The following is a 57,671-nucleotide window of genomic DNA, read 5'->3' as shown; positions in this document are numbered from 1 at the left end:
CAGATGTTTGTTCACTCCCTGCTTGTCACTGCCAAGGGGAAGAAGCACAGGGAGCTCCCAGATGGGTCCAAGGTAAGGAAACTTCTGAATATCCGCTTTAAAAAACGGCCCTTTATACGTCCAATTCAGCATATCCTGTGACGCAAATGCCAGTGCTGCTCCACCTTCAATTCCGGACCCGACCAGAGCATACCAGCCGTCATCGTCCTTCCATACGAATGGATCTCGGAAATCCCCAAATGCGCCCATTCCCTTCTTCTGCACGATCAACGGCTCTGGATGTTTGACCCACTGAACCAGATCCGGGTTTCCGTCAAGGGTATAAGTGCTTCGGGCAAGCGCTACGCTCTGATTCGGAGAAGCGCTGTCATTACCTGCCGTAAAGAACAAGACAGGAAGTCCGTCAGCATCATAGGTTGCGCTTCCCGACCAGATCCCGTCCGGTGCGAGCTGATCCTTTTCGGGCGCCAGGGCCACGGGTAGATCACGCCAATGCACCAAATCCTGACTTACCCAATGTCCCCAATGGATCTGATGAAAGAACGGCCCCTGCGGGTTATGCTGATAGAACAAATGATATTGCCCGTCAAAATAGATCGGTGCATGAGGTTCGTTCATCCAATGGGCCGGCGGGCTAACATGATATTGCGGTCTGTGCCGATCAAGTAGCAGTGGCGTTCGGTCCAGCTTGATCTCGTCATAGTTTAATTGTGGCCGGATACCTTCATGAAAGGTATCCAGCACATGCCGATAAGAAGCGGCCACTTCTTCCGCGCTCAGCGCCCGATTATAAATCTTGAGTTCATCAATGATACCGCTAAACATGTGCAGGCTGAACACTTCCGCCAGCAGGCTGCTATGGTTATTCTTGCCGATAAGAAGATCCGTGTCCGCCGCCTCAGCCAGGCGGGAACCACGAGGCACGGCAGCTGAAGCGATTTCACTGCCGTTTAAATACAGCTTGATTTCCCCTTGGTTCCCATCGAACACAGCATTCACGTATGACCATTCATTCTTGGGCAGTTCATGGCCGTCCGGCGACCAAAGTTCCTTCCAGTCTCCTCCTTCCAGCCCGACTTGGAAGGACCAGGAACCGTGACGGAACATGCCGAGCAGATAACCCTGCTTGCGATCCAGGTTGTAGCGGTTCACGATGGCGGACAATTTGCCATCATCCCCCCATTCATAGGAGCGTGGGGCTACCCATACTCCTATGCTTAACGCTGATCGATACTCTGGCTCGGTGTTCTGATTTCCCTCATCGAACGAATGCGCAATGTAAGTCGAATAACCATCGAACAGAAGCCCATTTCCAATTACCCCCTGTCTCCACCGTGGAGGGCAAGGTTGAGTAAACTCCGCTTGGTTAAACACGTACTGGATATTATCCTGGACTTGGGATACGCTCTCCAGAGCGCTTGTACCGGTTCCTTCATTGAAGGCCCAATACATAATCAATCCCCGATTATCGGTTGCATGGCTCATACTTCAACCCTCCTGGATGTCTGCTCCGTTGGACCATTAGGAATATGAATGGAGTTAAGAGCATGCATATAAAACGAGTTCACTACAACTTCCCCTGATTTCGCACTTATCTCAATACGATCCATCGGAGCATCAGGGAATATTTGATCCGTCAGTGCAACCAAGCCCTCATTCGCGTACACTTCAACCGCGTTGCGATCCAGCCAGATATGCAGCTTGATCTTCCCATTCTCCGAAACCATTCTAGCACCGTGCTTGCACGCAAACGACGGGTGGAAATCACTCAGGCCCGATTTCGAGCGGTCGATGAATAGCCATTGGCGCACAGGGTCATAACCGATAATAGTCTCACTTTGCCCAGAGGACTTCATTTTAATATGAACCTCGTCTTCGGAACGAATGTCGATATCCGCTTCAATTTCAAGCAGAACATCATTCGTTTTTTGCGTAAACGGCACCTCTGGCGTAACCTTAACCTCATTCCAGCAGAGCGTTCCTTTCCGCAGCTGCTCTATTTCCCGAACAGGCATTTGGGTCAGAACTACGCCCTCGTCTCGACTGGTCAATGACAAGACGCGAGGCAGAGTCATTGTGCCTCTCCAGGCCCCGGTAGGCGTTTGGTTAGCATATTTCCAGTTGCTCATCCATCCGATGATCACACGTCGTCCGTCCTGCTCAGCTATATCCGACCAGGTGACCCCCGCATAATTGTCCCGGCCATAATCCAGCCACAGGATATGATCGGCCGGATGGTCATTGATGAACGTATTTCCGTCGAACTCTCCGATAAAGTATTGCGTGCGTGAGCCTTCTGGACAGTTGGGATTATCTCCGATGCTTATGATAAGTACCCATTTGGAATGTCCGCTGTCATCAACCGGCAATTCAAAGAGATCAGGGCATTCCCAAACTCCGTCATGCGAGCCTTCACTCTTTCCGAATTCGCCTGACAACGACCATTCACGCAAATTGTCGGAACGATAAAACCGAACGTGGTCTCCCGCGACAAGAGCCATAATCCAGGATGCACTTGGCGAATGCCAGAACACCTTGGGGTCCCGGAAGTCGACCAGATCATGCTCGTCGAGTATTGGGTTCTCCTCATATTTGTGCCAAGTTCGGCCTTTATCGCTGCTGTAAGCCAGGCTTTGCCGCTGGCGAGGTTGTTCGGTCTCCGGACAGCTGTCTGCATGAGTGAAGAGTGCGATCAATCCATGGGAACCATCGAACAGTCCGCTGCTATTATTCCAGTCAACCACACAGCAACCGGAGAAAATAGCGCCATGCTCATCCGGGAACAGAGCGATAGGCATATGCTCCCAATGAACCAGGTCTTGGCTTACAGCATGACCCCAGTGCATTGGTCCCCATTGGTTACTATAAGGATGGTGCTGATAAAACAGATGATAGACTCCCTCGTAATAGACTAATCCGTTGGGATCATTCAACCAATGGGAGTGAGGTGAAAAATGAAAACCCGGCCTAAATCTATCATCATCGTGCTGTTTATTTGTCTCGATTATCTGGGTAATTTCATCTGTCGTCGGCATAGATTGAAGAGCCCCTTTCCGTGTGGTTACTAATGCACCGCCGGCATTAGCAAAAGTTAGCATACCGATGATTTGCTGTTTGGTCAGCTGATTCAAATAAACACCGGCTTTCAGTATCTTATATAACAAGCAGCCCAGAAAAGCGTCGCCGGCTCCTGTCGTATCAGTGGCCTCTACTTGAAAACCTGGCACATATCCGTCATGACCAGCTAATCGGTAATAGCAGCCTTTTTCCGCTAAAGTTACGAAGATCCCGGCGATGCCGAATTGCTGTTGCAGCTCTAGCGAGCCTTTTTCCACATCAGTTGTACCCATTATAAAGTGGAGCTCATCTTCAGATATTTTCAGGATATCTGCATACTTCATACCCCAAAGGATATTCTGTTTCGCTTCCTCTTTACTCTCCCATAAAGCAAACCGGATATTCGGATCGAATGAAAGCAGGACTCCTGTCTCTTTAGCCTTCACAACTGCCGCTCTTGTTGCCGTACGGGCCGGCTCATGGGTCATCGACAAAGAACCAAAGTGCAGTGCATAGCAGTTTTCAATCCTATCGAACGGGACATCCTGCGTGCGCAAGTATGTATCCGCTCCTGGTTTCCGGTAGAAGCTGAACGATCGGTCTCCGTTGTCATCCAGATGAACAAATGCCAGCGTTGTATTGGCTTCATCTGTAAACGTAAGCGCAGACACGTCGATGCCGCCGTTCATCAAGGTATCGTGCAGCAAGGAACCGAATTGATCATCCCCAACTTTGCTAATCAATGTCGCTCTAGCTCCTAAACGGGATAGAGCAGCTGCTACGTTAGCCGGAGCCCCTCCAGGATTGCATTCAAACTGCCCGTTTCCTCCCGCGGTACGACCTGATGGCGTAAAGTCTATCAATACTTCCCCAATGGTTATTACATCAAGCACAGTTTTCTCCCCACCTATCGTTTGATTATTTATTTTTTAAATTTGCATTATATCGATCCAACCCTTTTTGATAGATTTCCATTAATTCGTTCAGCCCCATCTTCTCGAGTGTCTTCACATAGCTGTCCCACTTTTCATCTACCTCGCCATCGACGATGAACTTGCCTCTTTGGGTATTTACATATTTAATAAGTTCTGGCTCGATCCGATTGATTTTATCTAGTTCATCCGGTTCAAAAAAGATGCTCGGATAGTTTTCCTTTTTCATATATGGAGTGTAATATTTCTCCAAATACTCAGCACGCTTCTGAGCTCGGGGTTCCATATCAACAACTTTTCCGAAGTCATCGAAAGTAATGACGCCCGGATTTCCTGTGCCTGGAGCCACTTTTTGACGGAATTCACCTGCGGAGACTCCCTTGGGAAGCGGCAGGTTCACCAATTTTCCTTTTTCGTCCTTCTTGAATACGACATCCAACGGACCCCAGTGAATTTGAGCCGCCATGTAAGGGTCATACTGTTGATCGATCCAACGCATCGTCATTGCCGGATAACGGTTCTCCTTTGTAATCACGAAGCTACCTCGTCCCGGACCGCCGCCGTTGTTGCGACCAATCATTTGATCTCCATTTGGGCCTTTAAGCGGGGGCAGCAGAGCATAATCCTTACTACGCTCCGGTCCGACAACTTCTTCGACTTCCCACCAAACGTAGGAGCCGAGCGTTTCATCTGGTGTTTTGCCTTTTGCTAAATACTGAGCGGCATCCTGGGTGAACGATTCAGGGTCAATCAGACCCTGCTTATACCAGTTATCATGAATATATTTTAATGCTTCCTTATATTGAGGTTGCGTAGCGGTAAAGATCACTTTACCTTCGCGGACGATCCGATGTTCCAAATTATCCGGAAGACCGAAAGCTCCGAATATGCCAGCAATGTCACTACACCACTGCATATGCATAAAGCTTAATGGGATTTCATCAGCCTTGCCATTGCCGTTCGGGTCCTTCGTTTTAAAGGCAATCAAAGCCTGCGTGTATTCGTCCAGCGTTTGAGGTAATTTTAAGCCCAGTTTATCGAGCCAATTTTTATTGATGACGTGAAAGAAGGGGTTGGTATCGAGCTTATTCTCTTCCCACGACGGCAGCCCATAGATGTGACCGTCTGGCGCTGTGATGGCTAGTTTAATATCAGGCCGTCGATCGAGAAGCGCTTTCAAGTTAGGCGCATATTGATCAATTAAATTCTCCAGCGGAATAATGGTTCCGTCTTTACCGTAATTGATTAGATCGTAATCTGTGAATCCGGCTCCGTAAAAGGCATCTGGCAAATCTCCGCTGGCCAACAACAAATTTTTCTTCTCTGCAAAGTCAGTGTCTGGAATGTTTTCCCAATCAATTTTTACGTTTGTTTGTTTTTCCAGCCGCTTAAATATTTCCATTTTCGAGTAATCTGGCGCTAAAGCAGCTTTTGGGGATACCATCTTTAATGTCACCGCTTCTTTAACAATCGGAAGACCGGTTTTATTAAAATTTGCATCCTGATCTGGATTCACCGTCTGATTTTTTGACTCGCCTCCGCCTCCCGAACATCCGCTAAGAGCAAACATTCCAGCCAGCATTAGAATTCCAGCCCTTTTGAATAATTTCATCGTACATAACCTCCTTATGTCAGTCCACAAGCTGAGAACTTCCCTTGTCCTTGTTATTTACTTGTCTGAATGCTGAATTTAGGTATTCTGTTGCACATTCCCCCCTTTCAGGCACCATGACAATGTTAGCCTTTGATCGAGCCGATCATCACGCCTTTAACAAAGTATTTTTGCAGGAAAGGATACAAAATCAGCAACGGTAGGCTGGATACCATGATGACACCATATTTGATAAGCTCTGTAACGCGCATCTTCGCTGCATAGGATTCCACGTCTATCATCATGCTCGAGTTGGCCTGATTCTGGACAAGAATGTTGCGAAGGACCAGTTGTAATGGATACTTGCTTTCATCGTTCAAGTAAATCAAAGCGTCAAAGAAACCATTCCAGAACCCGACAACATGATACAGTACCATTACGGCTATAACGGACTTAGACAAAGGTAATACGATGCTCCAAAAAAATCTGGTATTGGAACAACCATCAATGGAAGCGGCCTCCCACATTTCATCCGGGATGGTCGACTGAAAAAAAGTCCTTACGATAATGACATTGAACACACCTCCCGCTCCAGGAATAACAAGTGCCCAGATCGTATTCAGCATGTGAAGATCTTTAATCAGCAAATAGGTCGGGATCAACCCCCCACTAAAAAACATGGAGATCAGTAAAAACCACATTATTACCGACTTTCCTGCCAGTCCTTTACGAGCTAACGGGTAAGCTGCACATATGGTCACGGCAACTCCGATTAATGTTCCTAGACTCGCATATAAGATCGAATTGGCATATCCAATCCATATAGATGAATCGCTGAATATTCGCCCGTATCCATCCAGCGTAAAACCCTTTGGAAAGAACCATACTTCACCTGAGTAGATGAGATTGGGGTCACTGAGTGAAGCAATCAATACAAAATACAGCGGGAATAATACAAGCAACATAACTATGGTCAGCATGACGTAGTTGACGATGTCAAACCACATGTCTCCCTTGCTTTTTCTCTTTAATAATTGATTCAAAATGAACTCCCCCTTACCACAGGCTGGTTTCCGTCAATTTTTTTGCGATCCGGTTGACGGTGACTATCAGGATAATATTTACAACTGAATTAAACAGGCCAACTGCTGTAGAAAAGCTGTATTGTGCTTTTTGAATCCCGATTTCATAAACATAGGTCGGAATGATATTGGAGGTGGCATAATTCAAATCGTTCTGCATAAGGAAAGCCTTTTCAAAACCGATACCCATAATGTTACCGAGTGCGAGAATCAATAAGATGACGATCGTCGGCAAAATGCTTGGAATATCCACATGCATTACGCGCTTCCATTTGCTTGCTCCATCCATGATCGCGGCTTCATGCAATTCTGGATTGACCCCTGCCAACGCAGCAAGGTAAATGATGGTAGCAAAACCTGTCTCTTGCCAAACCCCTGATAAAATATACAAAGGGCGGAACCACCCTTCGTCGGCTAAGAACATAATGGGGTCCCCTCCAAACCAAGTGATGATGTGATTCACAATTCCGCTGTTTGGAGACAGAAAAACATTAAGCATACCGACGAGCACTACGGTAGAAATAAAGTGTGGTGCATAAATTACAGTCTGTACAATTTTCTTGTATCTCTTGGCCAGCATCTGATTGAGCATAATCGCTATAATAATCGGAGCTGGGAAGCTAAACACAAGCGATAGAGCACTGAGTGTAAGCGTATTGGTCATGATCGTCCAGAAGTTATAGGAATCGAAAAAATCAATAAAGTGCTTAAAACCTACCCACTCGCTTCCCCAAATCCCCCGACTTGGTGAAAAATCCTTAAAAGCAATTTGTATTCCATACATTGGATAGTACTTAAATACGAGATAAATAATAATGATTGGCAGCAAAAACAGATATAGTTCATAGTCACGTTTGATCTGGTTCCATATTTTGCGATTTGGCTTGATCGTAGAATGATCCCACTCACTAGTTCTTGAATTCATCATTACACTCCCTTTCTTGTAAAAGAATATTTTCATTTTTGAAACGTTTCCAATTTATTAAAAGAAAAACTTCAGTCGGTGATCATACCATAAATCCACCGAATGAGCTGAAGTTTTTCCAAAGTCAAAAACAACCTTGCCTAAGATAACAGGAGACGATACATTTGCTGATCCAAACTTATTCCTTGGATCTTTTAACAGAGTAGTCTGATTGTCAAATGAAACGTTTCCAATTTATTATAAAAAAAAAGGCGAGTTTGCAGATCCAGACTGAGATCCAACTGAATGAGCTAATATTTATACAATAAAACTCATGTCGTTTCGCCTTGCCTGAAGATAACGGGGAGACGATACACTTGCTGATCTAAAGTTATACCATCCATCTTTTGATACAGTAGTCTGATTGTCAGACGTGCCATCTCCTCCACTGGCTGCCTAATTGTAGACAATATCGGATGAAAATAACGATGATCCTGAATGCCGTCATAACCGATGACCTTTACATCTTCTGGAACTCGAATACCCTGCCTACCTGCTCTTTCTATATATTTGGCGGCAAACATATCGGTAATAGCGAAAATGCCATCCACATCCCGATGCTTAGATAGAAATTCGCCAAAATAGGCTTCGTCGTCCACAATAGGATCTGGTTTCTCGTATACAACATGGTCTACACCCAATTTTTTCGCCTCATCAATGAAACCTTTTCTTCGATTCATGGTTTCACTAAAAATGGAAGTTACACTTCCTATAAAGGCCGGTTTTTGGGCCCCTGCCTTAACAAGTTCCCTCAAAGCTAGACGGCCTCCCTCATAATTATCTGAGGTCACACAAGTGATTTTTTTGTTGAAATGTCTGTCAATACTTAGAATCGGAATGTCATTGCTTACGCTATTTTCTATATCATTGTAAGTAATGCCGACAATACCAGCCACTTTGTTTTGACGTAGCATATCCAGGTAATACAGTTCCTTTTCTGGCTTGCCGCCGCTATTACATAACATGAGCTTAAAGCCTTCCCGATCTAACTCATCCTCAATGTAATAAGCCAGTTCAGAAAAAAAAGGATGCCAGATACTTGGAAGCAGCAAGGCTACCATCTTGGATTTCCTCATTTTAAAATTTCGAGCGACTTCATTAGGAAAATAATTCAGTTCTTGTATAGCTTTCTCCACTTTCCTTCGTGTATCTGGTTTTACAGAGCCCGAGTTATTAATAACGCGGGACACCGTTCCCACAGCAACACCAGCTATCTTAGCTACATCTCTAATACTTGGCATTTAACCCCCCCATATCTCTTATGGGAATTATAATAGCACGAAGTTGGAAACGTTTCAATAATCTTTGAAGCGCTTTTTTTCTAACTTTCTTCATTGCTACCCCGCATTTGAGTTTCGTGCCACCTGATTCAATCGAACCGCTGAGGAGTACCAACTCCATTCCGGCGGGACGGGGATCTTTTTGTCATCGATACTATTGAGTCAATCGACCCCCTAATCATTAACGTAGTGTTTGCGTGACCCTTCTTTTTTCTTTTAAGCCGCTTTAAAACAAGGCTGCCGAAATTTTCGGCAGCCTGTTACTATCTTCAAGACCCTATTTTCATTGATCGCTCCGGATCAACCGCCGAATTTGATACAAATCGCCCTCCATGCGGAATTCGCCTGGGGCCATTCCTGTATACTTTCGGAACACTTTGCCGAAATAATTCGCATTCGAGAAACCGGACTGTTCCGCCACCTGCTCCAATGTCAGATTTGCGGGCTCCAGCAGAAGCGCAGCCGCTCTTTCCAACCTCATACGAGTTAAATAGCGGCCGGGAGAGAGGCCAAGCTTGTGCTCAAACTCACGGGTGAGATGAAATTTAGAACATCCGGAGACCTCCGCCATGTCCTGAAGGCCAATGCTTCGATGCAGATTACTGTCAATGAAGGTCTTACAGCGTTCTACAATCGGAGGCAATGGGACGCTGCTGGCAAGAGTGACAAGATGACTCGCCAGTGACATGGCCAGTGAATAAGCAGCCCGTGAGCACTGATACATATCGCGGTAGCTGTTCTCAATAGCTTCCCGATAAGTGGCCCACAGGAGATGCTCCAAATCGGTCCCCGGCTCAATCTTGAAAATGTAGCCGTTTATGTCCAGCCATTCCTTGAGGAGATGCAGCGCCAAGTGTGACAGTTCGAAGTAAAGCACTTCCCATCTGGGAGAATCAGAGGGGAGACGGTAGATATGGTCGCCCGGAACATCAGCCAGAAAAGCATCCCCCGGCTCGAGGGAATGTCTCCTCCCCCCCGTTTCAATCTCACCGCGACCATTCAATGTATATTGAAGCACACAATGGTCTCCGGTACGGTTCCGTCCATCCCAGATATAATCATGCGAAGTAATCAGCTCATATCCAGCACCTTTTAACAAGATATAGGGCATAGGTGTTATAAAGTGAAAAGATATCGAGGACTGCTTCTCTTTCCCGTTTCCCTCCCCATGATTCACAGCAATATTTCACCCTCCTCAATTTATAAAGTTACTCTTGTTTCGGTTCTTCTGCACCTTTACGCTAATGATGAAGACGAATTTTCTATAATCAGTTATTTCATACGCTTACTAAATTATAACACTAAAAGGAGCACGATTTCACTTATGGGCATTCATTACGATGAGAAACGCATGGTATTTCACCTGCAAACCCCCGGTTCCAGCTACTGCATTCAGATTGTTCGCGACGGCTACCTTGGGCATTTATACTGGGGACGACGAATCGCCATCTACCAGGATTCTGTACCTTTTGATTTTATCGATCGGGGCTTTTCGCCGAATCCTGACCCTGCTGACCGAAGGTTCTCCTTGGACAACCTTCCGCAGGAGTATCCGGGTTACGGGAACGGCGATTTTGGCATACCCGCCTATCAGGTCGGCCAGTCTAATGGATCTGAAATCTGTGATTTCCGTTACCAGACTCATCGGATATTCGCCGGCAAGCCAAAGCTTCCAGGTCTTCCTGCCACTTACATCGAGAGGGAGGACGAAGCGGATACGCTGGAGCTTGTGCTTGAAGATGCACTGACCGGTCTGCGTGCTACCTTAATTTATACTGTCTTTAACAAATACGACGCCATCGCTCGGTCGGTTCGTTTCGACCATACCGGCTCCGACAATCTGGTCCTTCTTCGCGCGCTCAGCGCCAGTATCGATTTCAGAGATGACGAGTATGACATGTTGACCTTCTACGGTACGCATACCAATGAGCGAAATATTGCGCGGAGACCCCTTATGCCCGGCATCCAGAATGCGGAAAGCCGGCGAGGTGCCAGCAGTCCCCAGCAGAATCCGTTTCTGGCCCTGCTTCGTCCTGGCGCTGATGAAGACAATGGCGAGGTATACGCGCTCAATCTCGTTTACAGCGGAAACTTCATAGCCCAGGCCGAGGTTCAGCAGTACCGGACGACTCGGTTGTCGATCGGCATCAATCCGTTTGGCTTCTCCTGGCAGTTGGCTCCCGGAGAAAGCTTTCAAACGCCCGAGACCGTCATGGTATACTCTGCACAAGGCTTGGGCGGGATGTCCCGCGTCTTTAATAGGCTCTACCGCACGCGGCTCAGTCGCGGCAAATTTCGTGACGCCGAACGGCCGATTCTAATTAATAACTGGGAGGCCACCTACTTTGACTTTAACGCCGACAAGATCGAAGCGATCGCCCGCGAAGGGAAAGAACTTGGTATGGAGCTCTTTGTCCTGGACGACGGTTGGTTCGGCAAGCGGGACAATGATTTGAGTTCCCTGGGCGACTGGACCGTTGACCGTCGCAAGCTTCCGGAGGGGCTGGACAATCTGGCCCGGCGGATAACCGGAATGGGCATGCAGTTCGGTCTGTGGTTCGAACCGGAGATGGTCTCACCGGACAGCGAACTCTACCGGCGCCATCCCGACTGGTGTCTTCATGTGACAGATCGTCCCCACACGGTGGGGCGAAATCAGCTTGTTCTCGATCTGTCGCGGCGGGATGTATGCGACTATATTGTTGGAGCGCTGTCCGATGTTCTGTCTTCCGCACCGATTACTTATGTCAAATGGGACATGAACCGCCATTTGACGGAGATCGGCTCTGCCCTGCTTCCGGCGGAGCGCCAGCGCGAAACGGGACACCGGTATATCCTCGGTCTGTACAGGGTATTGGACGAGCTCACTTCCGTCTTTCCGGATGTACTGTTCGAGAGCTGTTCCAGCGGAGGAGGGCGCTATGATCCCGGCATGCTCTATTACATGCCGCAAACGTGGACAAGCGACAATACCGATGCGATCAGTCGGCTAAAAATCCAGTACGGCAACAGTATGGTCTATCCGGCTGTGTCTATGGGCGCTCATGTTTCGGGTGTACCGAATCATCAAGTCAACCGGGTTACTCCTCTTGACACCCGAGGACATGTCGCGATGTCGGGAAACCTTGGCTACGAACTCGATCTTACCAAGATGTCGCCGCAGGAAAAGATAGCGATCAAGTCCCAAGTTGCGCTATATAAAGCAATTCGCCCCCTTATCCAATTCGGAGAATTTTATCGCATTTTAAGTCCGTTCGAGGGCAACGAGGTGGCCTGGGCCTTTGTTTCTGATGACCAGAGCGAAGCTGTACTTGCTTTCTTCCGAGTGCTGAGCCAGCCGGGTGAAAGGGTGCCTATTCTGAAATGCAAAGGATTGAATTCGCGTTACCTGTACCGCCATCACGAAACTGGAAAGATATACGGAGGTGACGAGCTGATGTACGCCGGTTTGACACTTCCAAGAATAAAAGGGGATTTTATCAGCCTGTTCTGGCGGTTTAGTAAGATCGACGAGCAATGAATGTATCAAAGCAAAAAAATTAGAAGTCCAACAGAAAGCAGGGCCTGAAATCATGAGATTTCAGGCCCTGCTCGCTATGCCCCTTCGCCGTGGTTATATTATTTTGAGAAGCAAAAATCAACTGGCAAATGTGCTGTAACAGCTTGCCGGTTCTCCGATAAATCCAAGCTACACCATCATTTTAAGTGAACACGAAGCAGTGGGGACACCGTCTACCACCCCAGCGCCTTCCATCGTCTCCACCGGTTTCACCATTTCCTGGTCGTCCGGGACCAACACTGGTGTGATCACCGGAAAGCCCGCCTGCTCGATTTCGGAAATATCAAATTCCAGTAGCTGTCCTTTCTTGATTTTGTCACCGGTCTGAACTCGTAGAGTAAACCCTCTTCCCATTTGTAAAGATCAATGGAGCGATAGAGCATGGCTCAGCCGGTAAGATTGGAACGTTGCGCTCCAAACGGCATAAAAGCAATCTTTCTGTTTCCATACTTTGGGGTCGCGACAATGATCGGTATACCCGGACGGAGGTCCGCTTATAACCGGGGAGGAGAACTTGTGTATACGTCCATCTCTCTCCATTTGAGCCATACACTGATAAGGCACTCGCTCCCAACTCTTATCATGTGTATTGCCGGTGTACCTGAGGTACAATCGCCCATTGTGTTCGATTGCACTGCCCGAGTATACTCCATGACTGTCAAAATCCCGGTCCGGTTTTAACGCCACTCCCCGGTTCGTCCAGTGAACGAGATCCCGAGAGCTGGTATGATACCAATATTTGAGACCATGCACAGTACCGAGAGGAAAACATTGATAGAACAAATGATACTCTTCATGAAAAAAAGCAAATCCATTCGGGTCGTTCAGCAACCCTGTCTCAGGCTGGATATGATACCCCTGGCGCCAGGGGCACCTTGCCACTCTGGCGGCCAGACCGGAGATTTCCTCCGTATTGGTATCTTCTAATCTTCTGTATCTCTCTTCTTTTATCCACTCCACAGCAACCTCCTTACTGCAAAATAGTTCCAAGCATGCTTAAACTTACGGTCGATCCGCTGCTTCGCTTGAAGTCTCCCCTGAGGCTGACGCATTTTTCCGCTTGCCCCAGAGCAGGGTGATGAGAAACGTAACCAGAAAGCTGATGCCCATGCCGATACAGAAATCAGCGATGGACTGTGGACGGATTGCGATAATACCGGGTAGCGCCGCCGGTCCCATTGAAATGGACAGCACATGTGCGTAAGCAATATAGGCGGAAGCCAGGCCGGAACCGATCATCGCAGCAATGAACGGGTAGCGAAGCTTCAGGTTGATTCCGAACATTGCAGGTTCGGTAATACCGAGCAGCGCGGATATGCCGGCAGCTGAGGCGATACTCTTCGTCTTGCTGTTGCGTGTGATGAGAAAGACGGCCAGCGTAGCCGCGCCCTGAGCGATATTCGCCATCGAGGCAATCGGAAGCAAGAAGGATCCGCCCGTCTTAGCAACGTCCGACAATAGTTGGGTATCCACAGCGAGGAAACTGTGATGCATTCCCGTTATGGCAATCGAAGAATAGAAAAAACCGAAAATACCTCCTCCAATGAAACCCGTCGTATCATAGAGCCAGAAGAGACCATCTGTCAGTCCGTTGCCCGCGGCGCGAAGGACCGGTCCAACAACAGCAAAGGTCAAGAGGCCGGTAACGAGGACAGACAGCAAGGGAGTCAACAGATTATCAAGATAAGATGGAATTACCTTTCGCAAATTTTTCTCGATTACCGATAAAATATAGGATACGGCCAGTACTGGCAGAACCGTTCCCTGATAGCCAACCTTTTCGATTGAGAAACCGAACAGTTGCCAGGTGGGTACTGTCCCATCTACAAGTGCCTGGCCGTAGCTGTAACCATTAAGCAGATCGGGATGAACCATAATCATGGCCAGCGCCGCACCCAAATAAGGATTTCCACCAAACTTGCGAGTGGCTGAGAAGCCGATCAGGATGGGAAGGAAAACAAATGGAGCGTTGGCGAATAAATTAATAATGCTTGCCCAATCGGCAATACCAGGGTACATCTCGACCAGAGACCTGGGACCAAACAGATTGCTGGCAGTCAGAACGTTGTTGATCCCCATTAATAGACCCCCGGCAACAATCGCCGGAATGATCGGAACAAAAATGTCGGAAAGTGCTTTCACAAGTCGTTGAAGCGGATTCATTTTAGCTGCTCCTGCCGTCTTTACATCGCCGGTGGACATTTCTCCGAGACCCGTAAGTTTGGCGAACTCGCCATACACGTTATTTACAATCCCGGCTCCAAGGATAATTTGATATTGCCCTGCTATAGAAAAAGTCCCTTTAACAACGTCCATTTGATCAAGCGCTTTTTGATCAAGCAAAGATTCATCTTCAAGAACGAGCCGCAATCGCGTCGCACAATGAGCAGCTGCCGTTATGTTTTCCTTACCTCCCAGGGCATCCAGGATGTCAGCTGCAACTTGCTTGTAATCCATATTTCTCTCCTCCTAATATTATGAAACCGGTTCCAATTTAATTAAAAAAAATGTTCGTTACCGACATTGGCCGGTAATTTTTGTTCGAAAACAACTGCCCTCCTATTACTTTCTCCGAAGAAGGTTATTGCCCCACTTCACCACTTCTCGCTCCCTTCAATAAGCCCCTTTTGACCACCCGTAGGATTGGATGGACATACAACCCTTGCCATAGGAAAAAAATTGCTCAATTCAAAATGTTTGTTTTATATTAAATTTTGTAAGGGGGCTGTTATTTGATAATAAAACACTATCCATGTCATCCTCAATGGTAAGTTAATGCGATGGCAGGGTAAAAAATTGCCCCTTCATTAACACAAAAATCCACCGCAGAAAATAAAGGGTCGTTGCTGCTTCCAGCCCGGTTTTCCTACACTCTGACCTGAACAGACTGAAACACGAGGATTATTTGCTAAATCCATAAGAGTGCTTGCCTGCCAATCGTCAGGAAAGAATTTAAGCATCTCTTGGCAGAACAATGTGGGTTCTTACGATATTCAGGAATCGGTTTATTGAATACTTAAAGCCTCCGTTTCGTCTCCGGTGAGTCCTTCGTCTTCATCATCTACCATCGTCTCTACCCAATTAATGTCTGCAAAAGCTATCTTCATGTACTCCATCAGTACGCGCTGAGCATTGAATCCTACCTCATCAATCATAGATTCCTTAGTAAAGTTTTCTGAAACTAACCAATCAAAAAACATAATATAGTCATGGCAATAGTTCAGAAGCACTGATAAACCTCCCCACCTATAAGTTCATCACTTTGGTCGTTTGATCAATGATGAAACTGAAATCACCTCTTGCAAGTGGTGAATTATATATTATTATACAATTTTATCTATGTATTCCATAAAAGAATTCTCCTTGGACGCAAACCATCATTCTGAATCCATTACTATAGAAAAAAGCCGCCATTAAGGGCGACTTTCTACATCCTATGTTCTGTCCTCCAAGAGCTTCAATCTTAATTTGATCGCCCACCATCAATAAAGGTTGTTTTTCAATCTGGGCACATTAATGTTCTCTAGGTGATAACGGGTTGCAAATGAATGTCTCAGAGAATGCACGGATAAAGCTGGTTTTCCAAAAGCTGAAGCATATTTTTCAATCAGTTTCTCATTGGTTAAGCAGAGATGCTCTTCATGAACAGCTATTATTGTCATCAGAAATTTTCGTCCATATCGAAATAGAAATCAGGTTCTCTCCCGTTTCCGGTAACTGTTTCTGGAACGGTACTGCTGCGGAGATCTTGCCGGATAACGTGCGGGAAAAGAAAACATATGGACCAGATGGGTAAACGGTATGGAAGCGAACAGAAGAAACGCCAGGATGATGTGAAGCTGAAACACGAAAGGAACCATGTGCATCAACCCGTATTGCGGATTAAAGGTGAACAGGCTGCGAAACCAAGGCCCGATGGTCGTACGGTATTCATAGGCCACCACAGTCGTATTATACACGAAGGTCATATAGGTACCGATGGCTGCGATGATCAGGACTAAAATCACTGCAAAATAATCACCAAAACCCGCATGGGCCCTTACCCGACGGTTAAGGATTTTGCGCATAAGCAGAAGAACCAGACCGATGACGACCATCAGACCGGCAAAGCCGCCCCCCGCGATCGCAAATATATGATAGGTCTCATCGGATATGCCGAAGAAATGATAAACACTGCGCGGGATCAACACACCCATGATATGGCCAACAAACGCGAAAATGATCCCGTAATGGAACACAGTCGAACCGATTCTGAGCCATCTTTTTTCAAAAATCTCCGTGGAAGGCGCCGTCCAGCTGACCTGACGAAAAGCAAACCGATAGAGCAAGCCAAAGATCATCACCGTCAAGGTGAGATAGGGAAACACGACCCACCAAAAGATACCAGTCATCATTATACCTCCATTCCATCGCACGTTTTGTAGACAGGTAAGCCCGAATCGCTACGAGCCGTACCGTCCATGCCAAACAGGATAGGATAAGGCAGTTCATCCAGATCGGCGCTCTCCCGCTTGCTCTCCAGCATGCGAATTTCTTCTTCCGTAGGGACCTCGAAAACATCGGTCATCAGAAAGTTCAACAACCTGGAATAGGGACTGTCTTCAGACAGATGCTTCCGAATCCGCTCTGTGGCTGCGGCCAGCCGGAGTTCAAGCGCGCGTACATGAACATTGTCGGACCTTACGGCCAGTAGCTCGTACAACAGCGGAATGAAGTCGCACAGCTCCCCGCTCGGCATCATAAAGCCCGCATCCCGGACAATATGCTGAAGCAAAATCAGAGCTGCCCCACGTTCCCGACTGTCACCCAATTCATGAGCGGTCAGATAGAGTCCGGTCTTTTCCTTCCAATCGAACGTCCAAACATAAATTTCCTGAAGCTCCTTGGGAGGAACCGAGAAGATAGCCTCGGCCGCCTGGCCAAACCTGCTCGCCAGCTCATTATCTTTCATTTCCTCTTGGACAGCTGCAAGCAGTTCCTCCTTCATTTCCTGAAAATCCTCACCGGGATATCCTAGCAATCTGGCGCAGGCCGCCAGCAAAACGGGCTTATGTTCCATCATCCATGTCCTCCCTTGCGAAAAGATGTGACGTGACCGCGCTTGACGGGGTAATGGATTCAATGCTGCAGGCCCCCTGCTTGTAATGAAGCTCTTTCGCGCCATCCATTTCCCTCCGAGCGGTTGGGATCACAAACCTTTCGTTATATTTGGCAACAGCGAACAATCGGGTCATCTCTTCAATTTCCTCCACTGTAATTCCCGCCTCTCCCAAAAGCTGGCTGTGTCTGAGATCATCCATGCCGCCAACGGCTTGCTGCCGCCTATGTACACGCATGGCGGTCATTTTAAGCAACACTCTACGGATGACGGAGGTATCCCCTGCCGTAAGCAGAGATGCCAGATACTCCATTGGAATCCGCATTTGATCGACGGCGGGAATATAGTGATCGGTCTGAAGCTCGTCTTCTTCAATATGGTTCATAATCGGGCTAAGCGGTGGAACATACCACACCATAGGGAGCGTGCGGTATTCCGGATGAAGTGGCAGAGCAACCTTCCACTTCATGGCAAGCTTGTAGATCGGCGAGCGCTGTGCCGCATCGATCCAGGAATCGTTGATCCCGCTTCTTCTCGCCTCCTTGATCACTTCCGGCTCGAAGGGATCAAGGAACACCGAAAGCTGGGATTCATACAAATCCTGCGGATTCTCCACGGAAGCTGCCGCCTTGGCCCGATCTGCGTCATAGAAGACGACACCGATATAGCGAATCCGGCCCACACAGGTTTCCGAGCAAATCGTGGCCATGCCCGCTTCTGTCCGCGGGTAGCAGAAATTGCATTTTTCCGCCTTGTGCGTATTCCAGTTGTAGTATACCTTGTGGTAGGGACAGCCATTGGTACAGAATCTCCACCCCCTACAGGCGTCTTGATCTACAAGTACAATGCCATCCTCCTCCCGCTTGTACAGAGCTCCGGATGGACAGGAAGCCACGCAGGAAGGGTTCAGACAGTGCTCGCAAATGCGGGGCAGGTACATCATGAACGTCTTCTCATACTCCATGGCGATCTGTTCCTGAAGCTGCTTGACATTCGGGTCCAGCGGTACGATCTCGCTTCCGCCAGCCAGGTCGTCATCCCAGTTCGGGCCCCATTCCGGCTTGTCCATATATTCGCCGGTAATCAGTGATACTGGACGCGCGACCGGAAGATGCTTCCGCTTGGGGCTATGAATCAAGTTATCGTAATCATAGGTCCACGGCTCATAGAAGTTGTCCAGGCTGGCCATATTCGGATTGTAAAAAATATTCGCCAGTTTGGTGATTGGCCCCCCCGCCCGAAGTGCCAGCTTTCCGTTGCGCAGAACCCACCCGCCTTTAAATTTCCTCAGGTCTTCCCATGCCCGAGGGTAACCGGGACCCGGCCGGGTTTCCACATTGTTGTACCACATGTATTCCGTTCCGGGCCGATTGGTCCACGTGTTCTTGCAGGTCACCGAACAGGTATGGCAGCCGATGCATTTGTCCAAGTTCATGACCATGGCGACTTGCGCTTTAATCCTCAAGCCAGTCAACCTCCTTCAACGGTCGGATGATTGTCATCGTATCTCTCTGACTTCCTGTCGGCCCGTAATAATTGAACCCGTAGCTCAATTGGGCATAACCTCCGATCATATGTGTCGGCTTCATCGTAATCCGAGTCACACTGTTATGGGTACCGCCGCGCTGCTTGGTGATAGAGGTGCCTGGCACGCCAAGCGTGCGATCCTGGGCATGATACATATAAGCGATCCCCTCCGGAATCCGGTAAGTCAGCACCGCTCTTGCTGCGATGACTCCATTCCGGTTATATACCTCAATCCAATCGTTATCCTTGATCCCGATTGAAGCCCCGTCTTTTTCGTTCAGCCAGACGACCTGCCATCCGCGGAACAGCGTCGACATTTGATTGGTGTCGATGAACATCGTATGAATTCCCCATTTTTGGTGCGGGGTCAAATAACGGATCGTCATCGTTTTCCCATTCGCTGGCACTTCTTTCTCACCCTTAAAAAAAGGAACGTGCTCCAGCGGCGGCAAATAAAGCGGCAGCCCTTCACCGAAATCCAAAATCATCTCATGGTCCAGATAAAAGCTTTGTCTGCCTGTTAAAGTGCGCCATGGAATGCTGTACTCCGTATTTAAGGTAAAGGGCGAGTATCTCCGATTGTCCTTCTCCAAGCCACTCCAGACCGGAGTTGAGATCGTATGCCGGGGCTGAGCAGTAATATCCAGAAGCGTGAAAGCCTCTTCTTCCCGAGGTTTTGAGATGTCCTCCAGCTTTTTGCCGGTTTTGGTCTCTAACGAACGCCAGCCTTCCACGGCTCGTTCTCCGTTCGTGGCGCCAGACATCAGCAGAATCGCTTCGATTACCTGTTTATCCCGGAATAGATCCGGCTGTCCTTTGCCAATCCCCTCATGTTTCGATGCCCCCAGCCGCTCCATGAGCTGGCCGTACACCTTGTCGCCGGGAATTTTAATCCCCTTTGTTCCATAACCCTTTTTAATGTTCGGTCCGATGGTAATCATTTTTCCATACACGTTCGGATAGTCACGCTTCACCAATAAAAAATGGGGCATCGTTTTGCCGGGCACTGCCTCCGTCTCTCCCTTGCGCCAATCGCGGATTTTTCCGTGAACTTGGGCGATTTCATCTGGACTGTCATGTCCGAGCGGAGTCATGAGAACATCCTCGCAGGCTAGCAAATGTTTCTCCGCCAATTGGGAGAACGTTTTGGCGATTTCCCGAAAAGCGTCCCAATCGCTTTTGCTTTGCCAAGGCGGTTCAATAGCCGGATTAAACGGATGGACAAACGGATGCATATCGGTCGTGCTTAAATCGTATTTTTCGTACCAGGTCGCTGCTGGCAGCACGATATCCGAAAACAGCCCTGAACTCGTCATTCTAAAATCCATGCTGATGAACAAATCGGTTTTGCCTTCCGGCGGAACATCATCCGTCTTCACCGTCTCTGGCCGCCACGAATGGCTCGGGTCCGTCAACACCTGATTGTCCGCCCCGATCAAATGTTTGGCAAAGTATTCATGCCCTTTACCGCTATCGCCAAGCAGATTGGACCGCCAGTTGAAAAAGACACGCGGGAAATTGTTCGGATCATTGGGGTGCTCCACCGCAAAATCTAGCTCTCCCTCTTTAACCATTCTCGCAATTTCCTGTACGGCCTCCTGATCGTCCGAAAACCCTTTTTCTCGAACCTGTCTGGCCACATCGATGGAGTTCTGGTTGAATTGCGGGAATGAAGGCAGCCACCCGAGCCTTACGGCCAGCGCATTGACATCCGCAGGATGCATATGGTTAAACCGCCCGCCCCAGGATGGTTTCTGCTCCTCATTGACCTTGGCCTCATAGCGGAACTGCTCCGTCGCGAAGTAGAAGAAGGAGGTTCCGTTTTGTAAGCGGGGAGGCTTGATCCAATCTCCTGCAAATGCGATCTGCTGCCACCCCTCCACTGGCCTCACCTTTTCCTGACCTACGTAATGGGCCCATCCGCCGCCATTTACTCCCTGGGAGCCCGTGAGCAGAACCAAATTCAGAATGGAACGGTAGATTTGGTCGCTGTGATACCAATGGTTCGTTCCTCCGCCCATGGCGATCATCGATTTTCCACCTGTCTTGGCCGCATTTTCGGCAAACTCCCTCGCTACCTGAATGCAATGAGATTTCTTGACGCCAGTAATCGCCTCCTGCCAAGCCGGTGTGTAAGGCTTCGGATCGTTATAATCGACCGGATAATCGCCTTGCAGTTGCTGTCTGGGTACACCCACATGAGCCATCATAAGGTCATAAACCGTCACGACTTTGAGCGTCCTGCCTTCCACACTCGGCAAATGCTTTACGGGAACTCCACGCCGAACTGTCCCTCCCTCCGATTCCACGAAATAAGGAAAGTCAACGAGAGCCACTTCATCCGCCGCATCAATAAATGACAGCAGAGGATCCACTACTGTCCCGTCAGGATTTTCGAGATCCAGGTTCCACCTGCTGTCCTGATCCCAACGGAAGCCCTGGCTGCCGCTCGGAACCATCGGCGCTCCTGATGCCTCGTCCCAGACTACCGTTTTCCATTCGGCCAACTCCTGGGCATCTCCCAAGTCGGAGGCCCGGAGGAAGCGGCCCGAACGAAACGCATCGGCATGTTTCTCTAGTATCACGAGGAAAGGAAGGTCTGTAAATTTTTTTGCGTAATCCGTAAAATAAGGGACTTGCTGATCCACGTAGAATTCTTTGAGAATGACGTGGGTCATAGCCATGGCAAGCGCGGCATCGGTCCCGGCTTTAGCTGGCAGCCAAATGTCCGCAAACTTTTCATACTCGGCATAATCGGGGCTGACCCCGACCACCTTGGTGCCGTTATAACGGGCTTCCACCATGAAATGCGCATCAGGAGACCGGGTTTGCGGAATGTTGGTCCCCCAGATAATAAAATACTTGGAGTTATACCAGTCGCCGCTTTCCGGCACATCTGTTTGTTCTCCCCAAACCTGCGGCGAGGCAGGGGGAAGGTCTGCATACCAATCATAAAAACTGAGGATGGTCCCGCCAATCAGCGACAGGAAGCGTGTCCCTGCCGAATAACTCACCATGGACATGGCCGGGATCGGGCTAAAACCAACAACACGATCTGGACCGTATTGTTGAATGGTATGGATAATAGAGCTGGCAATCATCTGACAGGCATCATCCCAATCCGCCCGAACGAAGCCGCCTTTCCCCCTGGCCTTGACGTATCTGTCACGCTTTTTGGGATCGCTGACGATGTTTTTCCAGGCCGTGACCGGGTCCTCAACAACTGCCAGCTCCTCACGCCACATGTCGTACAAATCACCGCGGATATAGGGATACTTCACCCGGATCGGGCTATAGGTATACCAGGAGAAGCTTGCCCCGCGCGGGCAGCCCCGGGGTTCATACTCGGGGAAGTCGGCTCCTGTGGTCGGGTAGTCCGTTTTTTGTGTTTCCCAGGTGATAATGCCGTCCTTGACGAAAACATTCCAACTGCAGGAACCGGTACAGTTTACGCCATGTGTCGACCGAACGACCTTGTCATGCTGCCAGCGGCCACGGTATAGGCTCTCCCAATCCCGGGATCTTGGGCTCTCCTCGGTCCATCCCTCGTTTATGGCCTCTCCGCGTTGCAAATATTTCAACGCATCAAGCAGCTTGTTTTTATGTTCAGCCATTGCACAGATGCTCCTTTCCCTGCTGGTTTACCGGGTTAAACCTTTCCCCCGTCAGTTTGAAGCTGTCTTGTCCCAACTGAAGCTCTTCCATAAACACTTCCCAATCCGCTGCGTTGCAAGCCGCGATAATCAGGCGCTGAAGCTCGTTCAGATCCTGCAGCCGGCAGATTTGTTCTTGCACAGGCTGCGGCACTCCGCCGAATCTCATCTCAAGCAAGGCAAGCAAATCATTCCGATCATCCCGGACAAATTGTTCCGTTTCCACCTGATTCATCTGGTTCGCCTTCTTTCGTATCCATTTTTCCAACTCATTCTGCCGACCTTTGTTAGAATTTCATCATTTTAAAATAATCGGCAATCATCGATTTCTTAATCTTTTCCGCCGACTGTTTAAAAAAGGTCAAGACCTCTTCATCGCCGTCTTCCACCAATGCCCAGGAAAATTTCCTGCTGGTGACCTGCCCCAATTCCTCGCCAAATCGGAGGTAGACGGTGATGCCGTGATCATCGGTCCGGCCACCCGCCTTCACATCATAAGGATGAAGGTGGAGCATCTCGAGCTCTTGTACCAGTAGCCGATACAGTCTCGGCTCCACAGATTGAAGTGGTTTGTCGGGAAGCATCGCCGCCAGTGTATAGGTCTCATTTTTCATGGAGCAGTCCCTCCACTTCTTTTTCCAGCATGTTCATTTCATCCCGGTTATGCAGTTCATCAACGATAATCAAAGCCTGAAAACGAGCAAGAAGCTCGCCACCCACCTTGCTCTGCGCCAGCAGTTCCTTAATCTCAGCGACAATTTCTCGCATTAATTGATGATCGCGAGTCAGGGAAATAATGACGTTCTTCAACTCCGACTTGATGCCCACAGCTTCTACATATAATCCTTCCTCTTCGCTGGCTGCGTGCTGGAGCGTACGCCCCTCCCAATGCTCCACCGTGATGTAGGCAATTTCCTCCGCTTTGTCCAATTCACCTTTTTTTATACTTCTGTCCAACAGCTCGGTAAGTTCTCTTGCTTCGCCTAAGGCCGCCTCATGAATCATCGAATGACTGTCCACATGTCTCAATGCGGGTCCTGACATGAATCCCCCGCCTCCTTTCCTGTTGCTTTTTTTGAGAAATGATTTTGCGCTAGCCCGCCGCCTTCACCTTCCTCGATTACGGAGTCAGCCTGCGAAAGGTCGCTGAATATAGCCACATAATGAGTGACATTCTGCTCGTTCGTAATTGCCGTTACCGAGAGCCACTCTCGAAAAACCTCCCCGCTTGCCTTGCGATTGACGATCTTTCCCTGCCATTTTCCGGTGGTCAGCAAAGTGACCCAAAAGGCATTATAGAAAGAGCGATCTTGGAAGCCGGAGTTGAGTATATTGGGAGTTTTTCCAATCACCGCTTCTTTGGGATATCCGGTGACCTCGGTGAAGGCGGCGTTTACGGTATGGATCACGCCCTTGGCATCAGTGACCATCACGGCATCGGCTGTGGACTTGATAATATCCGACGCAAACTCCAGCTTGTTGCTGAAAAATACCCACAGAACAAGTATCAGGCTGGCCAGCGAGGCCTCGGACAAGGCCATAAAGCCGATTGCGTAGTGGCCTGTCCACCCAAACAGCAGGGTAAGCAGCAGTGGAGGAAAAAAACCGCCCAGACCGCCCGCGGCAGAGACGATCCCGCTGGCGATGCCCCCTTGCTTTGAAAAGTATAGCGGGACCAGCTTGAACACCGCGCCGTTCCCGATACCGGCGCACACGGCTACCATCAAACAACCCAACGTAAAAAGAGGCATGGTCAATCCGAAAGAGAGTAAAACTCCTGACAAGGTTAGGCCGGCAAACACGAACATAAGAACTACAAAAGGATTGGACTTGTCGGACAGTATCCCGCCTACTGGACGGAGAAAGGTAGCCAAGGCGATAAAACCCGCCGTCCTGAGTCCGGCATCCACCTTGCTTAATTCAAAATAGCTGACCAGAAAACTGGGGAGATAGATTGTAAAAGCTACGAAGGAGCCGAAGGTAATGAAGTAAAATATGCTGAAAAACCACAGCTTTTCGTTGCGATAAACCTGCTTGAGTTGATTCTTCCAGGAGCTTCGTACACGCTCTTCGCGCTTATCCCCTAAAAACAGATTCAGCAGAGCGAAAAGGGCAAGCAAAATCAAAAAAAGCTGAAGGGCTCTTGACCAGCCGATCGCATCAGCCACCCACGGTGCGCCAAAGGTAGAGATGGCCGTACCCAGGTTCCCGATCCCGTATATCCCATTGATGGTGCCCTGCTTTTCTTTGGGATAATATTGAGGCAGTGAAGTCACACCGATCGAGAACGTAGCCCCGCCTATCCCAAGAAAGAAGCCCCCAACCGCCAAATCCAGAAAAGTATTGGCCTGGCTCAAATAGTAGACAGGAACAAGCAAAATCAAGAAACTGACTGTATTCATCAGCCTTGCCCCGAAGCGGTTGGTCAGAATCCCCGCCGGAATTCGCAGCAAAGAGCCCAAGATTACCGGGATCGCGGTAGACCACGCTCTTTGCCCAGGCGTCAGCGGAATATCCTGACTTATGTAAGAAATCAGGGAAGAGATCAAGACCCAGGCCATAAAGGAGACAACCAGACTAAGGGTTTGCAATGGCAACTGAATTTTTTTTACCATGTATAGCTCCCCTTTGGAGATTATTCGAATTGCAACTATAGGATATAATATCCATTTTTGACAAACTTCTGGCCTTTCAAACATTTGATTTGGGGAGATAACAAATGACGGCTCACTTGCAACCTGTGATGGAAGGATGCTTGCCATGATCGGCTACGATGTGGAAAAATATTTTCGGAAGATGCTGTAGCTGGCGGGCAAAAATCAGGTCAACTTTTTATGTAGAGCAATTGCATTTGTATTTTATGAAGCTCAAGCGATTAATAGTTTTTCCACGTCCATGACCAGTTCTTCGCCTGTCATATTTAAATACTTTTGGCCACATAGAAATTCTAAACCACTGTCTTTTTCTATTGTACAGGATGAAAAACTCCAACTTGACATGGTTAATCAAATTAGTAGGTTTCTATTGATTGTTACGCTGGAAAGATAAGCATCGTTTGCAGAAATGGGCATATACCCAGGTGATTTTCAAAATAAAAAAACGCTCTAGGTTATCCTAAAACGTCTTTTGAAAATAGAAATATTAGCCATAGAGGTCAACATCAAATGATTAAAGTTTGAGCTTGTACCCGATGCTCTCTAACGGGTAACATCAAACTGAAATTAAGATGCATATTGTCAGAATAGTAACTAGCAGCAGTCCATCTTGTTCTGCCCCAATTAAAATATTATTATCGCTGTGTAAATATGGTTGCAATAATGTCTATCACCTTCTATAGACTTGGAGACCTTAGGCCCTTTTTGATCGCTTTAAGCGTGATTATGGCGTAAAGACGAGGCTGAAACTAATGAACGATCGAAATAGATAAACAGACTCATTGATTCATTTATTGGAATAAAGCAAGCAATTTGGCGGTCTTTTTAGACCACCTTTTTTATTCTCAGAAGGTCTTTTAAAACAATTTTTTTGAATGGCTGCTGAAGTCTGAAACTTCAAAGTAGAACCTATAAATCCTTGCGGACAAAGCGGCGCAGCCCGAGTCCAAAGAGCACAGCCGTGTAAAATGCCGCGTATATCAAAAAGGCTGTTGAAGGAATCTCGCCGATACCAAACGGTCCACTTGTGCTTACCGGGATGAGTCCATTAATATTCTCGAAGCTGAACAACACTGCCTGCATTTTACGCTGCAGTCCATCGGCAGGCATGATCAGGGACAGGACACCCGTTATATTGTTCAGGGTCTGCATGGGACCTGGCTCCAGACCCACAGAGCCGATGATTTTTCCAACCATGCCACCGAGCCAACCAGCCCCATAAAGCATCGTCATGACGACACCATTCGCAACCGATGACAAATAGCCGGATCCGAACATGGACACGGTTACAAGCAGGGGAACGACTGAAGCAAATAGCAAAAAAGACTGCACCAGCACTACCGGATCACGCGGGATCGAAGCATGCACATCGGTGATCCACAAAATCAGGCTGTACAATACCAAGGCATAGATTACACCAAGCGAAACATAGCCGAGCCAGCGGCCCGTATACCATTTCCACCTCGGAATCGGCCGTGGCAGCATCGCCTGCATGACCCCCTGCTCCGCCTCACCCGCAATCGTGGAAAATGAGCTAAAAATCGCTAAAAAGGCGAGTACAAAACTTGCGAAGAAAAAACCGAGCATCAAAATGAACATCCCGAGCGTAAATTCCTGGATCATAGTTTCATTATTCGTACCGCCTGTGATCACCCTAGAGGTAGAATCTCCTGCGATGGCGCCGGCAATAAACCAAAATCCCAGCAGGAATACAACAGTTAATAAAAGTGTCAGCAGGAGGACCCGTTTGCGCAGTAGCTCCTTCCAGGTCATGGTCCAAATAATCCTCATTCCTGTTCCCCCCTATGATTCAGCCCTGCAACAGCCTTCATGAACCACTCTTCAAGCCGTTCTCGAACTTTGGTGACTTCATATAACGTCATCCCCTGTCCGATCAGCAACGTATTGATCCAGCCTGCCTGTTCTTCGCTCTCCAGTTCCGCTTCAAGCCAGACGGTATCATCTATGCCCCTCTCTCCTGTAAATCCGCCTTCGGCTTTTCCATCTGTTATTACTCGAAAGCTGAGCTCTGTCGTATCCATAAGCCAGGACAGCAAAAAAGGCGAAAATCCGCCGACTTTAAAACGCCAGCAGACTCGCTTCTGGAGCATTTCGGCTACCCGCCCATGGCGGAGAACCTGTCCGTTATTCAAGAGTGCCATTCTGTCGCATAATACTTCCACATCTTCAAGCAGATGGGAGTTTAAGAAAATCGTTTTCCCCTGCTGCTTCAGTTCCTCAAGTATATTACGTACATGCATTCGTCCAACCGGATCCATGGCGGAAGAAGGCTCGTCAAGAAAAATCACGGCCGGATCATTCACCAGCGCGCAAGCCAGTCCAAGCCGCTGCTGCATGCCTTTGGAATAATGCTTAACACGGTCCTTCCCCCGTTGACCCACACCTACCATGTGCAATAGCTCAGGAACTCTCTTGTCGATCACCTGCTTGTCCAAACCGCATAATCGCCCATGCAACCGGACGACCTCATCACCGGTAAGCCATTCCTGATACCGGTACAGCTCGGGGAGATACCCGATTTGCCGTTTCGCTTCGAGCGTTCCGATGGGTGCACCCATCAGGGTTGCTCCTCCGGCCGTCGGATGGATGAGCCCGACCAGCATTTTCACAAATGTGCTTTTCCCGGCTCCATTGGGGCCGAGGAAGCCAAAGGCTTCCCCTTTCCCTACGGTGATGGTCACGTTGCGGCAGCCGCGCCCGTTGCTGTATTCCTTGGTTAATCCTTTAGCGTCGATTGTCGGCTTACTCATGCCTCAACCAGCTCCTTAAGCTTGTTCATGAAATCAAACTCTGACTCATAGGCGCTCCCACCTTCAAAGGAAAAGACCTGTCCGTCTTTGATCCAGATAGCGGTACGATTCGTCATTGATCTGTACTTCATGTTTGTAACCAGAACCTTGGTTCCTCCAATGGTAATCTCAGAAGTTTCAGCACTTTTATTAACCACATATGGCATAGGAATGGAACCTGCCAGAATGCGGCTGCGCTTTACCTTCTCTTTCAGATCGGAAGGCAGAATCGGAAGCTGAAGAACGGCATCCACCGCTTTTTCTGTATCAACGGACGGATCTACCGTAATTTCTGGAGCCTGCATCTGTGTCAGAGTTGCCCAGTGGTCCTGATCGGTACCCAAATCGTAATTTACGCTTTCATGTGTACTAAACGCTATTTCTTTATTGTCCATCGACTCCGGCAGCAGCTTCGTTGCCCCTACACGCTGCATAGCTTTATTGAGCTCATCCACATTCAGCATCATTGTAATTTTTTGTGAAGGAGTAACGTACACACTTTCCTTCGTTCCGGCCACATTTACTGGAAGAAGCTGATATCCGAGCTTAGAGACGGCTTGTTCACGCGTAAAATCACCCTGTACGTTTCCGCTTTCCGATGTAAACTGGCCAAAGGTGTTTTCTATGTCGGCCGATTTTCCCGGAACCAGTTGATTAAACATACCTTCGAGCGTGCTTTCGTCAACTGTAGCGATATCCTGCACCCGGAATTGATTTAAAAATGCCGCCAGCGCGTTATTTCCCACAGGGGTTGTAAGTACGACGCCAAAGATAACGGCTGCCGCCACCGCTGCGGCCCACTTTCGGCCCTTGCCTGCCCGCCGGCGGAAAGAAGCAACCGGAGCCGGAGCATCAACTTTCAAACTGGATTCCGAATCCTGAATTGCAGCTGAGTCCGCTGGCGGCCTAAGGGTATCGGCAAGCCTCAGAACGTCCTCTTTGTTATTTGCGTCCCCGGTCTCCCACTTGGCGTTTACCGGCTCCATGGCCAGCTTCTGTAGCAACCTCTCCCAGGCTTCATGTGTACTTTTGTCAGCTTCTGAATGCTGCAATTTAGTTGTCATATCATTTCAATCCTTTCCGAATATTTGATTAGTCCTGCCTTGCTATAGCCTTGCTGGATGTGGCCTGCAGCTTGCGTGTCGCTCTTTGGAGCAGACTGCCTATTAGCGGCGACCTGACATTAAGCTCTTCCGCGATCTCCGCATAGCTGTAGCCGGAGTAGCGCAGAAGCAGCGCTTGGCGGTCTCGTTCGGGCAGTCTGTCCAGCCAAGCCTGAACCTCTTCCTGATCCAATCGACGCATCAGCGCCTCTTCGCCGGATTCAGAAGCGACTTCCCCTTCATACATTATCTCCTGCTTATTCTGCAGCTTTCTCTCTCTTGCTCTCTTCTCTAAATAATCGTATCCGATTCTTGTCAGTACCCGGTGTAGCCATGCCCCCAGGGTTGCCGGGTTGTCCGGCGGATTTCTGTACAGCCTCAGAAATACTTCCTGCGCCAGATCGTCGGCTGCTGCTTCATCTCGCACAAGCGCAGCCAGTTTTCTGCGTACGGTTGGATAATGCTCATAAAATATGTTGCGGAATGGTGAGGATTCCGGAATACTCATTTTATAATTGCCTCCTTTTAAGCTGCAGCTATTAGGAAGACGAACCTTCTTCCTTTTTTGTATCATGCTCGGGAGATTTTCTTCGAATTTTTTTAGGCTGCACTTAATTGGACAGTCCAATGACATCAGGATTAAGAAATTGTTAGACATTAGAAAACAACTTTATTGTACAAAGAACTATTGTATTTCAGCAAAACCTATGCTCGTCGCTCTAACGAAATTTGTGTATGTACGTCGTACCGACTACATCCATCATTGTATTAATGATTCATTAAACCGGTAAAAAAGCTTTCCATAGCCACCTTTTCGGGTGATTATAAAAAGCTAATCTGCTTTGGAGCGTCTATAACGATCGCTTAAAATTTCCCAGAAAACTGTTTGACAATGCCTTTTGTCAGGTCCGCTAGAACTAAATACTGAACGACACTTAACTTTTCATTATTTAGTATGCATGGGGTTAATTGATATTGAACCTATGACTGGAATAGGAATGGAGGGAATATTATCAGTAACGATTACTAGTCAGTGTTATCACGTTGAGCGCCCTCCATCGTTTTTATTGCAATGTAAAACGCCCAATGTAACCGATATATTTGAATTGACGGCCGAGACATTAAGTCTTTGTGCTGCTGAAATGGCTTTATGAGGGCACGAAGCACCCCCTGCCTCGACACGCCTCTCCTCAATGATAGTGTTCTGTGAATTGAGTGGATATCCTTCAGAAAAATCAGTAGATTTCTAGAAGATTGTTATGATTCTTTGGAACTATTCTACCAAATAAAAACCCCTTCTTTGTAGAAGGGGTTTCAAATATACGAACCTAGCTATTCATGCCATGATTATTAAGTTGTTGGAAGCTATTCATGCCGTGATTGTTAGGTTGGATCGTTGCTGCACCAGTAGGGATGATTACGTTACCTAACAGAAACAATACTACTGCCATCATACCTAATGCCTTTTTCATCTTTTAACACCCTTTCTAGGATAGTTTTGTTCAATACATTATATTCATTCAGCTGTTCTTTAGTTGCATGAACACTAAATGAAACAAATAATGCATTGATTTTTTTATATCCAGTATCATCCTTAAGTTTATCAGACATTCGCAATCCCTTGAGGGATATATTTAATGCATTGTAAATATTACCATTAGTAAAGTGGTAAAGGGACATAAGATATAAATGATCTATATAATAACGAATATTGGCTTCCGTTTCGTACTCTCCATCCAGAGCGTCCAAATTAGGCTCAAATTCTTTTAATGCCCAATCAACGTTACAGTTATGTTTTAAAGCTGACTCCAGTATCGTAATAATCCCCGGCAACAACTCTTCTTCCTCGGCATTGTGTATAAATTGCACATATTCAGGAAGCGTCTCCATATTACCTTCCAGCAAATTCAAAACATATGTATTGGCATTTGCAATCATCCTGAAATGTGCTACATCCTCCTTCCCCTCATCGTCCAATCCAGATATCCATCCCAATTCAGAGTACTTTTCAATACAATCCCTGGCTGCTGAGTAATCGCCCATCTTTTGCAATGCGATACCTTTCGCCACCATAGAATATCCAAAATAAAAAGCAACACTTCGTTTAAGTCTTTTAGTATCAATTCTCGGCTGCCCTTTTGCTTGTCTAAGTTGGTCTTCTTCATAGAATGCGTTGATTGAGTGGTGGAGTTTATCCGCAATATGTACCATAGCATCCCAACCATCTAGTGAAAACTCTGCTTGCAGCATTTCATACAAAAGGTTTATGTCACTTATTGATTCTAAAACTGCCGAGTTAAACATATAGCTGCCTCCTGATTACATTTTTAACCAATAGTATATTATAATTGGGCAATGGTCAATTACGTAGTTAAGTGAGCTATTCACAAGTTGAATCTTCTCTGAATTTTCGCATATGATGTGAGACACTGAATTGGCTTAGCCCAAGTATTTTTGCATACTGTGCCTGTTTAAGTCTTGGACGCAGTTCCATTAAATCTTTCAGTCTGCCCCTTGTTATTTCAGACTTACGTTTCTTTACATTCTAATCTCTGTAGTAGTCAATTCTACCGCTGGCGTGGGGTGCTGCCTCCTTTTAAATCATGTGTACATACGATGCATAGAAAGCTTTCCTGAAAGTGCGTTAGCTGATCGACTGATCCCGCAAAAAGGTAAATACATACATTGGGAAGATCAGTCCGAGAACTAAGTTACCCAGACGGTTCGACTCATGTTTGAAACAACGTTACCATTTTATGATCTTTTACGATGCGTTCAGTGCTGTTATTTGGTGTAAAAACAGAGGATTTGAACGAAGGCAATGGGTCCATTTGGCCTGCTGCCTTCTCGTTATGATTAAGTTATCGTCTCTCGTTAGTCCAATCTAGACTGTTCTGAATCTTGTTCATCCTAAGCCAACCAGGAATTTAAAACAGAGGATTTTCTTCGAGTGGTTGTGTCTCACGTAGATCTCTAGCCTTCCGAACAGAGGGCGAGTAAAAAACGTCACTATGCATATGCTGAATTTTATCCCAGTTGCCAGGATTGGTCGTGTCTGGAGAGCGGTGCTCCAGAATGGCCTGATATAGAGCCGTTTTTTGTTCCAAATGGGCAACGTGCTGTTTGGCTTCTTCGAGCTTAATGAGCGCCGCTTCCTTATGCTCCATCATGAGTGTGTAGCGTTGCGGAATGGTCGAATCCCCTTCGAGACAGAAATCGACGTACATTTTAATGACTTCAATCGGCATCCCGGATTGCTTGAGACATTTGACGCCATGCAACCAGTTGATCGATTCTTCGTCGAACATCCGAATGTTGTTTTGATTGCGCTGTACGCTTGGTACCAGGCCTTTATCCGTGTAAAAGCGTACAGCGTGCTCGGTGAGTCCCGTTATCTGGGCAGCTTCTTTGACTGTATGCATGTGGAATCCTCCTTGGAAAAATAAAAATTTTTGAAGATGGCTTGACTTCGTGTAACACGAAGGCGTTAGGCTTATTGTAATGCAAGTCGACCGTAAGCGGAAGCCCACTGAGGTGCCCGATTTCCGAGTTTTGCGGCCGTTTGCGTTTTACATTTGGACAATGGGAGGAAATACAATGCAAACCGTAACATTAAACAATGGTGTGAAAATGCCGATCATCGGCTTTGGTGTCTACCAAGTTCCAGATGCTGAAGAATGCGAGAACGCTGTATATGAAGCGCTGATGGCTGGTTACCGCCTGATCGACACCGCCTCCGGTTATTTGAATGAGGAAGCGGTCGGTCGTGCGATTAACCGCAGCGGCGTACCGCGTGAGCAGCTGTTCATCACGACCAAGCTCTGGGTTCAGGATACCGGCTACGAGAGTACCAAGCACGCATTTGCCAAATCCTTGAAGAAGCTTCAACTCGACTATCTCGATCTGTACCTTATTCACCAGCCATTTGGCGATTACTACGGTGCATGGCGTGCGATGGAAGACCTGTACCGCGAAGGCAAGATTAGGGCGATCGGTGTCAGCAACTTCCTACCCGACCGCCTGATGGACCTCATCGTTCATAACGAAATCGTACCCGCCGTCAACCAGATCGAAACGCACCCGTTCTACCAGCAAACAGAGAGCGCAGCTTTTATGAAAGAGCACGGAGTTCAACACCAGTCGTGGGCCCCATTCGCTGAGGGACTTAACAACATGTTCAAAAACGAAGTGTTGCTCTCGATCGCAGAAAAATACAACAAGTCCGTCGCTCAGGTCGTATTGCGCTGGCTTGTTCAGCGTGAAGTCGTTGTAATTCCAAAATCGGTAAGAAAAGAGCGGATCGTCGAAAACTTTGACATTTTCGATTTTGAGTTGAGCGCGGATGATATCGAACAAATCTCGGCCCTCGATACGCGGGAAAGTCTTTTCTTATCGTATCGCGACCCGGAAGTCGCCAAGATGATGGGCAACTGGAGAATCGATCTGTAAACCTTGATCGAACCATAAACTTATCACTCGTTTATCCTCATCTATAAAGAAAGGGCAGAGCGGTTTAAAGTGAACCCTGTCCTTTCTTTACTTGAATTGACCCTTGGATTCGCTTTTCCGCTTTATAAGATGCCACCTTTCGCTTAATCATAATCCCCCCTATTAAAGCAATAATTCTAGTCTGTTTCTAATAGAAGATTTAGACTAATTTATTCAACGAGCATCTCTGTTAGCGCAATTCTCAGCTTGTGTTCGTAACTAGATATTTTCGGTTTTGTCAGTTGGAAGCTGGGACACACAAATATCTACGCGAAGTGCCGAGGATTCCAAGGGAATTTTCCAAGCTTGGTGCACGCTGTTTGAGTTTGGCTAAAATGTCATAGTACTGTCTAATTCCCGCATCCAGATTCCTGCGTGTCTCTGTGCAAATTGTTGGAAGGAGACAGGCGCCTTCCCAGTCACCCTCATTACAGTATCAGTACTTAGATCTTCCGCTCCTTCCTCGCGAATTTTACGGTCGAGTCCGGTCATGATCTCAGCATAATCCTTGCTTATCCCTGCTGCTAACCAGCTGCGGGTGAATTCATCATCTGATATTGATTAGTCAAATTGAGAAAGGAAATGCGATGCCCTCTTTTGAGATCATTAGCAAGCTTGCGGAGCGATTAAATTGCTCTATTACTTTTCTCTTAGAAGAAGTGGCCTCGGAAACCGTTTCTCCTCCTCCCTCCATTCCTACTCAATTGGTAAGGGCGGAACAATATCTTGAAAGCAATTTGTTAAATGAGTTTCTAAACATAATAAAGAGTATAGAAATCACAGAGGAAGATGCTAATTTAAAAGCCAAGCAACAATTACTTTATGCAAGGTATTACTGGTTATCTAACGATATGGAAAAAGCCTACGAATATATTGAAAATATCATTCAGCATGCGCCTCCTTTTGATTACGATATTAGAGCCAAATCATATGCTTTGCTGCTGACCAAGCTATTTACAGTCGACAAACTACTTTATGTCGATGTTCTTCTCAACCTTGGCATCTTTCACTGCCATTTGGATGAGATTACTTTTGCGTTAAAAGCTATATATTGATATTCAAAACATTGAAGAAGCAGAAAGGATCTGTGATGATTTTTTGCATATAAATATGAACCTGGATTTAAAAGCCCAACTCAATAACAAAAGCAAGCGCACAAAAAAATGAGTGAATTGTATATCCTTATAGCTGAAGCTTATTATCACCAAAAAGATTTTGAGACCGCTTCGTATTACTACAGGCAAGACCTCCCTGCTCAATAACAAAAAACCTCAGGGCTTCTTCCAGATGGATAAGGTCCCTGGGGTTTAACCATTATATTTCCACTTATGGCTCATAGCGCTCCATAATGATGACCGCATTGTGGCCGCCAAAACAAAGGAATTTCCTTAAGTATCAAGGATTGTAATAATGCAACTTATTTGGGTAACGTACATCAGGTGTAACAACAATACAATCCCCCATCATGGTCAAAAAAGAGAAAGAAAAACCAGAAAAAAAATCCTGGAATTTTTCCGCTTTTTCTTTAGGCTGTCACATCAAAACGCTTTGGCTGCCAATATGGCTTGCCGGATTGCTGATTCCTTTATGCTCTGCGCTTGGTCCGGCTGCTCACTGATACCTTCAACAAAGATAGCCTGCACATCGTCAATGCCCAGTAAATTCATGATAGCTTTTACATAACTATGGCTGTACTCTACATCTTTGAACTTCCCATGGGAGAGAACCGTGCCGGAAGCCTGAATGTGCATCACTTTTTTGTCCTGCTGCGTCCCAATCAAACCGGACAAACCCCGCAGCCCATTATCGGCTCGCTTAATAGTTTTTCCCGGAACTATAACCGCGTCAATGTACGCTTTCAGAACCGACGGGAAAGAATAATTCCATACCGGATTGACAATGACGATTTTATCCGCAGTCATGAATTGGTCCGCAATCTCGCGCATTCGCACCGCTTTGACCTTCGATCCCTCGCTCAGTTCATCGAAAGAAAGACCGCCCCCAGCGTCTTAGAAGATCGGCGTCGATTTGCGGAAGATCCATGCGATACAGGTCCAAATGAATGACCTCATCTCCTGGATTGGCCTCCTGATAGGTTTCGATAAACTGTTTGCCGACTGATAGGCTGTATGTACCGTCTTTTAAAGGATGAGCGGTTACGTACAATACAGTTGCCATGATAAATCCACTCCTATGTTATGATTAAAATAATTGAGGATACAATGCTATTAATAGCAATTCTAGCTATGCTGTTCGTGGATATGAAAGAGCTTCCCCTACTCCATGACTTCCACTGTCTGGTAAACATTCAGCAGTGGAACTTTTTCGAGTCCTATTGAAAATCGCTGAATATTATCATTACTAACTCCCTTCTTAATGTAATCATTATAGTTACAGAAAAAAATGAGTGTCAAGAATGATCATGAAATGCAGACACCAATTTTTTGACTTTTATTGGCCGTTCATAAACTGCATGCCCCACAGGAAGACCGCTTTTCTCAAAGATGTAAAACAAAAAGAAACCGTCTTGGTAAATGGAAGTGCGACCCACCATTTACGAAAGGAACGGTTTCTTTGTACTATCACCTTGTTCGTGTTGTCAATGAGGCTGTCCATCGTTTGGACGATCAGATTTTCAGGGAGGCTTGCACACCTAAGTTTCTAAAGAATATGCGAGAATCTGGTCTTTCGTTAGACTCTTTCCTTTGTTCCAAATATCGCGTATTTCCTGTTCAATTAAAACATGTTGAAGATCAAGAAGCACTGCATTATGCTCCACGGGAAAATTCGGAACGGCAGCACCTCCGAAGCTTTCGCGACATTTCTCAGCAGCACTCAGAAGTATGACCGCTTCTGGATAAGCCTTCTTTGCCCATAAAGCTATAGCCAACCCTTCTATTCCGCGAGAGAGAATCCATGTCCCTTTGTAAATTTGGCTGATCGCAATGCTATTTTTGAAGCATTCAATGGATTGATCGGTCTGCCCAAGTTTCAAGGCAGCATAACCGAGGCTTTCGTACGGACCGGATACTTCCCATTTATCCTGAACCGATTCGAAGAAGTACACGCTCTCTTTTAGAAGCATGGATGCTTCATGATACTCCTTTTGTTCCAGCTTTAGCTTTCCGTAAGCATGCAACGAAGCCGCCAAATTCCACATGTCCTTCGTTTTCCTGGCAATATCAACGCTCTCCTTAACGAGAGGCTCGGCATCTTTCAAAAGTAGCTGGTTGATATAAATAAATGCCATGAGACGAAGAGAAGAGGCTAATTGTGCAGAATGGTTCAGATCACGGGCGAGCTCAGCGCTGCGTGCAGCTGAAACCATGGCTTCTTCAACGTTTCCTTGAACCAATTGAATGACGCCCCGCCCATGCAATGCTTTGGCAAAATCTCCACCAGGCAGTTCTTTATGAACGGTACTTTCCAGAAAACGATTAAGCCAAAAAATCCCCTCCTTTAATCTGCCTTCATGAAGCCAGAACCAGTAAAGGTTTGAAACCATATGAAATCCAATTGAGTTGGTATGTGCATCATTCTGATAACACCATTGCATGGCTGAGCGCAGGTTTGCATATTCTTGTCTCACTTCATCAAGGCAGGCATCACGCTCTCGAGTCCTGAACTTGGCCTCGGCACGATTCAAAATTTGGCTGTAATATTGAGCATGACGTTCAAGAAGAACATGTCTGTTACGGCCGTCAGTTTCTCGCCAGCATATTCCTTAATGGCTTCCAGCATGAAATAACGGATGTAGCGGTAGTCATCACTGGTTTCGATTGAGACGAGTGACTTGTTGACCAGTCCGGATAACAGATCAAGCATATCTTCCCGAGCAAGTTTATCATCACGGGTGGGCAATGCGGGTTCGCAGCTACAGATCCGCTCCACTGCCTCCAACGTAAACCCTCCCGAAAATACACTGAGCCTTCTCAGAAGCAGTTGCTCCTTGCCGGTTAGTAGATCGTAGCTCCAATCGATTGTAGATTTCAGCGTTTTTTGCCGAGGCACAGCATTTCGTTTTCCAGCAGTCAATAATGTCAGCAGACTCGCCAGACGTTCTTCCATCTGTTCTAATGTCAACATACTCATTCTGGAAGCCGCAAGCTCAATGGCTAACGGAATCCCTTCTAATTTTTTGCATATGGCACCTACAAGCTGCAAGTTTGCTAGCGTGGGTTGAAGCTTAGGAGCAACCAAAAGCGCACGTTCCATAAACAGTTGCACGGCTTCAAATTCCTTGATTTCTTCTTCGGAAAGCACCTCCAGCGAATACTCCTCACCTGGAAAGGATAACGGGGGAATCCGATAGACGTATTCCCCCGAAATGTTCAAGGCTTCTCGGCTCGTGACCATGATGCTTAGTGTTGGCGCAGCCATCAGGAGTGATTCAGCTAAAGCCGCGCATGCATCAATGATGTGTTCGCAGTTGTCGAAAATAAACATCATTCTTTTCTCGGAGATTACATCTAATATGGTTTGGAGATCAGTTCGATTCCCTTGATTTTGCAGTCCCATAGTGGATAACAGATACTGGCCCAAAAAATGATGATCCTTTACGGCGCCGAATTCGAACATCCAAATACCGTCCGGATACGTTTCAGCAAGCGTTGAAGCGACTCGAACAGCAAGTGATGTTTTCCCTATCCCTCCGGGTCCTACGATTGACACAAGGGAATGGAACTTCAGCTGTTCTTTCAGGTCAGCCATGGATTGGTTTCTTCCTATAAAGAGAGAAGGAGGCTTCGGTAACTGACTTTGCCTTGCAAGTGAAACGGCTTGCGTGGCAACCCGACCTTCCTGCGCGGAACCTTCGAACGAAGCAACGGTTTCAAACCAAGTGACATCAAAATCCGGAAACTCCCGTTTTGTTGCAGAGCGCACTTCCGAAAAGCGTTTTACTGCAAGCCAAAGCTCCTCAGCCTCTTTCCGCTGGGCTCCCTCCAGGAAGAGTCCTTCCTCCAAAAAGACTTGAATCAAACGTTTGAGGCTGCCAACGCTGGGAAGACGATCTCCGTTCTCCCACTGTTGAACGGTTCGTGGATCGACGCCAACTTGCCTTGCCAAGTCAACTTGCCGTGTTCGTTTGGAAAGGTTATGTCTAGCGGGCCTGGAACGAATTTTTTTAATCCAATCATGGGGCCAATCTTTCAAAGATTTTTCGTCTTCCATCTTATCACCTGGCTTCAATAGTTTGAGCATCTCTGACACGAACTAACACGAACTCATGTACATTCGTGTTCTGGATTTTAACAGATAGAATAAAGCATATCAACAAAAAGAGGAGGTAATCTACATGCCTTTAACGCGTATCGTCACGTTGGAAGGACGTTCGAGCGAAGCTAAAGCCCGTATTAAAGAGGCCGTCTCGCAAACGATCGTGGACAAGCTGCAAGTGCCTGAAAATGATCGTTTTTTGATTATCGAGGAACACAACCGAGAGAACTTCAACTTTGATCCAAACTGTCTGGACATTGAAAGAAGCGATGGATTTCTCATCGTTCAAATCATTTTGAATGTCGGCAGATCGTCTGAAGTAAAAAAAGAGTTCTATGCGGCATTAGCTGAACAACTGCATGAGCAGTGCAACATTAGAACCGAGGATGTTTTTATCAATTTAATTGAAGTCACGAAAGACAACTGGTCTTATGGCAACGGCATCGCCCCTTTTATTGTTTAAATCGTAATTTTATATAAGAAGGAGAGAAAATATAATTATGTCGACTATTCTTTATATCACTGCGCATCCTGGTAATCCTGAAGCATCTTACAGCCTTTCCGTTGGCGAGCAATTTGTACAAGCCTATCAAGAAAGTCACCCAGAAGATAAGATTGTGCACGTAGATCTGTATCAACGAGACATTCCGCATATCGATGCAGATGTATTGGAGGCATGGGGCAAGCTTCAAACGGGAGCATCGTTTGATCAATTGACTGCCGCGCATCAAGAAAAAATAACCCAACTGAATCATTTGCTCGAAGAGTTTGTCACCGCGGACAAGTACGTGTTCGTTACACCCATGTGGAACTTTTCTTACCCTCCGGTATTGAAGGCATACATTGATTCCTTTTGCGTCAGAGCCAAAACATTCAAATACACGGAGAATGGCCCCGTTGGACTGCTGCATAACAAAAAAGCATTCCACATTCAAGCTAGCGGCGGCATCTATTCGGAAGGTCCTGTGGCGGAACGCGAGAATGGAAGCCGTCATTTGAAGACGGTTTTGAATTTTGTCGGCGTAACAGACTTTGATAGCCTATTTGTGGAAGGTCTGTCCACGGCGGGAGACCGCGCTCCCCAAATCAAAGCCGAAGCAATTGAAAAAGCGCGCAATGCTGCGAAGAATTTCTAAGAGTATGTTTCGATAGCGATTGGAGATTAGTCAATATCGTGGCAATGGTTTGTTACATCACATTAATCTGAATAAACCCGGCACCGCCGATTTGACCAAGGGGGAAGAAAAATGAAAGTATCTTATCATGGACATTCGGTTGTAAAAATCGAAACCCATGGCACAATTATTCTTATTGATCCTTTTATTACAGGCAACTCCAACACCGATCTGGAAGCAGCCGACGTGCAGGCTGATGTAATCCTTCTGACCCATGGCCACGGGGATCATGTTGGAGATACTGTGGAAATTGCAAAACGAAATGACGCGCTGGTAATCGCATCGGCAGAGCTAGCGGATGTTCTCAGTTGGCAAGGTGTACGAACCCACGCCATGAGCATTGGGGGAGCTTATCAATTCGAATTTGGAAAAGTGAAATTAACCCAGGCTTTTCATAGCTCAAGCCTCGTTAATCTGGAGACTAAAACAATCATCTATACGGGAATGCCTACAGGGATTCTGTTCACAGCAGAGGGCAGAACGATTTACCACGCAGGAGACACAGGTTTGTTCTACGATATGAAGGTGATTGGAGAACTCAGCAATATCGATTTGGCATTTCTGCCGATCGGAGACAACCATACTATGGGTCCAGAAGATGCTGCGCTGGCAACTGAATGGCTTCAAGCGAAACAAGTTGTGCCGATCCATTTCAATACGTTCCCTCATATCAAACAAGACCCTCACTACTTCGCTTCGCTTCTAAAGGAAGGGGTAGGGAAAGTGTTGGAACCGGGAGAAGGGCTCGAGTTGATTCCCTGACCTGCTAGTTGAATTTAGTTATTTCCAAAAAATCAAAAGCGGGCGCTCTCCTCTGTTGGACGGCGCCCGCTTTTGATTTTTTGGATTTTAATGGTTAACTTTGGAATCAACTGCTCTTAAGAAGTATATTTTAGGTCTTAGAGGATAAAATATGCTTTATCAATAAAGCAAGGGGGTTAACTTGTGTTGTTAGGTTGGTTTAGAAACGTTCTGAGACCTGAAAGAAGGCGTAGACAAGATAGTGAAAAGTCCAATCAGCAAACAACTGACCCCATTAATCCGTCATTGCCCCAAACTCTGTCTTTACTCAAATCGAAACTCGGACAAGGTCCTGATTTTATCATTCGTAATTTTTCCGAAAATCCTGCCCATGCCGGTCATCTCGCAGTATGTTATATCGAGGGATTAATTGATCAAAACTTACTTTCCGATTTAATGGAAGGTTTAATTACAGAAAAGCTCTCTGAATCTTCCTCTAAGCTTGGTGAAAATAGCACGGTCTCTCTATTAAAGAAGACAATTCCAGCAGGAAATATTCAAATGATACATTCGCAAAATGAGGTATATCAAGCCATTCTCTCCGGGAATGCTGTCATTGTCATCAACGGAAACAACTATGCTTTGGCAGTTTCCATCGCAGGCGGAGTAAGACGGGCTATTCAGGAACCCAGTACTCAGACCGTAGTACGGGGTCCTAAAGAAGGATTTACAGAGGATGTCTCAACTAACATTACACTGATCAGAAGAAAATTGCGGACACCTGACCTTAAATTTGAAAGTCACGTTATTGGACGATATACACAAACTAAAGTCATATTAGCTTACATTGAAAATGTCGCTAATCCAGAAGTAATACGGGAAATTACAAAACGGCTTCAATCCATTGATACAGACAGCATACTTGAAAGTGGCTATATCGAAGAATTCATACAGGATGAACCACTTAGTCTCTTTCCCACCATGCTAAACTCAGAGCGTCCGGATACTGTCGCAGGTAGCCTTTTAGACGGACAAGTAGCTGTTCTGGTTGATGGGACGCCATTCGCTCTGATTGCACCTGTAACTTTCTTCAATTTCTTTCAAACGGCCGAAGACTACTACCAGAGATATGACATTTCAACTTTTTTAAGGGCTCTTCGTGTGGTATCTTTTCTAGTCTCATTGTTGCTTCCCTCTCTATTTATAGCCTTGACGACTTTCCAACAGGAAATGATCCCCACCACGCTGTTAATTACGCTGATGGCTCAACGGGAAGGAACTCCTTTTCCTGCATTAATTGAAGCATTAATGATGGAATTGATGTTTGAAGTGATTCGTGAAGCAGGTGTGCGAATGCCACGGGTCATCGGACCAGCCGTTTCCATTGTAGGAGCTCTGGTTATCGGGCAGGCAGCGGTGCAAGCCGGACTGGTCTCAGGTGCAATGGTTATCGTTGTTGCCTTCACTGCTATATCGAACTTTGTCATCCCGTATTTTGGTATGGCTTCAGCAGTCAGGTTGTTGCGTTTTGCACTTATGCTACTGGCGGGGGCTCTGGGCTTATTCGGTATTCTGATAGGAATTATCCCCCTTCTTGTTCATCTTGTATCTCTCAAATCATTCGGAGTTGATTATTTTGTGCCCTACAGCCCCACCTTTAAATCTAATATGAAGGACCTTATCATCAGAGCTCCGTGGTGGGCTATGAAAACCAGACCTAGCGAAAAATCAGGCCATAACCAGACAAGACAGGCAGCTCACCAATACCCTGCTAGTTCGGATGAAATCAAAAATAATGACAAGTCTGATACCCAAAAATAGGAGAGATCAATGGTGCGGCAATTAAGAGTTAGTTATGTTCTGTTTATTGCAGGGTTATTACTTACAGGGTGCGTAGATCGTACAGAATTGAACGAATTAGCCATCACAACAGCAACTGGAATTGATGGCCATAAGGGCGACTGGATCAATACCTATCAAATCATAATTCCATCAGCTATGACGACTGGATCAGGTGGTTCTTCCACCGGGGCATCGCAAAGCGCTGTACATACCTTTTCTACACATGGAAAAACATTGAGAGAAACCGTTACGAAGAGTAGCCTGGAATACCCGCGTAAACTATATTTTGCCCAAAATAATATACTCGTTATTGGAAAAAAAGCAGCAGAACAAGGCATTGAAGAGATTATTGATATTTACCTCCGCAACCTTGATTCACGAGAAACTGTAAAAGTATTCATTGCCAACGGAGAGGCTCGTGATTTTTTAAAAAAGCTTGTACCACCAGAGAAAATTCCTGGTCAAGCTTTAGAAAAGATTATAGAAAGAGATAGCAAATTAGGATCAATCTACCCCGCAATATCCATGTATGAATTTATTTCGAAAATTAGCTCCGATAGTGGCGCAGCCGGAGTTCCAGAAATATCTCTTGAGGGTTCAGAGCCGGAGAAACTAGACTCTGTTGATGTTTTCAAGGAAACCTCCGCCAAAAATAAACTCAAGTTATCGGGTTTAAGCATTTTTCAGAAAGACAAGAGAGTCGGCTTTCTAAATGAAAAGGAAAGTATGGGGGTTTCATGGTTAAACAACCAGATTAAAAACACTACTGTAAACTATGTAGATGGGAATGTTACGTCCGCTTTCCTCATCCGGAAAGCCAAGATTAAGGTTACGCCAATCAAGAATTTAAATCATTATTACCTAAACGTTGACGTTAAAGCTACCGGTGATCTTCTGTCAGCCTCTTCCCAAAGAGAAATGAAAAATATGCAAAGTACACATCAATTGCAGATGCAAGCAGCAGAAACGATCAAATTGCAAATTCAGGAAGGCTGGAAAGCCTTACAGCAAAAGAATATCGACCTTATCGGTATTGGAAATAAAATCCATCACAAGTATCCAAAAGACTGGAAAAAAATAAAAGAGACGTGGCCTGGAGAGTTAGCAAACATGGATATAAAAATAGATGTAAAAATGAAGCTTGCACGTCCAGGATTATTCGAAAAATCTTTTAACGAACTGTTGAAATAAGATAAACAGGGAGAGGTGAATTGAAGCCATGCGTCAAAATACAATCCGACTATCCGAGTTGATCATTTGTATGTCTTTATTTGAAGTTGGAAGTACAACTTTGTTTTTAATGGGGGCTGAAGCAAATCAAGATGCTTGGTTAGTCATGTTGATAGGAGCTTTAGCAGGACTACTTCTGCTAAAGCTCCATCTTGTTATTCACCATCAAGATCCTGAATTAGATTTGTTCATGTTGTTTCGCCGTTACACTGGGAAATATGTGGGCACACTCATCAATTTACTTTTTGTGCTGTATTTTACATATGAAGCTTCTCGGAACATACGCGATTTAGGCGAGGTGACAGTAATGACATTGCTCCGCCAAACCCCTTTGTGGATCATCATCTTGATCACAATCGTGGTTGTATCCAACACGGTTCGTTACGGCTACAAAGCATTTTTCTTATTTTGCTTGTTCCTTTTCCCTTTTTTTGTACTTGGATACGCCATAATTAGTATATTAATTCCGGCAACGGGTCTCTTTCACTTGGAAAATTCCCTTCCAGTTTTAGAGGAAGGATGGAAACCCATATTTAAAGCCGCTATTCCTGAGCTTATCTCCTTTCCATTCGGACAAACTGTGTTATTTCTTGTATTTTATCCGCTCGTACATAAAGGCCGGAATCTCACAAAACCCGTTTTCTTTGCCTATATAGTGACCGCACTTGCTCTAACATTTATTAATCAATTGGATATTTTTGTTCTCGGACCTAAGATCGCCGCTAATAGCACACTTCCACTTTTGGAAACCGTTCAGTTGATTGAATTAGCAGATCTGTTCGAACGAATGGATGCCCTTTTCACCTTGCTTCTTTTTCTTGGCTTGATCATCAAAATGTCTTTATTTTTTAACGGTGCAGTGATAGGACTTGAAAAAATAACTGGAGTCGGATTTAAAAAATGGATTCTTCCCCTTGCTGCACTTATTTATGGGCTTTCTTTTTTGTCGCCTAACTATACTCATCACATGGTAATCGGTCGGAAATTTGTTCTTAATTCCTGGTTTCCTATTTTTCAAATTCTCCTCCCTTTGTTACTATTTGTGGTTATTGTCATCAAAAAAAGAAATCTAAAAAGCTGAGACCTTTTCATTTATGGAGTGTATCGATAAGGTACATCCTCGCTTCATAAGGACGCATTTCTATTTCAGACATGTTATTTGGATAATTGGATATTAGCAACTGCTTAGTCTCTGCCAGCTCTTTCTGAAGTGGGAGATGGGTTGTGTATTTTTGAAAATTACATACTACAAGTAGTTTGGCTCCTTTCAGCGTTCGAGTGTAAGCGAACAAATCTTTATTCTCGGGATACATCAGCTCATAATCCCCATATATGATCACTTCATGATCTTTCCTTAATCGGATTAGTTTCCGATAATAATGGAATATGGATTCAGGGTTATTTAAACTTTCTTGTGCATGGATATCCTTATAATTCGGGTTTATTTTAATCCAAGGGTTCCCTAATGTAAAACCAGCGTTGTCGGAAGCGTCCCACTGCATTGGTGTTCGAGCGTTATCACGCCCCTTTGCAAAGACTGACTCCATAACTTTATCTTCAGGGTATCCTTTCTCAATTCTATCTTTGTAGAAATTTAGTAACTCAATATCCCGATAGTCTTCAATTGGATATTGAACATTCGTCATTCCTAATTCTTCCCCCTGATAAATGTATGGTGTGCCTCGCATGCCATGAAGAAGGGTTGCCAACATTTTAGCCGATTCTATCCTGTATTCTCCGTCATCTCCCCAACGAGAAACGATTCGGGGTAAGTCGTGATTATTCCAAAACAAACTGTTCCAGGCATCCCCCTTCAGCTCTGTCTGCCATTTAGACAACACTTTTTTTAATTCTAGAAAATCTAGAGGCTTAAGATCCCACTTCCCTTTCCCCGCTTGTTCGTCCAAACTAATATGTTCAAATTGAAATACCATTGAGAACTCACTGCCGTCCGGGTTGCTATACAATTTGGCGATCTCTGGCGTAGCGCCCCATGTTTCTCCAACCGTCAGCAGGTCTCCAGCTTTTTGAAACGTCTCCTTGCTGAGTTCCCTGATATACTTATGCAGATTCGGCCCGTTGCTGGTAATTTTCAAATCTGGCTCTTTTCCGATTAAGTCAATTACGTCAAGTCGAAAACCGCCTACACCCTTGCTTATCCACCAATTGATCATTTCGTAAATCTCTTGTCGGACTTTTGGGTTTTCCCAGTTGAGATCCGGCTGTTTTACAGAAAAAAGATGTAAATAATATTGTCCTATCTCGGGTACCCATTCCCATGCTGAACCACCAAAGATGGAACCCAAATCGTTTGGTGGCATTCCTTCAACGCCATCTCTCCAGACATAGTAGTCATGGTACGGATTTTCTTTACTTTTTTTTGCTTCTTGAAACCATGGATGCTCATCGGAAGTATGGTTTAACACCAAATCCATTATGATTCGAATGTCACGTTTCCCAGCCTCATGAATTAACATCCCCATATCATCCAAAGACCCGAACATCGGATCAATATCCCGATAGTCCGAAATATCATAACCAAAATCATCCTGAGGGGATTTACAAACTGGTGATAGCCAAATTGCACCGACACCGAGTTGCTGCAAATAGTCTAGACGGGAAACAATTCCTTTCAAATCGCCGATTCCATCACCATTACTATCTTGAAAACTCCGTGGATATATCTGGTATACAACGATTTCTTTCCACCAATTTTTATTTTCCATTGTTCATTACAACCCTTCCAATCACAAATAGTATTTTTATCTTAATCAAGTCACATCATACAATTACTCTTTTACCGATCCTACAACAATTCCAGTCACAAAATATTTTTGAAGCAGCGGATAAATGAGCAGTAGCGGGATGACAGCGACTACGATTTTTGCCGCATTTAGATTTTTGTTTGAAATTTCAGTCAGGTTGCTGAGTTGTGCTGAGTTGGTGCCGGATTGAAGAAGTTCGGCAATATTCACGTTAAGGGACTGAATATAAGTCATTAGCGGATAATTGCTGACTTGGGTCATATAGATCAAACCGCTAAAGAAATCATTCCACGTTCCCACGATACTGAATAGTGCTACCGTCGCCAGCGCAGGGATGGACACGGGAACATACACTTTGAACAGGACCTGGAGCGGATTCGCCCCATCGATGAATGCTGCTTCTTCTAGCGCCTTAGGTACAGCAGAGAAGAAGTTCATGACAAGGATGACACTGAATATAGGGACAGCTCCCGGTAGAACAAGCGACCAAATTGTATTAAGCATATCGAGGTTTTTGATCAGTAGATAACTCGGGATCATCCCGCCGCTGAACAGCATGGCAAAAATCATGACATTCATATAAATGTTTCTGCCACTAAATTCCCTTTTCGACTTGGAGAGCGGGTATGCCATTAAAATAATAAGAATCATGTTGAGAATAAGTGTAAGCACAACACGTAGAACAGATATGCCAAAGGAACGCCAGAACTGAGCATCATCGATAATTTTCGTATACGCTGCTGTTGTAAAATTGACCGGTATGAGACCTACAGCATTAGCTGACACGGCCTCGCTGCTGCTGAATGAAATCGCAACGATATTCCATAAAGGAAGAAGGCAGATCAATGCCAGCAATATGACGATGGCATTGATGACAAACCGGCCAATTCGATCTTTTAGGCTTACAGAATACGGCATAGGCTTTGCCTCCTTAGAATATTTTTCGGTCGGTGTATTTTTTGGCCAAATGGTTGGCGGACAATAGCAAAACAATACCGATCACTGACTTGAACAGGCCAACAGCCGTACCGAAGCTATACTGTCGCCCAACGAGTCCAATCCGATATACATAAGTATCCAGAATATCCCCCGATTCATAGACAACCGGATTATACAGATTATAAATTTGATCGAAGCCGGCACTCAAAATATTGGTTAGACTCATCACTCCCATGAGCAGGATAATAGGCAGCATACCTGGCAATGTAATATGCCATACTTTTCTCCACCAGCTGGCTCCATCCATTCCTGCCGCTTCATACAGACCCGGATCAATCGAAGTAATTGCAGCCAAATAGACAATGGAACTGTAACCGAACTCCTTCCACACGTCTGTCCCAATAATCAGCGGCTGGAACCAGGTGTTGCTGCCGAGAAAATTAATATTTTCCAGACCGAAAAAAGCCAAAATTTGATTCACAATTCCATCCAAACTGAACATGTTAACAACCACGGATGCTAGAACTACCCAGGATAGAAAGTGTGGCAGATAAACAATTGTCTGTACGGATTTTTTAACGAATTTGATGCGGATCTCATTTAACAAGATGGAAAAAATGATAGCCATCATTGTTCCCAATAGAATCTTGGCAATGGCAATCACCAACGTATTACTAAAAACCTGTGCGATGTCCGGCAGTTTAAACATATAAATAAAATGCTTCAGCCCTACAAATTTGGAGCCAAACATCCCCTTGGCTGGTATATAATCCTGAAACGCCGTAATGACACCGACCATCGGAACATAGCTGAATACCAGTAAAAATAAAATCCCCGGAAGCATCATCAAATGATACATGGCACCCGTGCCCAACCGACCTTTTGCTCTCTCATTTCCCTGTTTCATGGATGGACCCCTTTCCTGAAGAAAGGCTGCTTATCGCAGCCCTTCTAGCAGTTCATGATTGTTTATTTTTCGGATGCAGCCTCGTCTTCAATTTCCTGAATTACCTGGTCACCACCTTGTTTCTTCCAATTGCTAACGAAAGTATCGAAGTAATCCAGAGATTCTGCACCAGTCACGATTTTGATGAAAGATTCCTGCTCCATCTTAGTCAGATTAGCCCATGTCTGTTTCATGCTTGGTGTAGTGCCAGAGAAAGCGGGTGTCATCCAAACGAATTTGTTTTCCCGTGTCAGTTTGTCGATGAGTCCCACTCCGTTGATACGCGAGTGATATTTCGCCCAGGCTGTTACGTTATCCGTATCCATATCGCTCAAGTAGGTTTGAATACTTTTAATATTGTTCTTTGATTCTGTCGTCCGGACCTGATCCAAACTAATCTCCCCTTTAATCCCGCGAACAATGTCAGAGTAATCATCCAGCAGCGAGGTAGCCGAGTTGACTTCAATATTAAAAGGTCTGGTAGAACCGTCTACGCCGTTCTCTTGATACTTGGCGGCTTCTGGCATAGATGTTTCCACATTTTTATCATTTGCCAATTTATCGTAGAAAAGGTTTACTATTTTAACGGCGAGTTCCGGGTGTTCATATCCTTTTCTCACAACGATAAACTGATTGGCTGGATTGGCGTGTGCCACGTTTACCTTTCCGTCTGCATCCTCCAAAGTGTAAGCCGTGAATTTCGCATTCTTATCCATCTGCTTCACGCTGCTGAGACCCCAGTCAGGAATATGCCATGGTCCAAAAGCAATGCCGCTTTGACCGTTGGTGTACAGTGCCGTAATATCATCAAATGTGCGTGTTCCAAATTGCGGGTCGATGAGGCCTCTCTTGAACCAATCTGCCATGACGCCTAACATCTGCTTGGTTTCCTTAGTTGTCGAGCCATAAACAATGCTGCCGTCCTTCCCCTTCAACCAGTATTGAGGGAATGCACCCTTGGTGGAGGCAACTCCGAGCATGGTATAGGCAGAACCATTATAGTCACTTGTATTCAGGGTGTTCACAAAGGGAATACCTACCGGTTTCCCGGATTGGCCAGGATCTCTTTTCAAGAATTCCTCGGCCGTTTTCTCCACATCATCCAGTTTGATGGCCCCGTCTCCGTCTGCGTCAAGTTGGATTCCCAGTAGATCCAGCCAATCCTGACGAACCCAGACCATGGTTGGCGCGGAATCTAGGGAAGTAGCCGGAAGTCCCATTAAACGTCCATCTATCGTCGCACTGTCCAATGCACGGCCCTCATAAGAGTCGTATATGTTCTTGATGTTATCTGTGGCATACTGCTTGTAAATTTCCGTCATATCTTCAATCAGATCATTATCAACCAGTTCTTTGAGTTCATCCTTGGAATCAACACGCATCATGTCAGGCAGTTCTCCAGAGGCGATGGCGAGAGAAACCTGACGGCTGTAATCTTCTCCGTTGGCTTCAAATTGGTCTTTAATCTTAGCGTTAAACTTTTCTTTAACCAGCCGAGTATACGCGTTGTTCTCATACGTATCTCCAGCCGGCAGTTTCGGGTTGGCTGTAGTCACACGCCCCATCGTTACGGTTATTTCGTCTTTATAGGCACTGAATGGGTCTCCCGGTGTTGCCTCATACTTGCCCGCTTCCTCCGCAGTGGGAGGGTTGGAGGAGCCCCCACAGGCTGCAAGGGTTGAAATCACCAGGGCAGACATCGACAGCGCAGCCAGACGTCTCGTCAACAATTTGCTTTTTATGAACCATTTAGTTCTCATCACATTCGATTCCCCTTCGTTCTGAATATTTCTCTATCATTGTTGTTTGCGCTTTCATTATAAAGCTCGGAGAAGACAAATCGAGATAGGGATTGAACGTCTGTTTGGATAGAGGAATGTATGCGGTTTCATTTGGGATCAAAAAGCCAATGTTGGCTTGTAAGCATTTATCCTACCTACCGACATACATTTGTCTATCCTTACTTACTAATCAAAGTGAAGAACAAAAAAACCGGCAGCTCCTGAAACAGGAATCGTCGGCTTGATTAATGGAATTATAAACGTGCTTATAGAATTTATCGTATCACATTCATGATGGTCTTCAGCGATGGTTATGGAGTGCAGTCACCTCCACAGTCACTTGATCGCCCCCTTGTTTCTTCCATTCCTCGACAAATTGATCAAATGAATCGGTCGGTTCAGCGCCTAAAATAATTTTTAAAAATGTATCATGTTCCAGTTTTGATAGTTCACCCCAAGCCTTCTCCATCGTTGGAGTTCGTATATAGGTAAGGCTTCGAACTTTATGGATGTTTGGATCGAAAAAATTTCTTCCGCCTACTAGAAGCGAATAACCCCGCATAAAGCTGTTGCTGTGTTCATTCCAATAGGAAATACCATATTGATCATAAGGCTTCAATTTGGTTTGTTTTATTGTCGAAACCAAATTTTCCAGCAATTTGTATTCAGACTTGTCCTTGAAATCGGCGGGTGTTTTGGTTCCCATCAGAATATCCTGCGCGGCCTTTGTTTCAAATCGTGCTTCATCTGTCGGAGCTAAGAAATTGCGGCCCAGCATAAAACGCGTACCGTACTTGAACTCATCACGAAGGTACAGATTGTTAATTTTTATGATCGCTTCGGGATGAGCATATCCTTTTCGTACCACCAAGAATGAACTTGACGGATTATCCACCTTCACATGGTATGCACCGTTTGCATCCAGTGGGAGTGCGTATGCTTGCCAGTTCGCCTCCGGCTCGTTCTGCCAAGCGCTCGGAAGGGGCCAGTACCCAGCATAAAAACCTTGAAAGAACATCCCCGCCTGACCGTTAATAACTGTTTCTTCCGCTTCTTTGCGGAGACCCAGTTCTGGATCGAGAAGGCCTTTGGCGTACATTTCACACAGTTTGACCAAGGCGTCCTTCGTTTCCGGTAGAACCGAACCGTATACAGGTTTTCCATCTTTGCTCAGCCAATATCCCGGAAAAGATCCATATGCTGCGAAGATTGGCGTTAGATCAAAAGAAAAAGCACTGTTGTTGAAATCGTTATACAGTCCAGTGCTTGAAGCAAGGCCAATCGTATCCCGCTTACTGTTTCCATCTGGGTCATTCTCCACAAAGGCCTTGGCGATAGCTTCCAGATCATCTACCGTTTTCGGCGGTTTCAGTCCAAGACGGTCCAGCCAATCCTGTCGAATCCAGAGCATGCTGAAGTCTTCCGCTGTCACAGAAGGAACAGCCATTATCTTGCCAGCGAAGGTCACTTGTTCCATAGCCAATCCGTTTGTGCTATCAATAATTTTTTTTATTTCCGGTGATGCGCTGCTATTGTATGCCTCGGTTAGATCTTCAATTTCACCAGCCTTGATCATCTCGTTCAGCTGCAGCTGATTTACAATCATGGCATCCGGCAGATCATTGCTGGCGATAGCCAGGTCGATTTTCTGACTCAGATTTCCCTTCGATACCTGCCATAATACCTGGACATCAATGTTAAGGTTTTGTTTAATCACCGTTTTCCATATATTCTTCTCAAGTGTTTCTCCTCCAGAGAGATCCGCGCCTGTTGGGTCTACCGCATATCCCAGTCGGATGGAAACGGGATGTTCATATTTCCCAAATGGATCGGCAGCGGCAGTGTCCGAGATTGTTTTCGTTGGTCCCATTGGCGATTCCCGGAAGTATGGTTTGCTGAAATATACGGTCACTGCAATTAAGCTGACGACAAGAACACATGCAGCCATCTTCTTAATCATCGCTTTCCCCTCTTTCGCCCGGTTTATTGGTCATCTGGGAGAGTACGCTATTTATCCCCTCTGCCGAGGTGTCGATATTCGCTTGGTAGCAGACCTGTCAATTCGCGAAAAATTCGGCTGAAATATTTTTCATCCGTATAACCCACTCGCTCCGCAATCCAGAAAATCGTGTTGTTTGTATTCAATAAATACTCTTTAGACTTCTCTATTCGTATAAATCGGGAGTACTCATTAAAGGTTTTCCCCATCAGATCCTTGAAGCATTGACTGAAATAGCTTCGGCTGATGTTCAGTTGCTGGGACAGACCTGAAGCTGTAAAAGCTTGGTCCAAATCATTGTGCATGATCATAATCGCTTTTTTCACGGCGTCTACAATTTCCTGTGAATACGAAGTCTGTTCATCTGACTTACGAATGCCCTCAGAGGTCTGCTTGATCCACTCTTCTACCTCGTACCAGGATTGAAAAGAATGGATCATTGAGATTCTACCCAGCGTAGTCTGGGCAAAAAGGTGATTCCATTCCATAACTATAGAGTATAGCAATCCCATCAGCTGGCCTTTATGCAGTCTTAGTGATTTGAGCTGTTCAATCAGTTGGTTGTAGTAACTATCGTTGTGGGTCCATGGTGATAGGAACCAACTTTGCTTAATACGATCCATGTCTTCATCCTTCGGTTCTATTGGAAAAGAGTCCTCCACATCCATCGAAACGGCAATGACAGGATCATAAGGGTTGTATGCATAGAATAAGGACGTTTCTGTATAATTCATAATCCAGTTTTGGATTTGCGACCATGTTCGGTCTTGTACATCGGATATAACCAGCAAGGCGCCTTGGGGAACTTGATCCAGGGATTCCTTCAGTTTATGGAACAGCTGATCCTCTACGTCCATGGGTGCCGTCCACATCCAACAGTTCCGTTCAACCTCCCATCGGATCTCGTCTACATTGGATGTCAGTTCAATCGGCCAGCTCTGTCCTGACTTGCGATCCAGTGAAACAAGTGCATACACATGGCGATAATGGACATTGGTCTCACTTAGCAGAGGCAGCTTTCGTCTTGTATTCGCCAGCTCGTCAATCCGAGCATATATTCGATGCAGCACGTGTTCGAATTGCTCCTTCTCGAGCTGAACTTTGGCTATATAGTCGATGGCTCCAAGTCTGAGCGCTTCCTGGATATAATCGAAATCTTGATGCAGTGTTAATACGACAATATGTAGTTCTGGATAGAGCTGCCTTGCAGCTCGCATCAGTTCAATACCTGACATCACCGGCATCGCGAGATCCGTCAACATCAGATCGACCGGTTGGGCTTTCAGAAAATCCAGTGCTTTCAACCCGTTACTTGCTTCTCCTACAACCTCCATATTGAACTCGTTCCACGGCATCGCAGAGCTTATTCCTTTTCGTACTAATTTATCGTCATCCACTATCAATACCTTAATCATCCTCAAACATCTTCTCCTTTGATAGGAAGTATGAGCAGTATACTTGTCCCTGTACCCAATTCACTTTCGATCACCAGTTGTGCTTGATCTCCGTACTGTGCCCTCAACATGCGGTGGACATAATTGAGTCCAATGCCCATCCCTACTTTTTTATGTTCAGTTATACGATTATTCAGAAGTCTTTGAATCGCTTCCTCGGTCATGCCTGCTCCATTATCCTGTATTAAAATATTCAGCGTTTTGGCAAGTGTAACTTCAATTTGAATAAAACCTTCGTCACTCAGTCCATGATAAAGTGAATTTTCAACCAACGGTTGCAAAATAAAACGAGGCACAGGTATTTGAAGCACTTGATCATCCGCTGAAATACGTACGTCAAATTCAAAGTCATATCGAATTTGCTGCAGGATTAGGTACTGTCTTAGCGCATCAATTTCCTCTTCCATCGTGGATACTTGCCCTAATTTACCCAAATTGTAATACAACAGCTTGTTTAAGGATTGCACCAACTTGTCAATCTCCCCTTGTCCGTTCATGACGGCCAGCCAGTGCACAGTATCCAGCGTATTCATCAGAAAGTGAGGATTGATCTGATATAACAATTTTTCCACTTCCAAATCTGCACGAATCTTCTCTTTCTGCTGCACTTCCTTGAACAGGTCGCCGATTTGATGCTGCATATTTGAGAATTCCCCCAACAGAAAATCAAACTCGGGAATTTGAGTGCGGGTCTGGCTGCCTGCCTTTTGTGGATTCTGAGACATTCCGTTAATTTCCGAATGGAACAGACCTAATGGTTTGTAAACCATCTTCCACAGAAGCCAAGCCAGAAATACGGTAAAGCCGAGAAAAAATAAAGCGACCAGCAATATTTGAAGCAACCACTGGTTTTTCTCCTGTTGATACTTAGCCTGCGAAATTACCGATATGACGCTCCAGTTCTGAGTGGAGTCCTCCTTAAACCAATGGTAATCACGGGATATTCCATCTTTTGCAGTACCTTTCGATATGCTGGAGAAATTCTCTCCGACCTTCATCGCTTCTGGAATTTCACTGTAAACAATGTTGCCCTCACCATTCAGGATTAAATGCGATAAAGCTCCTTTGTATTGATTGTAACCCAGTATATCCTGTGTAAGACGAAAGCCGGATTCGATGTAAATATATACATCGTCCCTTTGAGGCAGCTGTACCTTTCGCATAGCAGATAAAACAAGCTGATCATCAAATCGGTTCATACTCATATGGGGACCATAGTACGCAATGCCATATGATTTGGAAAGCACAGGCAAAGACTCGGGAGAAAAACGATCTTTGATGGGAAAGTTAGCGAACTGTGTAGTGCCTTCTTTCTGGAAATAGTATAAGGTCAGACCTATATTCGGATTAGTAAACGTTACGACATTTAACTCATTCTTTAATTCATCTCTAGCCTCAATCAATTCAAATATATTGGAGGAAGGCTTCAAGACTTCATCCAGTTTTTTGCCTATTGTACCACTATAGGATAATTGCTGAGTAACATGATTCAGGTTGGTAATTGAATTTTCCAGTGATGAAGTTACCTGCTGTAGATTGCTCCTAATTCCATCATTGATTTTATTCGCAAAAATGGAATCAATGGTATAGTAAGAAATTGCAAATATACTGATAAAGGGAATAAATGCGCTGAGAAAAAACAATAAAAAGATTCTTTTTTTAAGTGTCATTCCGACCCATTCTCCTTAGGTAAATGAAAGAGCAAGCCCCAGGTTATGAGCTTGCTGTTTATGAATAACAGCTCTATCAATTATCGTCTTCCTCATAGGCAGCGACCTATTTGAAAATTGGCGACATCTTAATCCGATTCAGATTGAAAAAATCAGGATACCTCCATCTCGGTGAGGTCCAATTCTGTTCATAATTATAGATTGATATTCAAATATGTCAAACGCTTTCATGGAATTCATAGAACTTATTCTCTCTTCCTCTTTGCATACATCGACTTGCCGTTTTTAATTGCTCATTGTAGTTGAATTCTCTGCATGTAAAAAAGACTCACTCCGTCTTCAACAAGTGGAATAAGCCTTCTAAGCTTTCAATAACATTTTCTACTCCTAATTCTTACAAATGTTGTTGTTGATCAGGATTGGATGCCAAAGCAACAAATAATTTCTCTCCTTCACTCAGCACTTGTAGAAATTGTTATCTGGCTAAATTGGGAGCAAACACCAGTAACGCGGCCTAACGATTCATATTTTTCCTTCTTACTAACATTTAGCTGTAAATCTCTTGTTCCAGCACCCGATTTACAGCCTTGATAAAGGCAAGATAACCACCATCGGTATCGTGCCGATGAGGAAGAGCCAAAAGCATTGTCTCTTCAACCTGGTTATCGTCTAACTCATAGCTGTTTGTCAGGATTTCTCTGATCTCATCGACGGGTGTACCGAGAGCAAACTTCTGAGCTGCTTTATAGATATCATAGTTCTCATAGATATCCTTCCGTGTCACCTTCTGCAAATCGATAAAATCATATATTTTTTTAACGAAATACAGCACCGCCAGCACAATTGAGATCAGACCCGCAATTGTTAAAATTTCATTCATTCCCCATACCTCTTTCCCTTTCCACTCAGTTGACAGCTTAGCCGATGAAACAGACGAACATGGGAGTGCCCATCTCACATGCCAAACCTCTTTATCCTCTCTACTTCCGAATTCAGCGTAACATTTTCACCATTAGTTTAGGATTAGGGTTTTCATATAGGTATAAAGATCACCTTAAGATTTAGATGACAGATGAAAAATAAAGAGACCATGCTCCAAAAGAGCATGATCTCTAATTACATCATTATAATATGATTACCTAGCCATCATCTCCAACCTGAAGCATACGATAACCAACTCCGATATGTGTTTGAATAAACTTAGTTTGTGATGATGTTTTTTCTATTTTTTTTCTCAGCGTTGCCATAAACACACGCAGGGCAGGAATGTCATAGCTGTGGCTGCCCCAGATTTCATGCAGAATAAAATTATGGGTCAGTACTTTGCCTACATGTTTTGCCAGCAGGCAAAGCAGTTTATATTCGCTTGGGGTCAGATGAATTTCTTCTTCACCAATCCATACGCATCCTGCTGCATAATCAATTCTCAAATTTCCATTAATAAAGCTGGAAGCATCCTTCAGGAGCTTATCACTGTCATTTCGAATTCTTCGTAAACTGACTCGAAGTCTGGCCAGCAGTTCTTCTACACTGAAGGGCTTTGTTAGATAATCGTCCGCTCCAGCATCCAGCGCATCTATTTTATCCCGATCTTCGCTGCGTGCGCTGACCACGATAATAGGCATATTCGACCATGCACGAAGCTTTTTTATGATATCTACACCGTCCATATCCGGCAGCCCCAAATCCAGAATCATTAGGTCCGGCTGCTTGGATACTGCTTCTAAAATCGATGCTTCCCCTGTTTCAGCCGTATGATATTTATAACCCTGTGTCTCCAGGGTTGTCGTAATCAGCTTGCGGATGGGTTTATCGTCCTCCACAACAAGGATAAAAGGTTTATTCATGAACATTCACTTCCTCAGCTTGCAGGGTAAAATAAAAAACCGTCCCTTTAGGGACATTGTCCTTAACACCAATAGTACCTCCATGAGCATTCACAATTGATTTGCACAGAGAAAGCCCCAGCCCTAATCCACGGCGTCCGTCCCCATGAATGTTGTCTGCCGTATAAAACATCTCAAACAGTCTGACCTTGACTTCTTCTGAAGAAATACCGGGGCCATCATCTGAGATTTCTACAACGACTATATGTCTTTCGTGTCTTGCGGAAA

At 45.7% G+C, this 57,671-nt stretch carries 46 protein-coding genes and 2 pseudogenes (2 of these 48 only partly in view); 9 read left to right on the top strand and 39 right to left on the bottom strand.

Translation table 11 applies throughout. The annotated features are described in order from the left end of the window. The 7 genes from MKY16_RS11775 to MKY16_RS11745 all read right to left on the bottom strand — a co-directional run. Nucleotides 1–1,485, bottom strand: partial view of a GH32 C-terminal domain-containing protein gene (locus tag MKY16_RS11775; protein ID WP_241113510.1) — the 5' portion only. 789 nt of this gene lie to the left of the window's left edge; 1,485 of the gene's 2,274 nt are visible here — the first part of the coding sequence; it begins with the start codon at nucleotides 1,483–1,485; its stop codon lies off the left edge, out of view. Next, complete coding sequence (locus MKY16_RS11770; protein ID WP_340955408.1) at nucleotides 1,482–3,950, bottom strand: PfkB family carbohydrate kinase; 2,469 nt, start codon at nucleotides 3,948–3,950, stop codon at nucleotides 1,482–1,484. The genes MKY16_RS11775 and MKY16_RS11770 overlap by 4 nt, the downstream gene beginning before the upstream one ends. Nucleotides 3,951–3,975: 25 nt before the next feature. Further along, nucleotides 3,976–5,601 carry an ABC transporter substrate-binding protein gene (locus MKY16_RS11765; protein WP_340955406.1) on the bottom strand — a complete coding sequence of 542 codons (1,626 nt, stop codon included), beginning with the start codon at nucleotides 5,599–5,601 and terminating at the stop codon, nucleotides 3,976–3,978. Nucleotides 5,602–5,726: 125 nt separating this feature from the next. Beyond that, nucleotides 5,727–6,623 carry a carbohydrate ABC transporter permease gene (locus tag MKY16_RS11760; RefSeq protein ID WP_069012408.1) on the bottom strand — a complete coding sequence of 299 codons (897 nt, stop codon included), beginning with the start codon at nucleotides 6,621–6,623 and terminating at the stop codon, nucleotides 5,727–5,729. Between the two features lie 13 nt (nucleotides 6,624–6,636). Then, nucleotides 6,637–7,587 (bottom strand): ABC transporter permease, encoded by a 951-nt coding sequence (locus MKY16_RS11755; protein ID WP_176715754.1) that lies wholly within the window; start codon nucleotides 7,585–7,587, stop codon nucleotides 6,637–6,639. Between the two features lie 311 nt (nucleotides 7,588–7,898). Continuing rightward, nucleotides 7,899–8,867 (bottom strand): LacI family DNA-binding transcriptional regulator, encoded by a 969-nt coding sequence (locus MKY16_RS11750; protein WP_029515279.1) that lies wholly within the window; start codon nucleotides 8,865–8,867, stop codon nucleotides 7,899–7,901. A gap of 322 nt (nucleotides 8,868–9,189) precedes the next feature. Continuing rightward, the gene (locus tag MKY16_RS11745) at nucleotides 9,190–10,083 is read right to left on the bottom strand and encodes a helix-turn-helix transcriptional regulator (protein ID WP_340955403.1); all 894 of its coding nucleotides are present in this window, start codon (nucleotides 10,081–10,083) and stop codon (nucleotides 9,190–9,192) included. A 147-nt stretch (nucleotides 10,084–10,230) separates the two neighbouring features. Here MKY16_RS11745 and MKY16_RS11740 point away from each other — a divergent pair, with 147 nt between their 5' ends. Next, on the top strand, nucleotides 10,231–12,426 hold the full coding sequence (locus MKY16_RS11740; protein WP_318628297.1) for an alpha-galactosidase: 2,196 nt from the start codon (nucleotides 10,231–10,233) through the stop codon (nucleotides 12,424–12,426). 168 nt (nucleotides 12,427–12,594) lie between these two features. Here the strand turns inward: MKY16_RS11740 and MKY16_RS11735 are convergent, their stop codons facing one another. The 19 genes and pseudogenes from MKY16_RS11735 to MKY16_RS11645 form a co-directional block, all read right to left on the bottom strand. Continuing rightward, nucleotides 12,595–12,819: a PTS glucose transporter subunit IIA gene (locus MKY16_RS11735; protein WP_069011442.1), complete on the bottom strand. Its 225-nt coding sequence runs from the start codon at nucleotides 12,817–12,819 to the stop codon at nucleotides 12,595–12,597. A 9-nt stretch (nucleotides 12,820–12,828) separates the two neighbouring features. After that, the gene (locus MKY16_RS11730) at nucleotides 12,829–13,425 is read right to left on the bottom strand and encodes a hypothetical protein (protein ID WP_340955401.1); all 597 of its coding nucleotides are present in this window, start codon (nucleotides 13,423–13,425) and stop codon (nucleotides 12,829–12,831) included. A gap of 42 nt (nucleotides 13,426–13,467) precedes the next feature. Then, nucleotides 13,468–14,922, bottom strand: a complete 1,455-nt coding sequence (locus MKY16_RS11725; RefSeq protein ID WP_209950298.1) for a sucrose-specific PTS transporter subunit IIBC — start codon at nucleotides 14,920–14,922, stop codon at nucleotides 13,468–13,470. Nucleotides 14,923–15,470: 548 nt separating this feature from the next. Continuing rightward, a complete protein-coding gene (locus tag MKY16_RS11720; protein ID WP_069011445.1) occupies nucleotides 15,471–15,695 on the bottom strand; it encodes a hypothetical protein in 225 nt (74 codons plus the stop codon). 258 nt (nucleotides 15,696–15,953) lie between these two features. Next, a pseudogene (locus MKY16_RS11715) lies at nucleotides 15,954–16,082 on the bottom strand (tyrosine recombinase XerS); the annotation flags it as partial. A gap of 75 nt (nucleotides 16,083–16,157) precedes the next feature. Continuing rightward, entirely contained in the window at nucleotides 16,158–16,856 is a 699-nt protein-coding gene (narI, locus tag MKY16_RS11710; protein ID WP_340955399.1) for a respiratory nitrate reductase subunit gamma, read from the bottom strand. 2 nt (nucleotides 16,857–16,858) lie between these two features. Then, nucleotides 16,859–17,527, bottom strand: coding sequence for a nitrate reductase molybdenum cofactor assembly chaperone (narJ, locus tag MKY16_RS11705; RefSeq protein ID WP_340955397.1), 669 nt, complete (start codon nucleotides 17,525–17,527; stop codon nucleotides 16,859–16,861). Beyond that, a complete protein-coding gene (gene narH / locus MKY16_RS11700; protein WP_069011448.1) occupies nucleotides 17,514–19,028 on the bottom strand; it encodes a nitrate reductase subunit beta in 1,515 nt (504 codons plus the stop codon). The genes narJ and narH overlap by 14 nt, the downstream gene beginning before the upstream one ends. Beyond that, on the bottom strand, nucleotides 19,018–22,704 hold the full coding sequence (locus tag MKY16_RS11695; RefSeq protein ID WP_340955396.1) for a nitrate reductase subunit alpha: 3,687 nt from the start codon (nucleotides 22,702–22,704) through the stop codon (nucleotides 19,018–19,020). The genes narH and MKY16_RS11695 overlap by 11 nt, the downstream gene beginning before the upstream one ends. After that, nucleotides 22,697–22,978 carry a hypothetical protein gene (locus MKY16_RS11690; protein WP_029515295.1) on the bottom strand — a complete coding sequence of 94 codons (282 nt, stop codon included), beginning with the start codon at nucleotides 22,976–22,978 and terminating at the stop codon, nucleotides 22,697–22,699. Before MKY16_RS11690 ends, MKY16_RS11695 begins: the two co-directional genes overlap by 8 nt. A gap of 52 nt (nucleotides 22,979–23,030) precedes the next feature. Further along, nucleotides 23,031–23,357 carry a hypothetical protein gene (locus MKY16_RS11685; protein ID WP_039274876.1) on the bottom strand — a complete coding sequence of 109 codons (327 nt, stop codon included), beginning with the start codon at nucleotides 23,355–23,357 and terminating at the stop codon, nucleotides 23,031–23,033. After that, nucleotides 23,347–23,787, bottom strand: coding sequence for a hypothetical protein (locus MKY16_RS11680; protein ID WP_029515298.1), 441 nt, complete (start codon nucleotides 23,785–23,787; stop codon nucleotides 23,347–23,349). The genes MKY16_RS11685 and MKY16_RS11680 overlap by 11 nt, the downstream gene beginning before the upstream one ends. Then, a complete protein-coding gene (locus MKY16_RS11675; protein WP_165150649.1) occupies nucleotides 23,769–25,358 on the bottom strand; it encodes a nitrate/nitrite transporter in 1,590 nt (529 codons plus the stop codon). Before MKY16_RS11675 ends, MKY16_RS11680 begins: the two co-directional genes overlap by 19 nt. Before the next feature lie 948 nt (nucleotides 25,359–26,306). Further along, entirely contained in the window at nucleotides 26,307–27,188 is an 882-nt protein-coding gene (locus MKY16_RS11670; RefSeq protein WP_039274879.1) for an ABC transporter permease subunit, read from the bottom strand. Further along, nucleotides 27,185–28,168, bottom strand: a complete 984-nt coding sequence (locus tag MKY16_RS11665) for an ABC transporter ATP-binding protein (protein WP_029515303.1) — start codon at nucleotides 28,166–28,168, stop codon at nucleotides 27,185–27,187. The genes MKY16_RS11670 and MKY16_RS11665 overlap by 4 nt, the downstream gene beginning before the upstream one ends. Next, complete coding sequence (locus MKY16_RS11660; RefSeq protein ID WP_241113509.1) at nucleotides 28,165–29,271, bottom strand: hypothetical protein; 1,107 nt, start codon at nucleotides 29,269–29,271, stop codon at nucleotides 28,165–28,167. Before MKY16_RS11660 ends, MKY16_RS11665 begins: the two co-directional genes overlap by 4 nt. Before the next feature lie 28 nt (nucleotides 29,272–29,299). Then, nucleotides 29,300–29,818, bottom strand: coding sequence for a sigma-70 family RNA polymerase sigma factor (locus MKY16_RS11655; protein WP_029515305.1), 519 nt, complete (start codon nucleotides 29,816–29,818; stop codon nucleotides 29,300–29,302). A gap of 914 nt (nucleotides 29,819–30,732) precedes the next feature. Then, nucleotides 30,733–31,614, bottom strand: coding sequence for a hypothetical protein (locus MKY16_RS11650; protein WP_029515306.1), 882 nt, complete (start codon nucleotides 31,612–31,614; stop codon nucleotides 30,733–30,735). Nucleotides 31,615–32,237: 623 nt separating this feature from the next. After that, nucleotides 32,238–32,732, bottom strand: a complete 495-nt coding sequence (locus tag MKY16_RS11645) for a MerR family transcriptional regulator (protein WP_029515307.1) — start codon at nucleotides 32,730–32,732, stop codon at nucleotides 32,238–32,240. A gap of 175 nt (nucleotides 32,733–32,907) precedes the next feature. Between MKY16_RS11645 and MKY16_RS11640 the strand changes: the two genes are divergently transcribed. Next, nucleotides 32,908–33,759, top strand: a complete 852-nt coding sequence (locus MKY16_RS11640) for an aldo/keto reductase (RefSeq protein ID WP_340955394.1) — start codon at nucleotides 32,908–32,910, stop codon at nucleotides 33,757–33,759. 596 nt (nucleotides 33,760–34,355) lie between these two features. Beyond that, on the top strand, nucleotides 34,356–34,853 hold the full coding sequence (locus MKY16_RS11635; RefSeq protein WP_152526662.1) for a helix-turn-helix domain-containing protein: 498 nt from the start codon (nucleotides 34,356–34,358) through the stop codon (nucleotides 34,851–34,853). A gap of 483 nt (nucleotides 34,854–35,336) precedes the next feature. Here MKY16_RS11635 and MKY16_RS11630 read toward each other — a convergent pair. The 3 genes and pseudogenes from MKY16_RS11630 to MKY16_RS11620 form a co-directional block, all read right to left on the bottom strand. Then, nucleotides 35,337–35,976: pseudogene (locus MKY16_RS11630) on the bottom strand (FMN-dependent NADH-azoreductase). 475 nt (nucleotides 35,977–36,451) lie between these two features. Beyond that, nucleotides 36,452–37,303, bottom strand: coding sequence for a tetratricopeptide repeat protein (locus MKY16_RS11625; protein ID WP_340955392.1), 852 nt, complete (start codon nucleotides 37,301–37,303; stop codon nucleotides 36,452–36,454). A gap of 137 nt (nucleotides 37,304–37,440) precedes the next feature. After that, a complete protein-coding gene (locus MKY16_RS11620) occupies nucleotides 37,441–38,970 on the bottom strand; it encodes an NB-ARC domain-containing protein (RefSeq protein WP_340955390.1) in 1,530 nt (509 codons plus the stop codon). A 124-nt stretch (nucleotides 38,971–39,094) separates the two neighbouring features. Here MKY16_RS11620 and MKY16_RS11615 point away from each other — a divergent pair, with 124 nt between their 5' ends. The 6 genes from MKY16_RS11615 (at nucleotide 39,095) to MKY16_RS11590 (ending at nucleotide 45,084) form a co-directional block, all read left to right on the top strand. Then, nucleotides 39,095–39,478, top strand: a complete 384-nt coding sequence (locus tag MKY16_RS11615) for a tautomerase family protein (RefSeq protein WP_029515310.1) — start codon at nucleotides 39,095–39,097, stop codon at nucleotides 39,476–39,478. A 37-nt stretch (nucleotides 39,479–39,515) separates the two neighbouring features. Beyond that, nucleotides 39,516–40,151 carry an FMN-dependent NADH-azoreductase gene (locus MKY16_RS11610; protein WP_029515311.1) on the top strand — a complete coding sequence of 212 codons (636 nt, stop codon included), beginning with the start codon at nucleotides 39,516–39,518 and terminating at the stop codon, nucleotides 40,149–40,151. A 111-nt stretch (nucleotides 40,152–40,262) separates the two neighbouring features. After that, a complete protein-coding gene (locus MKY16_RS11605; protein WP_069011459.1) occupies nucleotides 40,263–40,952 on the top strand; it encodes a metal-dependent hydrolase in 690 nt (229 codons plus the stop codon). 183 nt (nucleotides 40,953–41,135) lie between these two features. Continuing rightward, on the top strand, nucleotides 41,136–42,752 hold the full coding sequence (locus MKY16_RS11600) for a spore germination protein (protein WP_029515313.1): 1,617 nt from the start codon (nucleotides 41,136–41,138) through the stop codon (nucleotides 42,750–42,752). 9 nt (nucleotides 42,753–42,761) lie between these two features. After that, the gene (locus tag MKY16_RS11595) at nucleotides 42,762–43,964 is read left to right on the top strand and encodes a Ger(x)C family spore germination protein (protein WP_165150641.1); all 1,203 of its coding nucleotides are present in this window, start codon (nucleotides 42,762–42,764) and stop codon (nucleotides 43,962–43,964) included. A gap of 28 nt (nucleotides 43,965–43,992) precedes the next feature. Continuing rightward, the gene (locus MKY16_RS11590) at nucleotides 43,993–45,084 is read left to right on the top strand and encodes a GerAB/ArcD/ProY family transporter (RefSeq protein WP_165150639.1); all 1,092 of its coding nucleotides are present in this window, start codon (nucleotides 43,993–43,995) and stop codon (nucleotides 45,082–45,084) included. A gap of 7 nt (nucleotides 45,085–45,091) precedes the next feature. On the opposite strand, the gene MKY16_RS11585 is transcribed toward MKY16_RS11590, so the two are convergent. The 10 genes from MKY16_RS11585 to MKY16_RS11540 all read right to left on the bottom strand — a co-directional run. Further along, nucleotides 45,092–46,729, bottom strand: coding sequence for a glycoside hydrolase family 13 protein (locus MKY16_RS11585; RefSeq protein ID WP_340955388.1), 1,638 nt, complete (start codon nucleotides 46,727–46,729; stop codon nucleotides 45,092–45,094). A 63-nt stretch (nucleotides 46,730–46,792) separates the two neighbouring features. Beyond that, nucleotides 46,793–47,686: a carbohydrate ABC transporter permease gene (locus MKY16_RS11580; RefSeq protein ID WP_340955386.1), complete on the bottom strand. Its 894-nt coding sequence runs from the start codon at nucleotides 47,684–47,686 to the stop codon at nucleotides 46,793–46,795. Nucleotides 47,687–47,699: 13 nt separating this feature from the next. After that, nucleotides 47,700–48,614: an ABC transporter permease gene (locus MKY16_RS11575; protein WP_039274897.1), complete on the bottom strand. Its 915-nt coding sequence runs from the start codon at nucleotides 48,612–48,614 to the stop codon at nucleotides 47,700–47,702. A 62-nt stretch (nucleotides 48,615–48,676) separates the two neighbouring features. Further along, a complete protein-coding gene (locus MKY16_RS11570) occupies nucleotides 48,677–50,413 on the bottom strand; it encodes a sugar ABC transporter substrate-binding protein (protein ID WP_039274898.1) in 1,737 nt (578 codons plus the stop codon). A gap of 322 nt (nucleotides 50,414–50,735) precedes the next feature. Continuing rightward, a complete protein-coding gene (locus MKY16_RS11565) occupies nucleotides 50,736–52,394 on the bottom strand; it encodes an extracellular solute-binding protein (protein WP_340955385.1) in 1,659 nt (552 codons plus the stop codon). Between the two features lie 47 nt (nucleotides 52,395–52,441). After that, nucleotides 52,442–53,848 carry a response regulator transcription factor gene (locus tag MKY16_RS11560; protein WP_340955384.1) on the bottom strand — a complete coding sequence of 469 codons (1,407 nt, stop codon included), beginning with the start codon at nucleotides 53,846–53,848 and terminating at the stop codon, nucleotides 52,442–52,444. A 2-nt stretch (nucleotides 53,849–53,850) separates the two neighbouring features. After that, nucleotides 53,851–55,557 (bottom strand): sensor histidine kinase, encoded by a 1,707-nt coding sequence (locus MKY16_RS11555; RefSeq protein WP_340955383.1) that lies wholly within the window; start codon nucleotides 55,555–55,557, stop codon nucleotides 53,851–53,853. A gap of 547 nt (nucleotides 55,558–56,104) precedes the next feature. Further along, nucleotides 56,105–56,437: a hypothetical protein gene (locus tag MKY16_RS11550; RefSeq protein WP_340955381.1), complete on the bottom strand. Its 333-nt coding sequence runs from the start codon at nucleotides 56,435–56,437 to the stop codon at nucleotides 56,105–56,107. Between the two features lie 259 nt (nucleotides 56,438–56,696). Further along, nucleotides 56,697–57,404 carry a response regulator gene (locus tag MKY16_RS11545; RefSeq protein WP_029515325.1) on the bottom strand — a complete coding sequence of 236 codons (708 nt, stop codon included), beginning with the start codon at nucleotides 57,402–57,404 and terminating at the stop codon, nucleotides 56,697–56,699. Further along, a protein-coding gene (locus tag MKY16_RS11540) for a sensor histidine kinase KdpD (protein ID WP_340955379.1) crosses the window boundary here: on the bottom strand, nucleotides 57,397–57,671 show its 3' end. Its footprint extends 2,239 nt past the window's final position; only the last 275 of its 2,514 coding nucleotides appear in the window; its start codon lies beyond the right edge, outside the window; it ends in the stop codon at nucleotides 57,397–57,399. The genes MKY16_RS11545 and MKY16_RS11540 overlap by 8 nt, the downstream gene beginning before the upstream one ends.

Origin of the sequence: Paenibacillus sp. FSL L8-0641 (genome assembly GCF_038006265.1) — a bacterium.
Classification (GTDB): domain Bacteria; phylum Bacillota; class Bacilli; order Paenibacillales; family Paenibacillaceae; genus Paenibacillus; species Paenibacillus polymyxa_D.
The sequence above is the reverse complement of the archived record's forward strand: the minus strand, read 5'-3'. Positions and strand labels throughout refer to the sequence as shown.

Excerpts from the sequence above, each read along its gene's own strand:
- MKY16_RS11755 (WP_176715754.1), bottom strand. The coding sequence starts at position 7,587 with ATGAATTCAAGAACTAGTGAGTGGGATCATTCTACGATCAAGCCAAAT.
- MKY16_RS11650 (WP_029515306.1), bottom strand. The coding sequence starts at position 31,614 with ATGTTTAACTCGGCAGTTTTAGAATCAATAAGTGACATAAACCTTTTG.
- MKY16_RS11740 (WP_318628297.1), top strand. The coding sequence starts at position 10,231 with ATGGGCATTCATTACGATGAGAAACGCATGGTATTTCACCTGCAAACC.
- MKY16_RS11695 (WP_340955396.1), bottom strand. The coding sequence starts at position 22,704 with ATGGCTGAACATAAAAACAAGCTGCTTGATGCGTTGAAATATTTGCAA.
- MKY16_RS11640 (WP_340955394.1), top strand. The coding sequence starts at position 32,908 with ATGCAAACCGTAACATTAAACAATGGTGTGAAAATGCCGATCATCGGC.
- MKY16_RS11685 (WP_039274876.1), bottom strand. The coding sequence starts at position 23,357 with ATGAAAAATGAGACCTATACACTGGCGGCGATGCTTCCCGACAAACCA.
- MKY16_RS11615 (WP_029515310.1), top strand. The coding sequence starts at position 39,095 with ATGCCTTTAACGCGTATCGTCACGTTGGAAGGACGTTCGAGCGAAGCT.
- MKY16_RS11680 (WP_029515298.1), bottom strand. The coding sequence starts at position 23,787 with ATGTCAGGACCCGCATTGAGACATGTGGACAGTCATTCGATGATTCAT.
- MKY16_RS11645 (WP_029515307.1), bottom strand. The coding sequence starts at position 32,732 with ATGCATACAGTCAAAGAAGCTGCCCAGATAACGGGACTCACCGAGCAC.
- MKY16_RS11735 (WP_069011442.1), bottom strand. The coding sequence starts at position 12,819 with ATGGGAAGAGGGTTTACTCTACGAGTTCAGACCGGTGACAAAATCAAG.
- MKY16_RS11765 (WP_340955406.1), bottom strand. The coding sequence starts at position 5,601 with ATGAAATTATTCAAAAGGGCTGGAATTCTAATGCTGGCTGGAATGTTT.
- MKY16_RS11725 (WP_209950298.1), bottom strand. The coding sequence starts at position 14,922 with ATGGATTACAAGCAAGTTGCAGCTGACATCCTGGATGCCCTGGGAGGT.
- MKY16_RS11580 (WP_340955386.1), bottom strand. The coding sequence starts at position 47,686 with ATGCCGTATTCTGTAAGCCTAAAAGATCGAATTGGCCGGTTTGTCATC.
- MKY16_RS11545 (WP_029515325.1), bottom strand. The coding sequence starts at position 57,404 with ATGAATAAACCTTTTATCCTTGTTGTGGAGGACGATAAACCCATCCGC.
- MKY16_RS11665 (WP_029515303.1), bottom strand. The coding sequence starts at position 28,168 with ATGAGTAAGCCGACAATCGACGCTAAAGGATTAACCAAGGAATACAGC.
- MKY16_RS11585 (WP_340955388.1), bottom strand. The coding sequence starts at position 46,729 with ATGGAAAATAAAAATTGGTGGAAAGAAATCGTTGTATACCAGATATAT.
- MKY16_RS11675 (WP_165150649.1), bottom strand. The coding sequence starts at position 25,358 with ATGGTAAAAAAAATTCAGTTGCCATTGCAAACCCTTAGTCTGGTTGTC.
- MKY16_RS11655 (WP_029515305.1), bottom strand. The coding sequence starts at position 29,818 with ATGAGTATTCCGGAATCCTCACCATTCCGCAACATATTTTATGAGCAT.
- MKY16_RS11590 (WP_165150639.1), top strand. The coding sequence starts at position 43,993 with ATGCGTCAAAATACAATCCGACTATCCGAGTTGATCATTTGTATGTCT.
- MKY16_RS11670 (WP_039274879.1), bottom strand. The coding sequence starts at position 27,188 with ATGAGGATTATTTGGACCATGACCTGGAAGGAGCTACTGCGCAAACGG.
- MKY16_RS11555 (WP_340955383.1), bottom strand. The coding sequence starts at position 55,557 with ATGACACTTAAAAAAAGAATCTTTTTATTGTTTTTTCTCAGCGCATTT.
- MKY16_RS11570 (WP_039274898.1), bottom strand. The coding sequence starts at position 50,413 with ATGAGAACTAAATGGTTCATAAAAAGCAAATTGTTGACGAGACGTCTG.
- MKY16_RS11595 (WP_165150641.1), top strand. The coding sequence starts at position 42,762 with ATGGTGCGGCAATTAAGAGTTAGTTATGTTCTGTTTATTGCAGGGTTA.
- MKY16_RS11550 (WP_340955381.1), bottom strand. The coding sequence starts at position 56,437 with ATGAATGAAATTTTAACAATTGCGGGTCTGATCTCAATTGTGCTGGCG.
- MKY16_RS11610 (WP_029515311.1), top strand. The coding sequence starts at position 39,516 with ATGTCGACTATTCTTTATATCACTGCGCATCCTGGTAATCCTGAAGCA.
- MKY16_RS11660 (WP_241113509.1), bottom strand. The coding sequence starts at position 29,271 with ATGACAACTAAATTGCAGCATTCAGAAGCTGACAAAAGTACACATGAA.
- MKY16_RS11750 (WP_029515279.1), bottom strand. The coding sequence starts at position 8,867 with ATGCCAAGTATTAGAGATGTAGCTAAGATAGCTGGTGTTGCTGTGGGA.
- MKY16_RS11575 (WP_039274897.1), bottom strand. The coding sequence starts at position 48,614 with ATGAAACAGGGAAATGAGAGAGCAAAAGGTCGGTTGGGCACGGGTGCC.
- MKY16_RS11690 (WP_029515295.1), bottom strand. The coding sequence starts at position 22,978 with ATGAATCAGGTGGAAACGGAACAATTTGTCCGGGATGATCGGAATGAT.
- narI (WP_340955399.1), bottom strand. The coding sequence starts at position 16,856 with ATGACTGGTATCTTTTGGTGGGTCGTGTTTCCCTATCTCACCTTGACG.
- MKY16_RS11565 (WP_340955385.1), bottom strand. The coding sequence starts at position 52,394 with ATGATTAAGAAGATGGCTGCATGTGTTCTTGTCGTCAGCTTAATTGCA.
- narJ (WP_340955397.1), bottom strand. The coding sequence starts at position 17,527 with ATGATGGAACATAAGCCCGTTTTGCTGGCGGCCTGCGCCAGATTGCTA.
- MKY16_RS11560 (WP_340955384.1), bottom strand. The coding sequence starts at position 53,848 with ATGATTAAGGTATTGATAGTGGATGACGATAAATTAGTACGAAAAGGA.
- MKY16_RS11605 (WP_069011459.1), top strand. The coding sequence starts at position 40,263 with ATGAAAGTATCTTATCATGGACATTCGGTTGTAAAAATCGAAACCCAT.
- MKY16_RS11620 (WP_340955390.1), bottom strand. The coding sequence starts at position 38,970 with ATGGAAGACGAAAAATCTTTGAAAGATTGGCCCCATGATTGGATTAAA.
- MKY16_RS11625 (WP_340955392.1), bottom strand. The coding sequence starts at position 37,303 with ATGGTTTCAAACCTTTACTGGTTCTGGCTTCATGAAGGCAGATTAAAG.